Annotated in this window: 52 protein-coding genes and 1 riboswitch (2 of these 53 running past the window's edge); of the genes, 23 read left to right on the plus strand and 29 right to left on the minus strand. The window is 72.5% G+C overall.

Features of this window, described 5'->3' with window-relative positions; genetic code table 11:
- Together ACGFZF_RS25070 and ACGFZF_RS25075 are read left to right on the plus strand one after the other, a co-directional pair.
- Positions 1-1034 carry the 3' portion of an 8-amino-7-oxononanoate synthase gene (locus tag ACGFZF_RS25070; protein WP_393557503.1) on the plus strand. The gene continues 130 nt to the left of window position 1, outside the view, so only the last 1034 of its 1164 coding nucleotides appear in the window; the start codon falls outside the window, past its left edge; the stop codon is at positions 1032-1034.
- 218 nt (positions 1035-1252) lie between these two features.
- On the plus strand, positions 1253-1681 hold the full coding sequence (locus ACGFZF_RS25075) for an ATP-binding protein (RefSeq protein WP_393557505.1): 429 nt from the start codon (positions 1253-1255) through the stop codon (positions 1679-1681).
- A 246-nt stretch (positions 1682-1927) separates the two neighbouring features.
- On the opposite strand, the gene ACGFZF_RS25080 is transcribed toward ACGFZF_RS25075, so the two are convergent.
- The 3 genes from ACGFZF_RS25080 to ACGFZF_RS25090 form a co-directional block, all read right to left on the minus strand.
- Positions 1928-2404 carry a C40 family peptidase gene (locus ACGFZF_RS25080; protein WP_147976921.1) on the minus strand — a complete coding sequence of 159 codons (477 nt, stop codon included), beginning with the start codon at positions 2402-2404 and terminating at the stop codon, positions 1928-1930.
- Between the two features lie 3 nt (positions 2405-2407).
- Positions 2408-2605, minus strand: a riboswitch (cyclic di-AMP (ydaO/yuaA leader).
- Positions 2606-2919: 314 nt separating this feature from the next.
- Entirely contained in the window at positions 2920-3225 is a 306-nt protein-coding gene (locus ACGFZF_RS25085) for a hypothetical protein (RefSeq protein ID WP_393557507.1), read from the minus strand.
- Positions 3226-3232: 7 nt separating this feature from the next.
- Positions 3233-3865: an ATP-dependent Clp protease proteolytic subunit gene (locus ACGFZF_RS25090; RefSeq protein WP_393557509.1), complete on the minus strand. Its 633-nt coding sequence runs from the start codon at positions 3863-3865 to the stop codon at positions 3233-3235.
- Positions 3866-3936: 71 nt separating this feature from the next.
- Between ACGFZF_RS25090 and ACGFZF_RS25095 the strand changes: the two genes are divergently transcribed.
- The gene (locus ACGFZF_RS25095) at positions 3937-4224 is read left to right on the plus strand and encodes a type II toxin-antitoxin system prevent-host-death family antitoxin (protein ID WP_393557511.1); all 288 of its coding nucleotides are present in this window, start codon (positions 3937-3939) and stop codon (positions 4222-4224) included.
- Positions 4225-4334: 110 nt separating this feature from the next.
- Here ACGFZF_RS25095 and ACGFZF_RS25100 read toward each other — a convergent pair whose 3' ends face one another.
- Complete coding sequence (locus ACGFZF_RS25100; RefSeq protein ID WP_393557513.1) at positions 4335-5324, minus strand: ABC transporter permease; 990 nt, start codon at positions 5322-5324, stop codon at positions 4335-4337.
- 107 nt (positions 5325-5431) lie between these two features.
- On the opposite strand from ACGFZF_RS25100, the gene ACGFZF_RS25105 reads away from it, so the two are divergent.
- The 8 genes from ACGFZF_RS25105 (at position 5432) to ACGFZF_RS25140 (ending at position 12441) form a co-directional block, all read left to right on the plus strand.
- Positions 5432-6052 carry a TetR/AcrR family transcriptional regulator gene (locus ACGFZF_RS25105; RefSeq protein WP_147976916.1) on the plus strand — a complete coding sequence of 207 codons (621 nt, stop codon included), beginning with the start codon at positions 5432-5434 and terminating at the stop codon, positions 6050-6052.
- Positions 6053-6189: 137 nt separating this feature from the next.
- On the plus strand, positions 6190-6492 hold the full coding sequence (locus ACGFZF_RS25110; RefSeq protein ID WP_393557514.1) for an urease subunit gamma: 303 nt from the start codon (positions 6190-6192) through the stop codon (positions 6490-6492).
- A gap of 17 nt (positions 6493-6509) precedes the next feature.
- Positions 6510-6860 carry an urease subunit beta gene (locus tag ACGFZF_RS25115; protein ID WP_393557516.1) on the plus strand — a complete coding sequence of 117 codons (351 nt, stop codon included), beginning with the start codon at positions 6510-6512 and terminating at the stop codon, positions 6858-6860.
- Positions 6853-8574: an urease subunit alpha gene (locus ACGFZF_RS25120; protein ID WP_393557518.1), complete on the plus strand. Its 1722-nt coding sequence runs from the start codon at positions 6853-6855 to the stop codon at positions 8572-8574. Before ACGFZF_RS25115 ends, ACGFZF_RS25120 begins: the two co-directional genes overlap by 8 nt.
- Positions 8574-9251: an urease accessory protein UreF gene (locus tag ACGFZF_RS25125; RefSeq protein WP_393557520.1), complete on the plus strand. Its 678-nt coding sequence runs from the start codon at positions 8574-8576 to the stop codon at positions 9249-9251. Before ACGFZF_RS25120 ends, ACGFZF_RS25125 begins: the two co-directional genes overlap by 1 nt.
- Positions 9252-9279: 28 nt before the next feature.
- Positions 9280-9957 carry an urease accessory protein UreG gene (ureG, locus tag ACGFZF_RS25130; protein ID WP_393557522.1) on the plus strand — a complete coding sequence of 226 codons (678 nt, stop codon included), beginning with the start codon at positions 9280-9282 and terminating at the stop codon, positions 9955-9957.
- The gene (locus ACGFZF_RS25135) at positions 9954-10697 is read left to right on the plus strand and encodes an urease accessory protein UreD (RefSeq protein WP_393557524.1); all 744 of its coding nucleotides are present in this window, start codon (positions 9954-9956) and stop codon (positions 10695-10697) included. The genes ureG and ACGFZF_RS25135 overlap by 4 nt, the downstream gene beginning before the upstream one ends.
- Before the next feature lie 163 nt (positions 10698-10860).
- Positions 10861-12441, plus strand: a complete 1581-nt coding sequence (locus ACGFZF_RS25140) for an alpha/beta hydrolase (protein ID WP_393557526.1) — start codon at positions 10861-10863, stop codon at positions 12439-12441.
- Between the two features lie 123 nt (positions 12442-12564).
- On the opposite strand, the gene ACGFZF_RS25145 is transcribed toward ACGFZF_RS25140, so the two are convergent.
- The gene (locus tag ACGFZF_RS25145) at positions 12565-13284 is read right to left on the minus strand and encodes a lysophospholipid acyltransferase family protein (RefSeq protein WP_393557528.1); all 720 of its coding nucleotides are present in this window, start codon (positions 13282-13284) and stop codon (positions 12565-12567) included.
- An 81-nt stretch (positions 13285-13365) separates the two neighbouring features.
- On the opposite strand from ACGFZF_RS25145, the gene ACGFZF_RS25150 reads away from it, so the two are divergent.
- Positions 13366-14391 carry a DUF3048 domain-containing protein gene (locus tag ACGFZF_RS25150; protein WP_393557530.1) on the plus strand — a complete coding sequence of 342 codons (1026 nt, stop codon included), beginning with the start codon at positions 13366-13368 and terminating at the stop codon, positions 14389-14391.
- A gap of 5 nt (positions 14392-14396) precedes the next feature.
- Here the strand turns inward: ACGFZF_RS25150 and ACGFZF_RS25155 are convergent, their stop codons facing one another.
- From ACGFZF_RS25155 to ACGFZF_RS25175, 5 genes are all read right to left on the minus strand, one after another.
- On the minus strand, positions 14397-14603 hold the full coding sequence (locus ACGFZF_RS25155; RefSeq protein ID WP_147976907.1) for a hypothetical protein: 207 nt from the start codon (positions 14601-14603) through the stop codon (positions 14397-14399).
- Between the two features lie 168 nt (positions 14604-14771).
- Positions 14772-15722 (minus strand): cytochrome c oxidase assembly protein, encoded by a 951-nt coding sequence (locus ACGFZF_RS25160; protein WP_393557532.1) that lies wholly within the window; start codon positions 15720-15722, stop codon positions 14772-14774.
- Positions 15723-15827: 105 nt separating this feature from the next.
- Complete coding sequence (locus tag ACGFZF_RS25165) at positions 15828-16853, minus strand: 6-phosphofructokinase (RefSeq protein ID WP_356602404.1); 1026 nt, start codon at positions 16851-16853, stop codon at positions 15828-15830.
- 177 nt (positions 16854-17030) lie between these two features.
- Entirely contained in the window at positions 17031-17759 is a 729-nt protein-coding gene (locus tag ACGFZF_RS25170; RefSeq protein WP_147976904.1) for a type 1 glutamine amidotransferase, read from the minus strand.
- Between the two features lie 19 nt (positions 17760-17778).
- Positions 17779-19026: a MurT ligase domain-containing protein gene (locus ACGFZF_RS25175; RefSeq protein WP_147976903.1), complete on the minus strand. Its 1248-nt coding sequence runs from the start codon at positions 19024-19026 to the stop codon at positions 17779-17781.
- Positions 19027-19152: 126 nt separating this feature from the next.
- Here ACGFZF_RS25175 and def point away from each other — a divergent pair, with 126 nt between their 5' ends.
- Entirely contained in the window at positions 19153-19719 is a 567-nt protein-coding gene (def, locus tag ACGFZF_RS25180) for a peptide deformylase (protein ID WP_393557534.1), read from the plus strand.
- Positions 19720-19879: 160 nt separating this feature from the next.
- Here the strand turns inward: def and ACGFZF_RS25185 are convergent, their stop codons facing one another.
- Positions 19880-20527, minus strand: a complete 648-nt coding sequence (locus ACGFZF_RS25185) for a TetR family transcriptional regulator (protein ID WP_393557536.1) — start codon at positions 20525-20527, stop codon at positions 19880-19882.
- A gap of 162 nt (positions 20528-20689) precedes the next feature.
- On the opposite strand from ACGFZF_RS25185, the gene ACGFZF_RS25190 reads away from it, so the two are divergent.
- Positions 20690-21919 (plus strand): acyl-CoA dehydrogenase family protein, encoded by a 1230-nt coding sequence (locus ACGFZF_RS25190; RefSeq protein ID WP_393557538.1) that lies wholly within the window; start codon positions 20690-20692, stop codon positions 21917-21919.
- A 74-nt stretch (positions 21920-21993) separates the two neighbouring features.
- On the opposite strand, the gene ACGFZF_RS25195 is transcribed toward ACGFZF_RS25190, so the two are convergent.
- The gene (locus ACGFZF_RS25195; protein ID WP_393557540.1) at positions 21994-22521 is read right to left on the minus strand and encodes a hypothetical protein; all 528 of its coding nucleotides are present in this window, start codon (positions 22519-22521) and stop codon (positions 21994-21996) included.
- Between the two features lie 105 nt (positions 22522-22626).
- Positions 22627-23094, minus strand: a complete 468-nt coding sequence (locus ACGFZF_RS25200; RefSeq protein WP_393557542.1) for a VOC family protein — start codon at positions 23092-23094, stop codon at positions 22627-22629.
- 137 nt (positions 23095-23231) lie between these two features.
- On the opposite strand from ACGFZF_RS25200, the gene ACGFZF_RS25205 reads away from it, so the two are divergent.
- Positions 23232-24599: a cytochrome P450 gene (locus ACGFZF_RS25205; protein ID WP_393557544.1), complete on the plus strand. Its 1368-nt coding sequence runs from the start codon at positions 23232-23234 to the stop codon at positions 24597-24599.
- Between the two features lie 63 nt (positions 24600-24662).
- Here ACGFZF_RS25205 and ACGFZF_RS25210 read toward each other — a convergent pair whose 3' ends face one another.
- Positions 24663-25451: a putative protein N(5)-glutamine methyltransferase gene (locus ACGFZF_RS25210; protein WP_393557546.1), complete on the minus strand. Its 789-nt coding sequence runs from the start codon at positions 25449-25451 to the stop codon at positions 24663-24665.
- Positions 25452-25643: 192 nt separating this feature from the next.
- Complete coding sequence (locus ACGFZF_RS25215) at positions 25644-26129, minus strand: glutathione peroxidase (RefSeq protein WP_393557548.1); 486 nt, start codon at positions 26127-26129, stop codon at positions 25644-25646.
- 48 nt (positions 26130-26177) lie between these two features.
- On the opposite strand from ACGFZF_RS25215, the gene ACGFZF_RS25220 reads away from it, so the two are divergent.
- Positions 26178-26390, plus strand: coding sequence for a DUF6011 domain-containing protein (locus ACGFZF_RS25220; RefSeq protein ID WP_393557550.1), 213 nt, complete (start codon positions 26178-26180; stop codon positions 26388-26390).
- 55 nt (positions 26391-26445) lie between these two features.
- Here ACGFZF_RS25220 and ACGFZF_RS25225 read toward each other — a convergent pair whose 3' ends face one another.
- Positions 26446-27309 carry an acyl-CoA thioesterase gene (locus ACGFZF_RS25225; RefSeq protein WP_393557552.1) on the minus strand — a complete coding sequence of 288 codons (864 nt, stop codon included), beginning with the start codon at positions 27307-27309 and terminating at the stop codon, positions 26446-26448.
- 79 nt (positions 27310-27388) lie between these two features.
- The gene (locus tag ACGFZF_RS25230) at positions 27389-29962 is read right to left on the minus strand and encodes a DEAD/DEAH box helicase (RefSeq protein ID WP_393557554.1); all 2574 of its coding nucleotides are present in this window, start codon (positions 29960-29962) and stop codon (positions 27389-27391) included.
- Between the two features lie 70 nt (positions 29963-30032).
- Between ACGFZF_RS25230 and ACGFZF_RS25235 the strand changes: the two genes are divergently transcribed.
- On the plus strand, positions 30033-30824 hold the full coding sequence (locus ACGFZF_RS25235) for a metal-dependent hydrolase (RefSeq protein WP_356602380.1): 792 nt from the start codon (positions 30033-30035) through the stop codon (positions 30822-30824).
- Between the two features lie 184 nt (positions 30825-31008).
- Here ACGFZF_RS25235 and ACGFZF_RS25240 read toward each other — a convergent pair whose 3' ends face one another.
- Together ACGFZF_RS25240 and ACGFZF_RS25245 are read right to left on the minus strand one after the other, a co-directional pair.
- A complete protein-coding gene (locus ACGFZF_RS25240) occupies positions 31009-32790 on the minus strand; it encodes an ABC transporter ATP-binding protein (protein WP_393557557.1) in 1782 nt (593 codons plus the stop codon).
- Complete coding sequence (locus tag ACGFZF_RS25245) at positions 32787-34682, minus strand: ABC transporter transmembrane domain-containing protein (protein ID WP_393557559.1); 1896 nt, start codon at positions 34680-34682, stop codon at positions 32787-32789. Before ACGFZF_RS25245 ends, ACGFZF_RS25240 begins: the two co-directional genes overlap by 4 nt.
- A gap of 177 nt (positions 34683-34859) precedes the next feature.
- Between ACGFZF_RS25245 and ACGFZF_RS25250 the strand changes: the two genes are divergently transcribed.
- Positions 34860-36464, plus strand: a complete 1605-nt coding sequence (locus ACGFZF_RS25250) for a peptide-N4-asparagine amidase (RefSeq protein ID WP_393557561.1) — start codon at positions 34860-34862, stop codon at positions 36462-36464.
- Between the two features lie 112 nt (positions 36465-36576).
- Here the strand turns inward: ACGFZF_RS25250 and ACGFZF_RS25255 are convergent, their stop codons facing one another.
- Both ACGFZF_RS25255 and ACGFZF_RS25260 read right to left on the minus strand, forming a co-directional pair.
- A complete protein-coding gene (locus ACGFZF_RS25255; protein WP_393557563.1) occupies positions 36577-39501 on the minus strand; it encodes an FAD-binding and (Fe-S)-binding domain-containing protein in 2925 nt (974 codons plus the stop codon).
- Between the two features lie 36 nt (positions 39502-39537).
- Positions 39538-39957 carry a MarR family winged helix-turn-helix transcriptional regulator gene (locus ACGFZF_RS25260; protein ID WP_393557869.1) on the minus strand — a complete coding sequence of 140 codons (420 nt, stop codon included), beginning with the start codon at positions 39955-39957 and terminating at the stop codon, positions 39538-39540.
- Positions 39958-40250: 293 nt separating this feature from the next.
- On the opposite strand from ACGFZF_RS25260, the gene ACGFZF_RS25265 reads away from it, so the two are divergent.
- Positions 40251-42197, plus strand: coding sequence for an ABC transporter ATP-binding protein (locus ACGFZF_RS25265; protein WP_393557565.1), 1947 nt, complete (start codon positions 40251-40253; stop codon positions 42195-42197).
- Between the two features lie 289 nt (positions 42198-42486).
- Positions 42487-43341, plus strand: a complete 855-nt coding sequence (gene mltG, locus ACGFZF_RS25270) for an endolytic transglycosylase MltG (protein ID WP_393557566.1) — start codon at positions 42487-42489, stop codon at positions 43339-43341.
- A 54-nt stretch (positions 43342-43395) separates the two neighbouring features.
- On the opposite strand, the gene ACGFZF_RS25275 is transcribed toward mltG, so the two are convergent.
- From ACGFZF_RS25275 to ACGFZF_RS25295, 5 genes are all read right to left on the minus strand, one after another.
- On the minus strand, positions 43396-44643 hold the full coding sequence (locus ACGFZF_RS25275) for an FAD-dependent oxidoreductase (RefSeq protein ID WP_393557568.1): 1248 nt from the start codon (positions 44641-44643) through the stop codon (positions 43396-43398).
- A 111-nt stretch (positions 44644-44754) separates the two neighbouring features.
- A complete protein-coding gene (locus tag ACGFZF_RS25280; protein WP_393557570.1) occupies positions 44755-45966 on the minus strand; it encodes an LLM class flavin-dependent oxidoreductase in 1212 nt (403 codons plus the stop codon).
- Positions 45966-46997 carry an ABC transporter substrate-binding protein gene (locus ACGFZF_RS25285; protein ID WP_393557572.1) on the minus strand — a complete coding sequence of 344 codons (1032 nt, stop codon included), beginning with the start codon at positions 46995-46997 and terminating at the stop codon, positions 45966-45968. The genes ACGFZF_RS25280 and ACGFZF_RS25285 overlap by 1 nt, the downstream gene beginning before the upstream one ends.
- Positions 46998-47014: 17 nt before the next feature.
- Complete coding sequence (locus ACGFZF_RS25290) at positions 47015-47758, minus strand: ABC transporter ATP-binding protein (protein WP_393557574.1); 744 nt, start codon at positions 47756-47758, stop codon at positions 47015-47017.
- On the minus strand, positions 47731-48615 hold the full coding sequence (locus ACGFZF_RS25295; RefSeq protein WP_393557576.1) for an ABC transporter permease: 885 nt from the start codon (positions 48613-48615) through the stop codon (positions 47731-47733). Before ACGFZF_RS25295 ends, ACGFZF_RS25290 begins: the two co-directional genes overlap by 28 nt.
- Before the next feature lie 281 nt (positions 48616-48896).
- On the opposite strand from ACGFZF_RS25295, the gene ACGFZF_RS25300 reads away from it, so the two are divergent.
- The gene (locus ACGFZF_RS25300) at positions 48897-49316 is read left to right on the plus strand and encodes a YjbQ family protein (RefSeq protein ID WP_356602356.1); all 420 of its coding nucleotides are present in this window, start codon (positions 48897-48899) and stop codon (positions 49314-49316) included.
- Between the two features lie 233 nt (positions 49317-49549).
- Here the strand turns inward: ACGFZF_RS25300 and ACGFZF_RS25305 are convergent, their stop codons facing one another.
- Positions 49550-51286, minus strand: a complete 1737-nt coding sequence (locus ACGFZF_RS25305; RefSeq protein ID WP_393557579.1) for an amidase — start codon at positions 51284-51286, stop codon at positions 49550-49552.
- A gap of 178 nt (positions 51287-51464) precedes the next feature.
- Between ACGFZF_RS25305 and ACGFZF_RS25310 the strand changes: the two genes are divergently transcribed.
- Positions 51465-52190, plus strand: a complete 726-nt coding sequence (locus ACGFZF_RS25310) for a TetR/AcrR family transcriptional regulator (protein ID WP_393557581.1) — start codon at positions 51465-51467, stop codon at positions 52188-52190.
- 28 nt (positions 52191-52218) lie between these two features.
- On the opposite strand, the gene ACGFZF_RS25315 is transcribed toward ACGFZF_RS25310, so the two are convergent.
- Positions 52219-53379, minus strand: coding sequence for an agmatine/peptidylarginine deiminase (locus ACGFZF_RS25315; protein WP_393557583.1), 1161 nt, complete (start codon positions 53377-53379; stop codon positions 52219-52221).
- A gap of 314 nt (positions 53380-53693) precedes the next feature.
- Positions 53694-54275: a TetR/AcrR family transcriptional regulator gene (locus ACGFZF_RS25320; RefSeq protein ID WP_393557585.1), complete on the minus strand. Its 582-nt coding sequence runs from the start codon at positions 54273-54275 to the stop codon at positions 53694-53696.
- A 130-nt stretch (positions 54276-54405) separates the two neighbouring features.
- Here ACGFZF_RS25320 and ACGFZF_RS25325 point away from each other — a divergent pair, with 130 nt between their 5' ends.
- Positions 54406-55697, plus strand: partial view of a serine/threonine-protein kinase gene (locus ACGFZF_RS25325; protein WP_393557587.1) — the 5' portion only. 244 nt of this gene lie beyond the right edge of the window; 1292 of the gene's 1536 nt are visible here — the first part of the coding sequence; the start codon lies at positions 54406-54408; its stop codon lies off the right edge, out of view.

The following is a 55697-nucleotide window of genomic DNA, read 5'->3' on the forward strand; positions in this document are numbered from 1 at the left end:
CGAGCAACGACTACCTCGGCCTGACACGGCGCCCGGAGATCACCGAGGCGGCCGCCGAGGCCGCCCGCCGCTGGGGCGCGGGCTCCACCGGCTCCCGTCTCGTCACCGGCTCCACCCGGCTGCACGCCCGGCTCGAACGCGAACTCGCCGAGTTCTGCGGCTTCGAGGCCGCCCTCGTCTTCTCCTCCGGCTACACCGCCAATCTCGCCGCGCTCACCGCGTTGAGCGGCCGCGACGCGCTCATCGTCTCGGACGCGGGCAACCACGCCTCGATCGTCGACGGCTGCCGGCTCTCGCGCGCCGAGACCGCCGTCGTCCCGCACGTCGACCCGGAGGCGGTGCGCAAGACGCTGCGCGCCCACGACGGCCGCCGGGCCCTCGTGGTCAGCGACTCGGTCTTCTCCGTCGACGGCGACAAGGCCCCCCTGGCCGAACACGCCGAGGCGTGCCGTGAACACGGCGCGGCGCTCGTCGTCGACGACGCCCACGGCCTCGGCGTCCTCGGCCACGGCGGCCGGGGCGCGCTGCACGAGGCCGGCCTCGCGGGCGACCCCGACGTGGTCGCCACCCTCACCCTCTCCAAGTCACTGGGCAGCCAGGGCGGTGCCGTCCTCGGTCCGGCCCGCGTCATCGAGCACCTGGTCAACACGGCCCGGACCTTCATCTTCGACACCGGCCTCGCCCCCGCGGCGGCGGCCGCCGCCCTCGCGGGCCTGCGCCTGATCCAGGACGAGCCCGCGCTCGCCGGCCGCGCCCGGACCGTCGCCACCACCCTGCACCGGCTGCTCACCGAGGCGGGCCTGACCGCCGCGCGCCCGGACGCGGCCGTCGTCTCGGTACGCGCCCCGTCGCCGGACGCGGCGCTGCGGTGGGCGGCGGACTGCCGCGAACAGGGCCTGGCCGTCGGCTGCTTCCGTCCCCCGTCGGTGCCCGACGGCATCTCGCGCCTGCGGCTGACGGCCCGGGCGGACCTGACGGACCTGGAGATCGGCAAGGCGGTCTCGACGATCCTCCGTACGGCCCCACCGGCCTGACGCACCGGCTCCGCCGTTCCCGCCCGCGCCGTACGCGTGCCGGGCGTCACCACCTGCCTCACGCCCTCAAAATCCCCTGCCTGTAGCAGAGTTCACCGCTTCGGGCGATAGATATATGCATATCTTGGTGGATCGACCCTCATGGTGGCACGAGAAGTGGCAGTCTGGCGCGAAGCGCAATCCGGGGCTGGCCCCGGTGGGAAAGGGACAGCGTCGCCATGGCAGATCACCAGGAAGCAACCGTCACTCTGCCGAGCGATCCGGCCTCGGTCTCCGAAGCCCGGAGGTACGTCGCCGACGTCCTGACCGGATGGGGGCTCGCGGGCGGCAGCGACACCGCCGACACCGTCCGGCTGATCGTGTCGGAGCTGGCCACCAATGCCGTCCAGCACACCTTCGGCCAGTCGCCCACGTTCACCGTCGACGTCCGTCTGGTGCGCGAGGAACAGCTCCACATCGGTGTCACCGACAGCTATCCCCGCTGGCCGAGACGCCTGCCCGCGGCGGTCCAGCAGGACAACGGCCGGGGCATGGTCATCATCCGCATCCTCACCGCCGAGGCGGGAGGCCGCCTCTCGGTCACGCCGACCGACGAGGGCGGCAAGACCGTCTGGATCAACCTCCCGTGGACGGCGACCCCGAACTAGGGGGTGTCTTCAAAGTCCCGCCTGGCTCGCGGCGCTACTTTGAAGACAGGCCCTAGGGGGCCCGGACGGGGCCTCGGTCGGTGTGCGAGGGTGCGGCGGCGCCGCCGCACCCTCCGGCCCGTCGGCCGTCGCGCCCTTCGTCAGGAGGCGGGTCCCCGTCGTGGGACCCGCCGGGCAGGCCGCCCGCTGTCCTGAGCGGCCGTCAGGGGGTCGTAGGAGGCCGTGGGAGGGTCTCCTGCGAGGGTGTCAGCGAACCCGGCCGTAGTAGACCTTCGAGGACCAGATCCGGTCGAGCTTCACCCAGGAGCCGGTCTTGGGGGAGTGCCAGATCTTGCCGCTGCCGGCGTAGATGCCCACGTGGTACACCCTCCCCCCGGAGTGGAAGAAGACCAGGTCGCCCTTCTGCCTGCCGGAGGCGGCGATGTGCCGGGTCTTGTTGTACTGCTGCTGCGCGGTTCGGGGCAGCGACTTGCCCGCCTTCCTGTACGAGTAGAGCGTGAGCCCCGAGCAGTCGAACCTGGTGGGCCCGCTCGCTCCGTACCTGTACGGCGATCCCTTCTTCGACGCCGCGACGTTCAGCGCCTTGCCGGCGTACGTCGTGGCGGCCTGGGCCTCCGGCGCTGCACCTGGTGCCAGCAGCGTGCCGCCGACGGCGGCGAGGGTGAGAGCCGAGACGGCTCCGGCCCGGGACAGCAGGGACGGGACATGAATCTGCGCAGTCATGCGCAACCCTTCGTCAGCCGCCTGTGAAGGATGACCTGTCGGGTTCGGACTGGCGAAGTTGCCCGGCCGCGGCTGCGGCTTCACCCCAAGGAACGGCCCCACTGGCCGGCCGTTCCGTACTGCTCGGGTCCTCCACTCCTGCCGATCCACTCCTGTCGACCAGACATCCGGGACGGCGGCAGGACTCGGCGTCCGCCCGGACCGCCCCGCCGCGGTGGCGGGGGCTTGTCGTCGTCAGGGATCTTGACCCACGAACCGGTCGAAAACCGAGCTGAAACGGCGATATGTGAGGCTCCTCACGACTGATCCATTCGGGTGGACAAGCAGGTTTCGTGATCTTCCGAAGGGTGGTCAGCAAGCCTCGTACCAGCGGAGGAACATCCGATTCCGCCAGATGTGTGCACCTCTCGCGCAACTCGCCCCAGCCACATGTCGATTCGTCGACTACGCCGTACGGGGGAGGATTTCTGCGGTCGCACTGGGCCGACCGGACCTCGACACGACACGCCTGAATGTCAACTCGACGGCGGCTCCGACACGGTGACCCGTCCGGACCGTCGTTCCCCGTCCAGCACGCGGAGCGCGTGGGCCAGCGTCTCGGTGTGCACCTCGCTCTCGCCGCGCAGGTGCATGGTCGTCAGCGCGTCGCGCAGGGCCGTCGCCCTGCCCACGAGCGCCTGCGCCGCACGCAACGCCCCATAAGTATGCAATGTCCTGGATGGATTGATACGCCCGAGCAGGTCCACGACCTCGAGGTAGGCGTCGACGAGCTCGCCCTCGGCGCGCGTCAGCGCGGGCAGCGGCGGCAGTTCGGGGACCACGGCCGGCTCACCGCCCCCCGGCGCCGCCGGACGCGGCACGGTTGCGGACGACGTGGTCCACCAGTCCGTAGGCGGTCGCCGCCGCGGCGTCGAGGACCGTCGTCCGGTCGATGTCGGCGTCGATCCGCTCGCGGCTTCGGCCGGTGTGGGTGGCCAGCATGCCGGCCACCATCGTGCGCAGCCGCAGCAGTTCCCTGGCCTGGATGTCGAGATCGCTCGGCTGCCCCTGCGCCGGCTCGTCCATCGACGGCTGCTGGAGCACGATCCGCGCGCCGGGCAGCGCCATCCGCTTGCCGGGGGTGCCCGCGGCCAGCAGGACGGCGGCGCCGGACGCGGCCTGCCCCAGGCAGGTGGTCTCGATGTCGCAGGTGACGACCTGCATCGTGTCGTAGATCGCCGACATCGCGCTGAGGGAGCCGCCGGGGGAGTTGATGTAGAGGGAGATGTCGCGCTCGGGGGCCGCGTACTCCAGGTGGAGGAACTGGGCGATGACGTCGTTGGCCGAGGTCTCGTCGATCGGGGTGCCCAGGAAGACGATCCGCTCGTCGAGCAGCTTGGAGTAGGGGTCGAGGGTGCGGGTGCCGTGGCCGGTGCGCTCGGTGAACTCGGGCAGCACGTAGCGGGCGTCGGGTCGGTACATGGTGGGGCGCCTCCCGGAGCGGATGACTCTGTCAAAAATGTACAGGACGTACAGGTCGTAAGATGAGGAGCATGGCCTACGAGATTCCGGTGACGCAAGCACGCGCAGAGCTCGCCGACCTGATCAACCGCGTGGTGTACGGCGACGAGCGCGTCGTCGTGACCCGGCACGGCAAGCCGCTCGTGGCGTTCGTCTCCGCCGCTGACCTGGAACGACTGGAGGCGGAGGAGGCGCGTGAGCAGGCGGCTGCCGAGGAGTCGGTGGTCTCGTCCGTCTCCCGCGTCCGCTCGATCGCGTCCGCTCCGGGTGAACAGGGCCGCTTCGGTATCGCCGCCCACCACCGCGAGCCCGGAGCCTGACCGGACGTCACGAGCGACCTGACCGCGGCGGGTTCCGCGCGGCCCGGACACGCGAAAGCCGCGTACCCCCGTCCGCTACAGCGGGGGCACGCGGCCGTATGTGAGGGGCGTCAGCCTGCCGGCGCCGGGGTGGGGGCCGCGGCCGGCTCCGGCACCCGCGCCGCGGTGGCGCGCCGCCCGCCGACCAGGACCGCCGCCAGCCCGGCCACCGTCCAGAGGCCGAGGACCAGCAGCGGCGCGCCCGCGCCGCCGCCGTCGAAGAAGGCGACCGAACGCAGCGCCGAGCCGCCGGCGCCCGGCGGGAGCCACTGGCCGAGCGTCCCCACGGGCGAGGGCAGCAGTTCCGGAGCGCTGGCCACGCCCGAGAACGGGTTGCCGAGCAGCACCATGAGGAGCGCGCCGAGCCCGAGGCCCGGCTTGCCGAGGAGCGCGGCGAGACCCGCCAGCGCCGAGCCGATCGCCAGGACGGTGAGCCCCAGGACTCCCGCCTCGGCCCACGGGTCGCCGGCGAGGGCCCCGAGCCAGCCGTCGGCGAGCGAGGCTCCGACGATCCCGGCCAGCGCGGCGGCCCCGACCAGGGCGAGGGCCGCCCGGGAGCGCCGCAGGCCGAGCATGGTCACGACCACGCCGGAGGCGGCGCCCGCCAGGACGAGCGGGAACACGCTCGCGGCGAGCGCGGCGCCCCGCGGGTCGCCCGCCGGGGTCGGCACGACGTCGGTGACCTTGACGGGCGCGCCGGGCGGAGCCTGGGCGGCCACGGCCTCGCGCAGCAGTCCGGCGACGGCGGGGCTCGCGGCGGAGGCGGTCAGCAGCTCGGCGCCCTGCGGTGTGACGACCACGGCGCCGTATACGACGCGGTCCTCGATCGCGGCACGGGCGGCGGACTCCGAGGCGTAGCGGTGGACCTCGAAGGCGCCGTCGTGCGCGGTGAGGCGCTGCTCCAGCGGGGCGGTGGCGGTGGCGGGTCCCGCGACGCCGATCGGCAGGTCGCGCGGGGCGGTCCGGGCGGCGGGCCAGGCGAAGGCCCACAGGGCCAGGGCGACGGCGACAGGGATCAGCACCATCACCGCGAGGGTCTTGCGGGTGGCGGTGGCAGGCATGGCGGACCTCGTGATTCAAAGAGAAGGATCGTTCGTTTTACCGTTGCCCCACTGTCCCGCCGGCGTGTCCGCTTGTCAAGAATGAATGTTCGTTTTAGATTTCGGGCATGGCCCGTGTCTCCCAGGAACACCTCGACGCCCGCCGCCGTCAGATCCTCGACGGCGCCGCGCGCTGCTTCGCCCGCAACGGCTTCCACGCCACGTCGATGCAGGACGTGCTGGCCGAGGTGGGCCTCTCGGCCGGCGCGGTCTACCGCTACTTCCGCGGCAAGGAGGAGCTCATCGGGGCCATCGCCGGGGAGGCGTTCGCCGGGATCCGCGCCGCCTTCGAGGAGGCGTCCCGCAGCACCCCGCCGCCCACTCCCGACGTGCTCCTCGGCACGGTGCTGAGGCTCTTCCTCGAGGAGCGGATCCCGGGCGGCGACCGGCAGGCGTTCGCGCGTCTCATCCTCCAGGTGTGGGCCGAGACACTGCGCGACGAGCAGCTGTTCCGGACCCTCTCCGAGGGGTACGACGGGATGCGCGAGGCCTGGTCGACCCTCGTCGTCGCCTACCGCGAGAGCGGGGTGCTGGCGGCCGACGTGCCCGCCGACCACGTCGCGCGCACCCTCATCGCCACCGCCCAGGGGTTCATCGCCCAGCAGGCCCTGTTCGGCGACGTCGCGGTCGAGGTGCTGGAGGACGGGCTGCGCGGGCTGATGTCCATGCGGCTGCCAAGCCCGAGTTAACGCGCCGGAAAAACTTCCGCCCTAACGTGCAAAGTTCGACGGGGCGGCCCATCACCGCAGCTCAACAGAGTGTTGAAGATCGGTAGGGTCCGCTGCTGTCCGGGGGCTGCCCCGGTGGACGACTGTGAGGTGGAAGAGTGCAACTGACCCCGCACGAACAGGAACGCCTGCTCATTCACGTGGCGGCGGACGTGGCGGAGAAGCGCAGGGCGCGCGGTGTGAGGCTCAACCACCCCGAGGCCGTCGCCCTGATCACCTCCCACATCCTGGAGGGCGCCCGCGACGGCCGCACCGTCGCGGAACTCATGGCCAGCGGACGCAAGGTGCTCACCCGCGACGACGTCATGGCCGGCATCCCCGAGATGATCCACGACGTCCAGGTCGAGGCCACCTTCCCGGACGGGACCAAGCTCGTCACCGTCCATGACCCGATCGTGTGACGGGGGGAGCGCCGCCGATGACTCCCGGAGAGATCCTTCTCGGTGACGGCCCGATCGCCCTCAACGAGGGGCGCGCCGTGACCCGCCTGACCGTCCTCAACGCCGCCGACCGGCCCGTCCAGGTCGGCTCCCACTACCACTTCGCCGAGGCCAACCCGGGTCTGGACTTCGACCGTGCGGCCGCCCGCGGCCGCCGGCTGCACATCGCCGCCGGCACCGCCGTGCGGTTCGAGCCCGGCATCCCGGTCGAGGTCGAACTCGTCCCCCTCGCGGGCCGCCGGGTGGTCCCCGGACTGCGCGGAGAGACCGCCGGACCGCTCGACGCCCCGGCGACGACCCCCGAGGCGAAGGAGGCCGACCGTGCCTGAGCTGCACCGCGCCGTCTACGCCGACCTGTTCGGCCCCACCACGGGCGACCGGATCCGGCTCGCCGACACCGACCTGCTCGTCGAGATCGAGGAGGACCGCTCCGGCGGCCCCGGCCGGGCCGGCGACGAGGCCGTCTTCGGTGGCGGCAAGGTCATCCGCGAGTCGATGGGCCAGGCCCGGACCACCCGGGCCGAGGGCGCTCCGGACACCGTGATCACCGGTGCCGTGGTCATCGACCACTGGGGGATCGTCAAGGCCGACATCGGCATCCGCGACGGCCGCGTCACCGGGATCGGCAAGGCCGGCAACCCCGACACCATGGACGGCGTCCACCCCGACCTGGTCATCGGCCCGGAGACCGAGATCATCGTCGGCAACGGACGGATCCTGACCGCGGGCGGCGTCGACACCCACGTCCACTTCATCTCGCCGACCCTCGTCGACGAGGCCCTCGCCTCCGGTGTCACCACCCTGGTCGGCGGCGGCACCGGCCCCGCGGAGGGCACCAAGGCCACCACGATCACCCCGGGCCCGTGGCACCTCGCCCGGATGTTCGCGGCGCTGGAGGGCTCCCCGGTGAACATCGGGCTGCTCGGCAAGGGCAACACGATGTCCCGGGAGGCCATGCACTCCCAGCTCCGCGGCGGCGCACTGGGGTTCAAGATCCACGAGGACTGGGGGGCGACGCCCGCCGTCATCGACGCCTGCCTGGGCGTCTGCGAGGAGACCGGCGCCCAGCTCGCCATCCACACGGACACCCTCAACGAGGCCGGCTTCGTCGGCGACACGCTCGCCGCCATCGCCGGACGCACCATCCACGCCTACCACACCGAGGGTGCGGGCGGCGGGCACGCGCCGGACATCATCACCGTCGTCTCCGAGCCGCACATACTGCCCAGCTCCACCAACCCCACCCGGCCGCACACCGTCAACACCATCGAGGAACACCTCGACATGCTGATGGTCTGTCACCACCTCAACCCGGCCGTGCCGGAGGACCTCGCCTTCGCCGAATCCCGGATCCGGCCCTCCACCATCGCCGCCGAGGACCACCTCCACGACCTCGGCGCCATCTCGATCATCTCCTCCGACTCCCAGGCCATGGGCCGTATCGGTGAAGTGATCATGCGGACCTGGCAGACCGCGCACGTCATGAAACGGCACCGAGGCGCCCTCCCCGGCGACGGCCGCGCCGACAACCACCGGGCCCGCCGCTACGTCGCCAAGTACACGATCAACCCGGCGGTCGCCCAAGGGCTCGACCACGAGATCGGCTCGGTCGAGACCGGCAAACTCGCCGACCTGGTGCTGTGGGAGCCGGCCTTCTTCGGGGTGAAGCCGCTGGTCGTGCTCAAGGGCGGCCAGATCGCCTACGCGCAGATGGGCGACGCCAACGCCTCCATCCCCACCCCGCAACCGATCCTGCCCCGGCCGATGTTCGGCGCACTCGGCCGGGCCCCGGCGGCCAACTCCGTCAACTTCGTCTCGCAGGCCGCGATCGAGGACGACCTGCCCGAACGTCTCGGCCTGGAGAAGACGTTCACGGCGATCAGGAGCACGCGCCGGATCACCAAGGCCGACATGCGGGAGAACGACGCCATGCCCCGGGTCGAGGTCGACGCCGACACCTTCACCGTGACCATCGACGGCGACCCGGTCGAACCCGCACCGGCCGCCGAACTCCCGATGACCCAGCGGTATTTCCTGTTCTGATGGACACGCACACGAACGGCCGAGCCGCACTCCTGGTGCTCTCCGACGGACGCTTCCCCGCCGGCGGGCACGCCCACTCCGGCGGGGCCGAGGCCGCCGTGAAGGCCGGACGGATCACCGACGCCGCCGGACTCGCCGCCTTCTGCCGGGGCCGGCTGTACACCACGGGCCTGACCACGGCGGCGCTGGCCGCCGCCGCCGCGCTCGGGCTCGACCCGGCCGAGCTCGACGCGGCCGCCGACGCCCGCACCCCCTCGCCCGCCCTGCGCGCCGCCGCCCGCAGGCTGGGCCGGCAGATGATGCGGGCGGCTCGGGCCGCCTGGCCGTGCGCCGAACTCGACGCGCTGGCCGCCGCGTTCCCGCGCGGCGCCCATCAGCCCGTCGTGCTCGGCGCGGCGGCCCGCGCCGCCGGTCTCGGTCCCGAGGACGCCGCCTCCTGCGTCGCGTACGAGACGGTCAGCGGTCCCGCCACCGCGGTCGTACGTCTCCTCGGACTCGACCCCTTCCAGGCCACCGCGGTCCTCGCCCGCCTCGCCCCCGACCTCGACCGGATCGCCGCCCAGGCCGCCTCGGCCGCCCGGCAGGGCATCGACGCCCTGCCCGCGGCCTCCGCCCCCCTGCTCGACATCACCGCCGAGCAGCACGCGGCCTGGCCCGTACGCCTCTTCGCCTCCTGACCCACCCCCGCGAACCCGGAGCCGCCCCATGCACCTCGACCACTTCCACGACGGACCCGCCGCCGTCTCCGCCGACGCCCGCCGCCCCGACGGCACCCGCCGCGCCCTGCGCATCGGGCTGGGCGGCCCCGTGGGCTCCGGCAAGACGGCGACCGTCGCCGCGCTCTGCCGCGCCCTGCGCGACCGGATCTCCATCGCCGTCGTCACCAACGACATCTACACCCGCGAGGACGCGGAGTTCCTGCTCCGCAACGCCGTCCTGCCCCCCGAGCGGATCCAGGCGGTGGAGACCGGGGCCTGCCCCCACACCGCGATCCGGGACGACATCTCCGCCAACCTCGAAGCGGTCGAGGAACTGGAGGACTCCGTCGGACCGCTCGACCTGATCCTGGTCGAGTCGGGCGGCGACAACCTCACCGCGACCTTCTCCAAGGGCCTCGTCGACGCCCAGATCTTCGTCATCGACGTGGCCGGCGGCGACGACATCCCGCGCAAGGGCGGCCCCGGCGTCACCACCGCCGACCTGCTCGTCGTCAACAAGACCGACCTCGCCCCCTACGTCGGCTCCGACCTGGAACGGATGGCGCGGGACGCCGAGGAGCAGCGCGGCGACCTGCCCGTCGCCTTCACCTCGCTCACCGGCGCGCAGGGCGTCGCCCCGGTGGCCGACTGGGTTCGCGAGCGCCTCGCCGCCTGGTCCGCATGAGCCTGCGCGCCACCGCCCGGATCGTCGCCGAAGCCGGCGGCGCCCTGCCGCTGCTGGAGAGCGACGGGCCGCTCGCCCTCCGCCGCACCCGCGGCGCGGGCCCGTACACCCACGTCACCGTCGTCGGCGCCATGAGCGCGCCGCTCGGTGGTGACCGGCTCGCCATCGAGGCGGACGTCCGCCCCGGGGCGCGGCTGCGGGTCGACTCGGCCGCCGCCACGATCGCCCTGCCCGGCCGCACCGCCGAGCCCGCGACCTACGACGTCCGGCTCACCGTCGGCGCCGACGCCGACCTGCGCTGGCTCCCCGAACCGCTCGTCTCCGCCCGCGGCTCCGACCTGCGGATGCGGACGACCGTCGAACTCGCCCCCGACGCACGGCTGGTGCTGCGCGAGGAACAGATCCTCGGCCGCCACGGGGAGGAGCCCGGCACGCTCACCACCCGGCTGACCGTACGCCGTGCGGGACGGCCGCTGCTCGACCAGGAGCTTCGCCACGGACCGGGCGCACCGGACGGCTGGGACGGCGGAGCGGTCCTGGGCGGCCATCGTGCCGCTGGACAACTTCTTTTCGTGGCGCCGCAGTTCGAGGACAAGCCGGTGGAGACGAGGCTGCTCGGCGAGCACGCCGTCCTCACCCCGCTCGCCGGACCCGCGGCGCTCGTCACCGCCGTGGCCCCCGACGCGCTCCGGCTGCGCCGCGTCCTCGACGAGGCCCTCCAGGCGCTGGCCCCCTCCTGAGTTCTCCGCTCAGCGGTACTCCGATGTCCGGTTATTGGTTCGGCAAAGAAACACGTGTACGCCCTTTTGTTGTGAGCGGGTCAGACGAAAGGATCCACCGGACAGACTGACCGACTTTCACGGCGCCGCGACGGGGGCGGCGCCGACAGAGGGGGAGAACCACGTGAGACGCGCTCGTGTGCTCGGCTCGGCCGGCACTCTGATAGCGGGCACGCTGATGGCGACCACGCTGGCGGCACCGGCCGCCACCGCCCACAGCCGCGACCACCGTCCGGACCCGGAGGCGCGCGGCGCCGCCGTCGCCGCCGACCGGGCCGCGAAGCAGGGCATCGACTGGAAGGACTGTCCGGCCGACTGGGGCCTGGAGAAGCCGATCCAGTGCGGCTGGGTCACCGTCCCGGTCGACTACGCGAAGCCGAACGGCAAGCAGATCAAGCTCGCCGTCGACCGCATCGCCGCCACCGGAACGGCCGCGGAGCGCCAGGGCGCGCTCCTGTACAACCCGGGCGGCCCCGGCGGTTCCGGACTGCGCTTCCCGCGCCGGGTCACCACCAAGAACGCGATCTGGGCGAACGCCGCGAAGGCCTACGACTTCGTGGGCTTCGACCCGCGAGGCGTCGGCAAGTCGGCGCCCATCTCCTGCGTCGACCCGACCGAGTTCGTCAAGGGCCCCAAGGCCGACCCGGTCCCCGACAGCGAGGCCGACAAGCGAGCCCAGCGCAAGCTGGCCGCCGAGTACGCCGCCGGCTGCGCGGAGAAGAGCGGCGACATGCTGCCGCACATGACCACGCCCAACACCGCCCGCGACCTCGACGTCATCCGGGCCGCGCTCGGCGAGAAGAAGCTCAACTTCGTCGGCGTCTCCTACGGCACCTACCTCGGCGCGGTCTACGGCACCCTCTTCCCGACCCACGTCCGCCGCATGGTGCTGGACAGCGTCGTGAACCCCTCGACGCGCAAGATCTGGTACGAGGTCAACCTCGACCAGGACATCGCCTTCGAGGGCCGGCTCAAGGACTGGATGACCTGGGTCGCCCAGCACGACGCCACCTACCACCTGGGCGACACCTACGCCGAGGTCCGGCAGCAGTGGGACGTCCTGCGTGCGGCCGCGAAGAAGAACCCGCTGGGCGGCAAGGTCGGACCCGCCGAGCTCGTCGGCTTCTTCCAGAACGCCCCGTACTACGACTCGATGTGGGCCCCGGTCGCCGAGGCGTGGAGCGCCTACGCCGCCGGTGACCCGCAGCCGCTGATCGACTCCGCGGCCGCGGACCTCACCGACACGGCCGGCAACGCCGCCTCGGAGAACAGCAACGCGGTCTACACCGCCGTCGAGTGCGCCGACGCGCCGTGGCCGACCAGCTGGAAGAAGTGGGACCGGGACAACACCCGGCTCCACGAGCAGTACCCGTTCATGACCTGGGCCAACGCCTGGATGAACCTGCCCTGCGCCACCTGGTCCGCGCCGCGCCAGCGGCCGACCGAGGTCCGCACCGGCAAGGGCCTTCCGCCGGTGCTCATCGCCCAGTCCGAGCGGGACGCGGCCACGCCGTACGCCGGCGCCGTCGAACTGCACAAGCGGTTCAAGGGATCGCGTCTGATCACGGAGAAGGACGCCGGCTCGCACGGCATCACCAACCTGGTCAACCCCTGCCTCAACACCAAGGTCGAGGCGTACCTGCTGACCGGGCAGTTGGACCGCAAGGACGTGACGTGCGCGCCGCACGCCACGCCGCAGCCGTAGTCACCGGGTGACACAGTGAGAAGCGAGGGGCGGCCGTCGTGCGACGGCCGCCCCTTCGCGCTCGCCGCAGGGGCACCGGCCGCCGCGCCCGGGCCGAACGGGCCGGCCCGGCTCCCGGGCCCGTCAGCGCTTCCGGCGCGGGAACCGACGGGGTGCCCCGGGCTTCGCCGCCTCGGCCTCCTTGACCCGGGCCGCGTACTCGTCGACGTACTCCTGCCCGGACAGGGCCAGGATCTCGTACATGATCTCGTCCGTGACGGCGCGGATCGCCGCCTTCTCGCCCTCCATGCCCGCGAAGCGCGAGAAGTCCAGCGGAGCACCGAAGCGGATCGTGACCCGCTTGAGCTTCGGCACGACCTTGCCGGGCGGCTGGATCTCGAAGGTCCCGACCATGGCGCACGGGACCACCGGAACCCCCGCCGTGATCGCCATGACCGCGACACCGACCTTCCCCTTGTAGAGCCGCCCGTCGTGCGAACGCGTGCCCTCGGGATAGATGCCCAGCAGTTCGTCCTTCGCGAGCACGCCGAGCCCCTCCCGGATGGCGGCCTGACCGGCCTCCTTGCCGGAGCGGTCGACCGGGATCTGCCCGGCGCTGCGGAAGAACGCGGCCGTCAGCCGGCCCTTGAGACCCGGGCCCGTGAAGTACTCCTGCTTGGCGAGGAACGTGATGCGCCGCCTGAGGACGACCGGCATCAGGAAGTGGTCGGAGAACGACAGGTGATTGCCGGCCACGATCGCCGCCCCGTCGTCCGGAACGTGCTCCAGACCCTCGATGCGCGGGCGGAAGGCCAGCCTCAGCAATGGCCCGAGCAGGACGTACTTGAGCACGTAGTAGAACACCGGCTGCCCCCGTTCACTTGTGAGGAATCCTTTGTAACCACTCGCGCACCCGTGGTCCACTGGTGGGGGAGACAAGGACCGATGGCAGCCGCGCGCCGACGCTCACGGCCCGGCGCAGCCGTCACCGCGCTGCTGTGCGCGCTGATGACCGCCGGGCTGTACGGGTGCGCCGACTCCGGGACCCCCACACCCGCGCCGACCTCGGCCCCGGCCACGCCCACCACCCCGGTCGCCCCCACCACACCCCAGGCGTCCGGCCGCTCACCCCTCACCGGTCTGCCCGCCCGGCCGGCGCCCGTCCTCGCCGTCAAGATCGACAACGTCGGCCCGGCCCGGCCCCACACCGGCCTCGGCGCAGCCGACCTGGTCTACGTCGAGCAGGTCGAGGCCGGCCAGACCAGGCTCCTGGCCGTCTTCTCCTCCCGGCTGCCCGACCGCACGGGCCCCGTCCGCAGCGCCCGGGAGTCCGACATCGAACTGCTCGCCCAGTTCGGCCACCCGGCGCTGGCCTACTCCGGCTCCCAGACGGCACTGAAGCCGCTCCTCGAGGCCGCCCCCCTGGAGGCGCTGCCGCAGGAGGACGCCCCACGGGCCTTCGTGCGCAGCTCCGCCCGCCCCGCGCCCCACAACCTCTACCTGCTGCCCGGCCGCGCGCTCGCGGCCGCACCGCAGGCGAGCCCGGCCCAGGACATCGGCTTCCGCTTCGGCCCGGCGCCGGACCCCGGCACCCCGGTGCGTGAACGGACCGTCCGCTTCCCCGCGGCCCGCTACACCTTCACCTGGTCCGGTGCGGAGAAGGCCTGGCGGGTGGCGATGGACGGCCGGCCCGCGCGGACCACGGACGGCGGCCCGCTGAAGCCGGCGACGGTCGTGGTGCAGTACGTCGACATCCACCCGTCGCGGTTCCACGACTTCCTCGGGAGCGTCTCCCCGTACACCGAGACCGTCGGGTCGGGAAACGCGGTCGTGCTGCGCGACGGACGCGCTCACGACGCCCGCTGGAACCGCCCCACGGGCACGGCGGGCACCACCTTCACCACCCCGACCGGGGCGGCCATGACCTTCGCCCCCGGCCAGGTCTGGGTGGTCCTCGCCCCGCGCGGATGACGGGGTCAGGGCTGCGGCCCGGGCCGCCCCGGACCCCGGCCGGGCCCGGCCGGCACGCTGCTGTCGGCGGCGGCCATCCCGATCGTGATCACACCCAGCACCACCCAGCCGAACCACAGCCAGCCGCTGCTCCCCAGTGCCACCGTGTACGCGGTCGTCAGCACCAGGGCCGCGACAGTGATCACGCTCATCGCCTTCGTGGGACCGGACATGGGTCCTCCTCGTGACGGGGCCGTCCAGCCCATCGTGACCCCGCGGGAGGGGTGCGCGCTACTCCCCGGACGCCCCCGGCGTGCGCCGGTGCCCCCCGGACGCCGTGAGAACGCCGGGTCCCGTCCCGGCCGCCGCCGCGGACGCGGGAGGACCGGCCCGCGCAGGGCCTACTGTCCGCGGGCCCGGAGCGAGGCGAGGTACGCGTTGTACGCCTCCAGCTCCTTGTCCCCGTCGCGGTCCGCGGCCCGGTCCTTGCGCACGGCCTGCCGCTGCTCGGAGTGGTACCACTGGTAGACCAGGGCGATCAGGACCAGCACCGACGGGATCTCGCTGAACGCCCAGGCGATGCCGCCCGCCGCGTTCTGGTCCGCGAGCGCGTCGATCCCGAGCGAGGCCGGCGGGTTCTCGTACGACCTGACCATCGGCTGGGTCGCCATCATCAGGGCGATGCCGAAGAAGGCGTGGAACGGCATGCCCGCGAAGAGCTCCAGCATCCGCATGACGTAGCCGGGGCGGTGCGGCCCCGGGTCGACGCCCATGATCGGCCAGAAGAAGACCAGACCGACGGCGAGGAAGTGCACCATCATCGCGATGTGCCCGATCTTCGAGCCCATCAGCGTGTCGAAGATCGGGGTGAAGTAGAAGCCGTAGAGGCTCGCGATGAACAGCGGGATCGTGAACGCCGGATGCGTGACGACCCGCATGTAGCGGCTGTGCAGCAGCATCAGCAGCCATTCGCGCGGACCCTTCGTGCCGCGCGCCGCGACCGGCAGGGCGCGCAGGGCCAGGGTCACCGGCGCACCGAGCAGCAGCAGGATCGGCGAGAGCATGGAGACGACCATGTGCTGCACCATGTGCACGCTGAACATGACCATGCCGTAGTCGTTCAGCTTGGTGCACATCACCAGGGCCACGCTCAGCACGCCGGTCACGAAGAAGACGGTCCGGCTCACCGGCCAGGCGTCGCCGCGGGCCCGCAGCCGCGCCACGCCCCAGCCGTACAGGGCGAGCGCCACGAGGCACCCGACCAGGAAGAAGGGGTCCGCCGAGAACTCCAGTCCCCGCCCCAGCGTGAACGGCGGCAGATCCGTGGTCATGCCGTGCCCGCTGTGATCCATCTGCGTACTCCTGGAGCCCGATTCGCGCTTGTTGTCCGCACCAGACTAGAACCGCCCCCGTTCGCGGATGCGACCGGGGGCGGTTCGGGGTCTACGCGGCGCGGGTCAGAGCACGCACTCGGCCTCGGCGTACCGCTCCGCCGGAACCGTCTTCAGGGTCTCGACGGCCTGGGCCAGCGGCACCATCACGATGTCCGTGCCGCGCAGCGCGGTCAGCATGCCGAACTCCCTGCGGTGCGCCGCCTCCACCGCGTGCCAGCCGAAGCGGGTGGCGAGGACGCGGTCGTACGCGGTCGGCGTGCCGCCGCGCTGGACGTGGCCGAGGATGACCGGGCGGGCCTCCTTGCCGAGGCGGCGCTCCAGCTCGACGGACAGCTGGTTGGCGACACCCGTGAAGCGCTCGTGGCCGTAGACGTCCTTGGCGCCGACGTCGAAGTTCATCGAGCCCTCGCGCGGCTTGGCGCCCTCGGCGACGACCACGATCGCGAAGCGCTTGCCGGCCTCGAAGCGCTCGCCGACGCGGGCGGTCAGCTCGTCGATGTCGAAGGGGCGCTCCGGGACGACGATGGCGTGGGCACCGGCCGCCATGCCGGAGTGCAGGGCGATCCAGCCGGTGTGCCGGCCCATGACCTCGACGATCAGGACGCGCTGGTGGGACTCGGCGGTCGTCTTGAGCCGGTCGAGAGCCTCGGTCGCCACGCCGACGGCGGTGTCGAAGCCGAAGGTGACGTCGGTCGACGCGATGTCGTTGTCGATGGTCTTCGGGACGCCGACGATCGGCAGCCCGGCCTCGGAGAGCAGGTTGGCCGCCTTCAGCGTGCCCTCGCCGCCGATCGGGATGATCGCGTCCAGACCGAGATCGGCGACGTGGCCGCGGGCGCGCTCCACGCCGTCGACCAGGTGGGCCGGCTGGACCCGGGAGGAGCCGAGGATGGTGCCGCCACGAGCGAGTATGCCGCCGACCGCGTCGAGATCGAGCTTGCGGTAGTCGCACTCGAGGAGGCCCCTCCACCCGTCGTGGAAGCCGATGACCTCGTCGCCGTGGTCGACGACGGCGCGGTGCACGACGGAACGGATGACGGCGTTCAGACCGGGGCAGTCGCCGCCGGAGGTGAGCACACCAATGCGCATAGCCCGAAATACCTTTGCAACGTGGGCCGACTCCCGGACCACGTCGTCCGGTTGGATCCCCGCCACCCTATCGGTGCTGGGAGGCGGGGCCGAACCCGATGTCCGCAGATTGGACACCGTATTTCCTTACGAATCCAATGGGCGTAAGGGTGCTCAGACGTGCAGTCCGCGGGACGGTCAGGCGGGCTGCGTCGCCGCCGCGATCCGCTCGGCGCGCAGCGCCTCGTACCACCGGTCGTCGGTCGGCGGCAGCGCGTTCACGTCGAGGGCCAGCTTCAGGAGCAGGTCCGCGATCTGCGGGTTGCGCGCCATCACGGGACCGTGCATGTACGTGCCGAACACCGTGTCGTTGTAGGCGCCTTCGGTGCCGTCGCCGGTGCCGTTGCCCTTGCCCAGGACCGTGCGGGCGAACGGGCGGGCCGTCGGTCCGAGGTGGGTGATGCCCTGGTGGTTCTCGAAGCCGGTGAGCTGGGGGAGGCCGAGCCGCGGGTCGATGTCCGCCAGGACGTCGCCGACGCACCGCTCGCCCTCGCCGCGGGTGGAGATCACGTCGATCAGGCCCAGACCGGCCTCGCGCTCGCCGAGGTCGTTGATGAACTCGTGACCCAGGATCTGGTAGCCGGCGCAGACCGAGAAGATGATCGCGCCGTTGGACGCGGCCCGGGACAGGCCGCCGTCGCGGCGCAGCCGCTCGGCCGCGAGCCGCTGCGGCCGGTCCTCGCCGCCGCCGATCAGGTAGATGTCGCCGGAGGTCGGCACCGGCTGGTCGCTGCGGACGTCGACGCGCTGGACGTCCAGGCCGCGCTGGCGGGCGCGGCGCTCGACGACGAGGGCGTTGCCCTGGTCGCCGTAGGTGCTGAGCAGGTCCGGGTAGACCCAGACCAGGCGCAGGCTGCTGTCACTCATGCTGCAAGTCCTCTACGGGTCAGTTGCCGACGCGGCGGCGGACGTCCTGGAAGGCGGTGTAGTTGGCGATCAGCTCGATCTGCCCGGGCGGGGACAGGCGGACGGCCTCGTCGATCGAGTCGCACACCCGGAACTCCACGCCCGCGACCTCCAGGCGGACCGCCAGGTCGAGCTTGCGGTCGCCGATGACCATGATCGGGTGCCCGGCCAGGCGCCCGTAGTCCACGTCCCACAGCCAGGAGGTGTCCGTGCCGTCGGCGCCGCGCGCGTTGACGGAGAGGATCACCGGGGTCGGCGGCTGGTCGATGAGGGAAAACGTTTCGAGCCAGCCCGCCGGGTTCTTGGCGAGGAGCAGACGCAGCTCGCGGCCCTGGAAGGTGACGACGTCGTAGCGGCCGGCCACGGCCTGCACCTGGTACATCCGCTCCAGGGCCACCTGCGGCGGCACCCCGAACACCGCGGCGACGGCGGCGGACGTCGCGGCGTTGGCCTTGTTGGCGCGGCCGGGCAGCTGGAGGTGGATCGGCCAGGCGGAACCGTGCGGGTCCAGCACGTGGTCGCCGTTGAGCGCCCAGCTCGGGGCCGGTCGGCGGAAACCGCACTCGCCGCAGAACCAGTCGTCGCCCGGGCGCTGCATGACACCGCCGCAGGACGGGCACGACCAGGCGTCGTCCTTCCACTCCTGACCGGCGGCGACCCACACCACGTTCGGGGAGGAGGAGGCGGCCCACACGATCAGCGGGTCGTCGGCGTTGGCGATGACCACGGCCTTCGTGCCGGAGAGACCCTCGCGCCACTTCTCGGCGAGCATGCGGGTCTCGGCGGCGCGGTCCAGCTGGTCGCGGGAGAGGTTGAGCAGCGCGATCGCCTTGGGCGTCGTGTCCCGGGCGACTCCGGCGAGGTACTTCTCGTCGACCTCGATCACGCCGTACTTGGCGTCCGAGCCGCCGGCCAGCGCCGAGGTGATGCCCGCGGGCATGTTGGCGCCCAGCGCGTTGGAGACGACGGGGCCACTGGCGCGCAGCGCCTCGGCGATCAGCCGGGTCGTGGTGGTCTTGCCGTTGGTCGCGGACACCAGGACGACGTCCAGATGCTGTGCGAGCCGACCCAGCAGGTCCGGGTCGAGCTTCAGCGCCACCTTGCCGCCGATCACCGATCCGCTGCCGCGTCCCGCTGCTCGCGACACCGCGGCCGCGGCCTTGCCCGCCGTCACGGCCAGCTTGGCGCGCGGCGACAGCGGCTCTGGATTACCGGGGTGTCCTGACATCTTCCTTGTTCCTCCTTGCGTCGGTCCGGGCTCAGCCTATCGAGATCAGGCCAGGGCCCTGAACAGCGGCACCGTTCCGACCCCGGCGAAAACAGTGAGGTCACGGCGGACCGTACCCTTGCGCCCATGCGAAACCGGCCGATCCCCGGCAGTTCCGGCCTTGTCCGAGCCATGACCATGCTCGGCGACCCGGTGCTGCACACTCCCTGCGAACCCGTCACCGACTTCGGCCCGGAGCTCTCCCGGCTCGTCGAGGACATGTTCGCCACGATGTACGCCGCGAACGGCGTCGGCCTGGCGGCGAACCAGGTCGGGGTGGGACTGCGGGTCTTCGTCTACGACTGCCCGGACGACGACGACGTGCGGCACCTGGGGCATCTGGTCAACCCGCGCCTGGTGGAGGCGGACGGCGGCGAGTACCGCGGCCCGGAGGGCTGCCTGTCCCTGCCGGGCCTGGAAGCGCCCACTCCGCGCTTCGACCGGGCGGTCGTCGAGGGGTTCCGGACGGACGGCACCCCGGTCCGCGTCGAGGGCACCGGATTCTTCGCCCGCTGTCTCCAGCACGAGTGCGACCACCTGGACGGCGGCGTCTACGCGGACCGCGTCACGGGGTGGCGCAGGTCACGCCTGCTGCGGGCCATCCGCAAGGAGCCGTGGGGCGCCGACACGGGCGCGTGGGGGACGGGGGCCTGAGAGCCGGCGCCGCCGGGGCGGCGGGGCTCGTCCGGGCCCCGGGGGCCGTGCGCCGGGTCGGGAGGTCCGGCCGGTCGGGTGGGTCCGGCCGCCGGGCGCGACGGGTCCGGGTGCCACGAGGTGTGGTCGCGCCGGCCCGTGGGCCCGGGAAGTCGGCGGGTCAGAAGGCCTGGCCGCCGACGCGGTCGCCCGCCTCCGCCAGCCGGCCCCACAGCAGGTCGGCGAGGCTGCGTACCAGCTCGGCTCGCGAGCAGGGGCGCTCGCCGAGCCACCAGTCGCCGGCCGCGTGCATCATCCCGACGATGCCGTGGCCCCAGATCCTGGCCTGGGCGTCGCCGCCGGGACCCAGGTCGATCCGCTCGGCGATGACCTGGCCGAGCTCCTCGCCCATCCGCCGCAGCAGCGGGGCCGAGTGCCGTCCGACGTCGAAGCCCTGCTCGGCCTGCTGCGTCTCCTCCGCCGGGTGCATCAGGAAGCGGTAGACCTGGGGCATGGCCTCGATCGAGGCGAGGTACGTGTCGAGCGTCGCCTCGACTCTCCGGCGCCGGTCGGCCGGGGCGTCGAGCGCCGCACGCAGCGCGGCGAGCAGGGCGTCCGTGTGCCGGGTGCCCAGGGCCCGGTACAGCCCGCCCTTGTCGCCGAAGTGCCGGTAGAGGATCGGCTTGGTGATGCCGGCCTCCGCCGCGATCGCGTTCATCGAGGCGCGGGGACCGTCCCGGAGCACCACGCGGTCGGCCGCCTCCAGCAGTTCGCGGCGCCGCTGATCGGCAGGCTTCTGCTGGTCGGTGGTCCGGTGTGTGGTCTCCATAGCGTGTCTCCCCGCCCGTGCGATTCCGTGAGGCTGTCGCAACGTAACACCCGAGCGGCACCCGGTGCCGGTCACCCCGAACCGCTCCGCCGCAGGTTGACAGGGCCTACTCACCGGTAACAGACTAGTGTTACCGCAGGTAATGCAATGCTGGGAGGGAACATGGCCGAGTTCACGCTCGAACTCAACGACGACCAGAAGCAGGTCCGTGACTGGTTGCACGGATTCGCCGAGGACGTGATGCGCCCCGCCGCCGCCGAGTGGGACGAGCGTGAGGAGACTCCCTGGCCGATCATCCAGGAAGCCGCCAAGATCGGCATCTACTCCCTCGATTTCTATGCCCAGCAGTTCTTCGACCCGACCGGCCTCGGCATCCCGATGGCGATGGAGGAGCTCTTCTGGGGCGACGCCGGCATCGCCCTCTCGATCGTCGGCACCGGTCTGGCCGCCGTAGGCGTCCTCGCCAACGGCACCGAGGAGCAGATCGGCACCTGGATCCCGCAGATGTACGGCGACGTGAACGACGTCAAGGTCGCCGCCTTCTGCTCCTCCGAGCCCGACGCCGGTTCCGACGTCGCCTCCATGCGCACCCGGGCCGTCTACGACGAGGCCAAGGACGAGTGGGTCCTCAACGGCACCAAGACCTGGGCGACCAACGGCGGCATCGCCAACGTCCACGTCGTCGTCGCGGTCGTCGACCCCGAGCTCGGCTCCAAGGGCCACGCCTCCTTCATCGTGCCGCCGAACACCCCCGGTCTCTCCCAGGGCCAGAAGTTCCAGAAGCACGGCATCCGCGCCTCGCACACCGCCGAGGTCGTCCTGGAGGACGTCCGGATCCCCGGCCACTGCCTCCTCGGCGGCAAGGAGAAGCTCGACGAACGTCTCGCCCGCGCCCACGAGAAGGCGAAGGCGGGCGGCGGCGAGCGCGTGAAGAACGCCGCCATGGCCACCTTCGAGGCATCCCGCCCCGCGGTCGGCGCGATGGCCGTCGGCACCGCCCGTGCCGCGTACGACTACGCGCTCGAATACGCCAAGACGCGCGAGCAGTTCGGCCGTCCGATCATCGACAACCAGGGCATCGCCTTCCAGCTCGCCGACATGCGCACCCAGATCGACGCGGCGCGCCTGCTCGTCTGGCGCGCCTCGTGGATGGCGACGGCGGGCAAGCCCTTCACCTCGGCCGAGGGCTCCATGTCCAAGCTGTTCGCCAGCGAGACGGCCAAGAAGGTCACCGGCCAGGCCATCCAGATCCTCGGCGGCAACGGCTTCACCCGCGAGTACCCGGTGGAGCGCATGCACCGCGACGCGGCGATCTACACGATCTTCGAGGGCACCAGCGAGATCCAGCGCCTGGTGATCGCCCGCACCCTCTCGGGCATGCCCATCCGCTGACCGCCCGCAGACACCGACGGCTCCGCCCCGGAGGAGGGTGCGGAGCCGTCGGCACGTGTACCGGGTCCTGCCGGTCAGCCGTCCGCCCGTACGGGGCCCGGCCCGGCCCCGTACGCCGTGGACCGCGGCGGGTCTCCGGCCGGCGCGTGCCCCGTCCCGTCGCCGCCGAACAGCCGGACCCCGCCGTAGACGAGGAGCGCGACCACCGCCACCAGCACCACGGCCAGCAGCGCGCGCCCGCCCGGGCCCCACGGCCCGCCGAACCCCACCCGGCCCGTCCCGAGCCGGCTCCCGGTGCGCGCCGCACGCCCCGGCGGTCCCGTCGCCGGTTCCGACAGGAGCAGGGTCAGCGCGCGGTGGAACTCCGCGTCCGCCTCGGCCTCCTCGCGGAGGACGGCCGTGGCCTCCGCACGGGCCTCCGGGGACGCCGGGCCGGTCTCCAGGCCCGCCAGGGCCCGCCGGCCCCGCTCCGACGCCAGCAGGCGGGTGCGCACGACGGGGACGAGGGCGGCGCACCCCCGCTCCCCGAGGCCGGCCGTCGCCCCCGTCACCACCGCCGCCAGCACGCCGACGGCCGCCGCGGCCAGCTCGCCCGCCTCCATCGCACCCCCCGTGCCCGGGAAACCAGGAGTCCAAGGCTTCCCACGCGGCCGCAGGAAGACACCCTTCCGCCGGGGGGTGACTCGTCGGCGCGGGCCCCGCGGGCGTCAGACGATGCAGAACTCGTTGCCCTCGGGGTCCTGCAGCACCACCGCGTAGTAGTCCATGCCGTCCGGCTCGTCCATCGTGTACAGGATCGAGGCACCGAGCGCGGTCAGCCGCGCCACCTCGCCGTCGACCCGCTCGCGCCGGACCGCCAGCGGCACCTCGCGCCCGCCGCCGACCTTCAGGTCGAGGTGGAGGCGGTTCTTGACCGTCTTCGGCTCCGGGACGTGCTGGAACCAGACCCGCGGCCCGATCCCCTTCGGGTCCACGATCGACTCCGGCAGCTCGCCGACCCCCTCCGGCAGCTCCTCCTCGGGCACGCCGGTGGCCGCCCAGTACTCCCGCCAGGTCGCGTGTCCCTCCGGCGCCGGCTGGGGGATGTAGCGCAGGGCGGCCGCCCAGAACGGCACCAGCTTCCGGGGCTCGGCGCAGTCGATGGTCAGTTGCAGGGTCATCTCGATCGGCTCCATGGTCCGAGCCTCCCAGACGCCTCTGACAATCACGCCAACCGGCCTGATCCGGTCGGGTGTTCGCGTGAACCTACCCGTGGGTCACCGGGTGCGGCACAATCGCCGGGACGGTGACGAACGAGGGGGAAACCGTACGCATGGCCACCACCAGCACCGAAGTACCCGGCCCCGCAGGGACGCCCCTGCTCGGCTCGATGCACGACCTGAAGCAGGACTCGCTCGGCACCTTCCTGCGCTCCCGGAGCGAGCACGGTGACGTCGTCCGCTTCACCGCGGGCCCTCCCGGACTGCGCGCCGTCGTGTACGGCGTCTTCTCCGCCGCCGGGGCCCAGCAGGTCCTGGCCACCGAGTCGGCCAACTTCCGCAAGGACAACGCCTTCTACCAGGAGGTCCGCGAGTCCTTCGGCAACGGTCTGCTGACCAGCCAGGACGAGGACTACCTGCGGCAGCGCCGGCTCGTGCAGCCGCTCTTCACCCGCCGGCGCGTCGACGGCTACGCCGATGCCGTGGCCGTCGAGGTCGCCGCGGTCCTCGCCTCCTGGCGCGACTCCGGCAGGACCTCCGTCGACGTCCTGGACGAGATGACCGTACTGGCGCTGCGGGCGGTCGCCCGCATCCTCTTCGGCACGGACGTCGCCGAGGCCGTCGAGGTGGTGGAGCGCTGCTTCCCCGCCCTCGGCGACTACGTCCTGCGCCGCGGCTACTCACCCCTGAAGCTCCCCCGGAACTGGCCGACCCCCGGCAACCGCCGGGCCGCCGCCGTCCACGAGGAGCTCTACGCGGTCTGCGACCGGATCATCGCCGAGCGCCGCGCCTCCGGCACGGACCCCGGCGCCCAGGACCTGCTGACCCTCCTGGCCGAGGCCGAGAGCGCCGAGGACGGCAGCTTCGACGCCTCCGAGCTGCGCGAACAGGTCCTGGTCTTCCTCCTCGCCGGCCACGAGACGACGGCCACCTCGCTGGGCTTCGCCCTCCACCTCCTCGGCCGCCACCCCGAGGAGCAGAAGCGGGCCCAGGAGGAGGTCGACCGCGTCCTGGCCGGCCGTACCCCGACCGCCGCCGACCTCGACGCCCTGCCCTATCTGACCCAGGTGCTCAAGGAGGCGATGCGGCTCTTCCCGGCCGCGCCGGTCATCGGCCGCCGCGCCGTCGAGTTCACGGTGATCGACGGCCACACGATCCCGGCCGGTGCCGACGTGATCGTCGCCCCGTGGGTCACCCACCGCCACCCCGACCACTGGCCGGACCCCGAGCGCTTCGACCCGGACCGCTTCACGCCGGAGGCCGAGGCCGACCGCCCCCGCTACGCCTGGTTCCCGTTCGGCGGCGGCCCGCGCGCGTGCATCGGTCAGCACTTCTCGATGCTGGAATCGGTGATCGCGCTGGCGATGATCCTGCAGGAGTACGGCTTCGAGGCGATCGACACCGAGGTACCGCTCAGCTCCGCGATCACCCTGCGGGCCGAGGGCCCGGCCCGCTGCACCCTGGTTCCCCGGAGCAGCTGAACCCGGTCGGTCCCCCCGTGCCGGACGGTCACCGTCCGGCACGGGGACACCCCGGCGTTCGGATCAGTCGCGCGTCGCGACGACCACGGTCGCGTACAGCTCCTCCGAGCGCACCACCCGCGGGGTCAGACCGCGGTCGGCCACCACGGCCACCGCCCGGTCCGCCTGCCGCTCGCTCGTCTCCACGAGCAGATGCCCGCCGGGCGCGAGCCAGTGCGCGGCCGCCGCCGCCACGCGCCGCAGCACCGCGAGCCCGTCCGCGCCGCCGTCCAGCGCCACCAGAGGCTCGTGCTCGCGCGCCTCGGGCGGCAGCAGGGCGACCTCCTCGCTGGGCACGTACGGCACGTTGGCCACCAGGACCTCGACCCGGCCGCGCAAGGAGTCCGGCAGGGGCGCGAACAGGTCGCCCTCGTGGACCCGGCCACCGCGCGGCTCGACGTTCCGGCGCGCGCAGCGCACGGCCGCCGGTTCGATGTCCGAGGCGTGCACCTCGGCGCCCTCCACGGTGGAGAGGAGGACCGCGCCCGCCGCGCCGGAGCCGCAGCACAGGTCGACACAGACGGCGCCCGGACCGGCCAGACCCACGGCTTGGGACACGAGGAACTCGGTGCGGCGCCGGGGCACGAAGACCCCCGGGTCCACGGCGATCCGCAGACCGGAGAACTCCGCCCAGCCGACGACGTGCTCCAGGGGCAGGCCGTCCGCGCGCCGCCGGAGCATGGTGTCGAGTTCGGCGGAGCTGCCCGCCGCGGAGAAGAGCAGCTCCGCCTCGTCCTCGGCGAACACGCAGCCGGCGGCGCGCAGTCGGGAGACGGTGGCGGAGCGAAGGGAGAGAGAAGGATCGAGCGACATGGAAACCTTCCGGGAAGCCGATGGGGCGCTCCCGTGGTCACCTCTGTCGGGCGGACCACACGGTCGTCGAGGGGAAGCACCCTGCCTGCATGGCGTTGATGGGTCCCACCTCCTCGGTCGATCACTGCTGGAACCGCACACATTACATGATCGACATCGCCGTCCCGTGCGGACCGCCCGACGGGTCTCGTCTCAGACCGCGAGCTGCGCCTCGATCGCGGCGACGACCTCGGGCGCCTCGGGCTCGGTGCGCGGGCGGAAGCGCGTGACCTCACCGTCGCGGCCGATCAGGAACTTCTCGAAGTTCCACTGGATGTCCCCGGACTCGCACTCGGAGTCCGCCGTCTTCGTCAGCTCCGTGTAGAGGGGGTGGCGGCCGTCACCGTTCACGTCGGTCTTCTCCAGCAGGGGGAAGGACACGCCGTAGGTCGCGGAACAGAAGGTCTGGATCTCGTCGGCGCTGCCCGGCTCCTGGCCCGCGAACTGGTTGCAGGGCACACCCAGCACCGTGAAGCCGCGCTCCCCGTACTCCTTCTGCAGCCGCTCCAGGCCGGCGTACTGCGGGGTCAGACCGCACTTGGACGCCACGTTCACGACCAGGACGGCCTGGTCGCGGTAGTCGCTCAGCGAGATCGGGTCGCCGGTCAGGGTGCGCAGCGGAATGTCGTACAGGCTCATGGACTGCTCCTCGTGAGAACGGGGTCGGGCATAGGGTTGGATCCCCACATGGGTGATGAACCGCTGGCGATCGCGATCGATTCCGCACCGGACGAGGAGTCCCGGCGGATCCGGTGCCGCCTGTGCGGCCGTGCGCTGACCGGGACGGAGTCCCGCCGCACGGGGCTGGGCCCGTCCTGCGACGCCAAGCTGCATCCACCGGGCCCGGACATCCGCACCCGCCGCCACGAGGTCGAGCAGGACCCGCTGCCCGGCACCTGAGGGAACGGACGGGGCGACGCGCCACGGCGCCCCCGCGATCGTCCCCCCGCCGGCCTCACAGCTTCCGGAACAGCCCCTCCTGCACCACCGACACCAGCAGCCTGCCCTCGCGGTCGTAGATCCGGCCGCGGGCCAGCCCCCGGCCGCCCGTCGCGATCGGCGACTCCTGGTCGTAGAGGAACCACTCGTCCGCCCGGAAGGGACGGTGGAACCACATCGCGTGGTCCAGCGACGCCATGTCGAAGCCGCGCGGCCCCCACAGCGGCTCGACGGGGATCCGGACCGCGTCCAGCAGCGTCATGTCCGAGGCGTACGTCAGCGCGCAGGTGTGCACCAGCGGGTCGTCGCCCAGCGGGCCGACCGCCCGCATCCAGACCGCGCTGCGCGGGTCCGCACCCTTGACCTCGTCCTTCGTCCAGCGCAGCCGGTCGACGTAGCGGATGTCGAAGGGCTGGCGCCGGGCCATCCGCTCCAGCGCCTCCGGCAACGCGCCCAGATGGTCGCGGATCTCGTCCGCGACCTTCGGCAGGGTCTCCGGATCGGGCACGTGCCGCGGCGGCAGCTGGTGCTCCAGCCCCGACTCCTCCGGCCGGTGGAAGGAGGCCGTCAGGTTGAAGATCGTGCGGCCCTGCTGGATCGCGGTGACCCGCCGGGTGGTGAACGAGCGCCCGTCCCGCACCCGCTCGACCTGGTAGACGATCGGCACCCCCGGCCGTCCGGGGCGCAGGAAGTAGGCGTGCAGCGAGTGCACCGGCCGGTCGCCCTCGGTCGTCCGGCCGGCCGCCACCAGGGCCTGCCCGGCGACCTGGCCGCCGAAGACCCGTTGCAGCGACTCCTGCGGGCTCAGGCCGCGGAAGATGTTCGCCTCGATCTGCTCCAGATCCAGCAGGTCGACGAGCCTCTCGGCGGGGTTGGTCACGGCTGCGCTCCTTCGATACCGGCGGGTGGGTTCCAGGGTGTCCTGCCGATCGTGCCGTGCTCGACCGGCAGGACGCTTCCTACAGCTGCCCCACGGACGTCACACGGACGATCGCGCGGCCCTCCTCGTCGGAGGCGGCGAGATCCACCTCCGCGCTGATGCCCCAGTCATGGTCGCCGTTCGGGTCGGCGAAGGTCTGCCGGACGCGCCACAGACCGTGCGCCGCGTCCTCCTCGATCGACAGCAGCTTCGGACCGCGCGCGTCCGGACCGGTGCCCAGGTCGTCGTACTCGTCCCAGTACGCGTCCATCGCCTCACCCCAGGCGTCGGCGTCCCAGCCCGACTCGGCGTCCAGCTCGCCCAGCGCGTCGACGTTGTCCAGGGCCGCCAGCTCGACCCGGCGGAACATCGCGTTCCGGACCAGGACCCGGAAGGCGCGGGCGTTCGCCGTGACGGGCTTGACCTGGTCGGCCTTCTCCTGGGCCTCCTCGGCCGACTCGACCTCGGGGTTGGCCAGCTGCTCCCACTCGTCGAGCAGCGAGGAGTCGACCTGGCGGACCATCTCGCCCAGCCACTCGATCAGGTCCTCGAGGTCCTCGGTCTTCAGGTCGTCCGGGATGGTGTGGTCCAGAGCCTTGTACGCGCTCGCGAGATAGCGCAGCACGATGCCCTCGGTCCGCGCCAGCTCGTACCAGGACGTGAACTCCGTGAAGGACAGCGCGCGTTCGTACATGTCACGGATGACGGACTTCGGCGAGACCGGGTGGTCACCCACCCACGGGTGCGACTTCCGGTAGACGTTGTACGCGTGCCAGAGCAGCTCCTCCAGCGGCTTCGGGTACGAGATCTCCTGGAGCCGCTCCATACGCTCCTCGTACTCGACGCCGTCCGCCTTCATCCGCCCGACCGCCTCGCCGCGCGCCTTGTTCTGCATGGCGGCGAGGATCTGCCGAGGGTCGTCGAGCGTCGACTCGACCACCGACACCATGTCGAGGGCGTACGACGGCGACTCCGGGTCCAGCAGGTCGAACGCGGCCAGCGCGAACGTGGAGAGCGGCTGGTTGAGCGCGAAGTCCTGCTGGAGGTCGACCGTGAGCCGGATGGTGCGCCCCTCGGCGTCCGGGGTGTCGAGCTGCTCCACGACACCGCCGTCGAGCAGCGAGCGGTAGATCGCGATGGCCCGCCGGATGTGCCGCAGCTGTGCCTTGCGCGGCTCGTGGTTGTCCTCCAGCAGCTTGCGCATCGCCTCGAAGGCGTTGCCGGGCCGGGCGATCACCGACAGCAGCATGATGTTCGTGACCTTGAACCGCGAGGTCAGCGGTTCGGGCTCGGAGCCGATCAGCTTCTCGAACGTGGTGTCGCTCCAGGCGACGAAGCCCTCGGGCGCCTTCTTGCGGACGACCTTGCGGCGCTTCTTGGGGTCGTCGCCGGCCTTGGCGAGCGCCTTCTCGTTCTCGATGACGTGCTCGGGCGCCTGCGCGACCACGTAGCCCGCCGTGTCGAAACCGGCGCGGCCGGCGCGGCCCGCGATCTGGTGGAACTCCCGCGCGCGCAGCGTCCGCACCCGGCTGCCGTCGTACTTGGTCAGCGCCGTGAACAGCACCGTACGGATGGGGACGTTGACGCCCACGCCGAGCGTGTCCGTGCCGCAGATGACCTTCAGCAGACCCGCCTGGGCCAGCTTCTCGACGAGGCGGCGGTACTTGGGCAGCATGCCCGCGTGGTGCACGCCGATGCCGTGGCGTACGTAGCGCGAGAGGTTCTGGCCGAACTTGGTGGTGAAGCGGAAGCTGCCGATGAGCTCGGCGATCCGGTCCTTCTCCTCGCGCGAGCACATGTTGATGCTCATCAGCGACTGCGCCCGCTCGACGGCCTGCGCCTGGGTGAAGTGGACGATGTAGACCGGTGCCTGCCTGGTCTCCAGGAGCTCGGTCAGCGTCTCCGTGATCGGGGTCAGCTCGTACTCGTACGACAGCGGGACCGGGCGGGTGGCCGAGCGGACCACCGAGGTGGGCCGGCCGGTGCGCCGGGTGAGGTCCTTCTCGAACATCGCCATGTCGCCGAGCGTCGCCGACATGAGGACGAACTGGGCCTGCGGCAGTTCGAGCAGCGGGATCTGCCAGGCCCAGCCGCGGTCGGGCTCCGCGTAGAAGTGGAACTCGTCCATGACGACCTGGCCGATGTCGGCGTCCTTGCCGTCCCGCAGCGCGATCGAGGCCAGCACCTCGGCCGTGCAGCAGATGACCGGGGCGTCCGCGTTCACGGAGGCGTCACCGGTCAGCATGCCGACGTTCTCGGTGCCGAAGAGCTTGCAGAGGTCGAAGAACTTCTCCGAGACCAGCGCCTTGATCGGCGCGGTGTAGAAGGTCACCTGGTCGTTGGCCAGCGCGGCGAAGTGCGCACCGGCCGCGACCAGCGACTTTCCCGATCCGGTGGGCGTCGAGAGGATCACGTTCGCCCCGGAGACCACCTCGATCAGCGCCTCCTCCTGGGCCGGGTAGAGGGTGATGCCCCGGCCCTCCGCCCAAGAGGTGAAGGCCTCGAAGAGGGCGTCGGGGTCGGCGTTCGGCGGCAGCTGATCGATAAGGGTCACGCCCCCATCTTGCCTGGATTCCGGTCGGATGCGGGAACCGGCCATCGCAACGAAGATCACGGACGATACGCTGCCTTGTCGACCGGTCGTCAACTGCACGCCGGCGCGTGAGGAATGGGGCGGGACGACCATGATGGGACCGGCGCACTCGCTGTCCGGAGCAGCGGCCTGGCTGGGTGTGGGCGCCGCGTCGGCCGCCCTGGGGCACCCGATGCCGTGGCCGGTACTCGTCGTCGGAGCGCTCATCTGCGCCGGAGCCGCCCTCGCGCCGGACCTCGACCACAAGTCCGCGACCATCTCGCGCGCCTTCGGACCGGTGTCCAAGGGCCTGTGCGAGATCGTCGACAAGCTGTCGTACGCCGTCTACAAGGCCACCCGCTCCACGGCGGACCCCCGCAGGTCCGGGGGACACCGCACCCTGACCCACACCTGGCTGTGGGCCGCCCTCATCGGCGCCGGAGCCTCCGCCGTGGCCGTCACCGGGGGCCGCTGGGCGGTCCTCGCGATCCTCTTCGTCCACCTGGTCCTGGCCGTCGAGGGCCTGCTGTGGCGGGCCGCGCGGGTCTCCAGCGACATCCTGGTCTGGCTGCTCGGTGCCACCAGCGCCTGGATCCTCGCCGGCGTCCTGGACCAGCCGGGCAACGGCTCGGACTGGTTCTTCACCGGCACGCAGCAGGACTACCTGTGGCTGGGCGCGCCGATCCTCCTCGGCGCGCTGGTGCACGACATCGGTGACGCGCTGACCGTCTCCGGCTGCCCGATACTGTGGCCGATCCCGGTGGGCCGCAAGCGCTGGTACCCGGTCGGGCCGCCGAAGGCGTTGCGGTTCCGCGCCGGCAGCTGGGTCGAGCTGAAGGTCCTCATGCCGGCCTTCATGCTGCTCGGCGGGGTGGGCGCCGCGTCGGCCCTCGGCTACCTCTGACCCCGGCGCTTCCGCGCCGGTGCCCCGGGCACGGCGCATCGACCCGGGGCCTCCGGCACGGTGTTCACGCAGCGTGACGTCCGTCCACCCCGTCGCGCCCGCCCCTCCGGGACTCCCGTGGTGGGCCCCGGACGGGCGCGGACGCGCCGGGCCCGGACGCGCCGGGCCCGGACTCGTGGCACGGTCAGCCGTGCCACGACCTCCACAGCGCCGCGTACGCGCCGTCCGCCGCCACCAGTTCGTCGTGGCTGCCCAGCTCGCTGATCCTGCCCTCCTCGACCACCGCGATCACGTCCGCGTCGTGCGCGGTGTGCAGCCGGTGGGCGATCGCGACGACCGTGCGCCCCTCCAGGACCCGGGCCAGCGAGCGCTCCAGGTGACGAGCGGCCCGCGGGTCGAGGAGCGAGGTCGCCTCGTCCAGGACCAGTGTGTGCGGATCGGCGAGGACGAGCCGGGCCAGGGCGATCTGCTGGGCCTGCGCCGGGGTCAGCGCGAGCCCGCCCGAACCCACCTCGGTGTCCAGGCCCGCCTCCAGGGCGCGCGCCCAGCCGTCCGCGTCCACCGCGCCGAGCGCCGCCCACAGTTCGGCGTCGTCGGCACCCGTCCGGGCGAGCAGCAGGTTGTCGCGGAGCGAGCCGACGAAGACGTGGTGCTCCTGGTTGACCAGGGCCACGTGCTCGCGGACGCGCTCCGCCGGCATGTCGGCCAGCTCGGCGGAGCCGAGCGTCACCGTGCCGGTGCGCGGGGCGTAGATGCCCGCCAGCAGCCTGCCGAGCGTCGACTTGCCGGCGCCGGAGGGGCCCACCAGGGCCAGCCGGGTGCCCGGCGGGACGTCCATCGACACCCGGTGCAGGACGTCGACACCTTCGCGGTAGCCGAAGCGCACCTCGTCCGCCCGGACCGTACGCCCCTCGGGTCGCAGATCCGCGTCGCCCGCGTCCGGCTCGATCTCCCGGACGCCGACCAGCCGGGCCAACGACACCTGTGCCACCTGGAGTTCGTCGTACCAGCGCAGGACGATGCCGATCGGATCCACCAGCATCTGCGCCAGCAGCGCGCCCGTGGTCAGCTGCCCGACGTCGATCCAGCCGCGCAGCACGAAGGCCCCGCCGAGCAGCAGCACGGCCGCGAGGACGGTGACGTGGGTGAGGTTGACGACGGGGAAGAGCACCGACCGCAGGAAGAGGGTGTACCTCTCCCAGGCCGTCCACTCCCGGATACGCCGGTCGGACAGGGCGATCCGGCCCGCGCCGAGGCGGTGCGCCTCCACCGTGCGGCCGGCGTCGACGGTCTCGGCGAGCGCCCCGGCGACGGCCGCGTACCCCGCCGCCTCCGAGCGGTACGCCGCCGGCGCCCGCCGGAAGTACCACCGGCAGCCCGCGATCAGCAGCGGCGCGGCGATCAGGATCGCGAGGGCCAGGGGAGGCGCGGTCAGGGTCAGGCCGCCGACCAGCAGTCCCACCCAGACGACACCGATCACGAGCTGCGGCACGGCTTCCCGCATCGCGTTGGCCAGCCGGTCGACGTCCGTGGTGATCCGGGACAGCAGATCGCCGGTCCCGGCCCGCTCCAGGACCCCCGGCGGCAGCCCGACCGAACGGACGAGGAAGTCCTCGCGCAGATCGGCCAGCATCTCCTCGCCGAGCATCGCGCCCCGGAGCCGCACCAGCCGCACGAAGAGGGTCTGTACGACGACCGCGACGGCGAACAGGGCGACGGTGCGCTCCAGATGGAGCTCCCGGCTGCCGTCGCTCAACCGCTCGACGAGCGAGCCGAGGAGCTGGGGACCGGCCATGGAGGCCAGGACCGCGACGGCGTTGACGCCGATGAGCAGGGTGAACGCCCTGCGATGGCGGCGCAGCAGGCCGCGGACGTACCCGCGGACGGTCGTCGCCGTCCCGACGGGCAGCGTGGCCGCCGACTGCGGGGCCGCCGGATCGTACGTCGGTGGCGCCAGGCCGATCATGCCGACTCTCCTTCCAGTGCCGGGAGTTCTTCCATCCCGTCGAGGCCGCGGAGGCCGTCGAGCGTGCCGGGTCCGGCGGGGTTCCCCGGCGCCGTGGATGCTGCCGGTGTCCCGGGTGCGGCGGACGCGGCTTGTTCCTCGTCGGTCTCCCGGGTGACGACCGCCCGGTAGAGCGGAGCGTCGCGCAGCAGCTCGCGGTGGGTGCCGACCGCCGCCACCGTGTCCCCGTCGAGCAGGACGACCCGGTCGGCGAGGTCGAGCAGCAGCGGCGACGAGGTCAGCACCACCGTCGTCCCGCCCGCGCGGAGCTTCCTGACACCCACCGCGACGCGGGCCTCGGTGTGCGAGTCGACCGCCGAGGTCGGCTCGTCCAGGACCAGCACCTCCGGGTCGGTGACCAGGGAGCGGGCCAGGGCCAGCCGTTGTCGCTGGCCGCCGGAGAGCGACCGGCCGCGTTCGGTGATCCGGGTGCGCATGGGGTCGCCGTCGGTGTCCACGGACGCCTGGGCGAGCGCGTCGAGCACGTCCCCGCACTGCGCGGCGGCCAGGGCGTCCTCCGCCCGGACGGCTCCCGAGGAGGGGACGTCGAGCAGTTCGCGCAGCGTGCCCGAGAGGAGGACCGGATCCTTGTCCTGGACGAGCACGGCGGTCCGCGCCGCGTCGAGGTCCAGCTCGTCGAGCGGCACCCCGCCCAGGAGCACGGAGGCGTGGCCCGCACCGGGATCCGCCGGGTGGCCGCCGAGGCGCTCCGCCAGCCGTCCGGCGGCGTCGGGGTCCCCGCACACGACCGCGGTGAGGCGGCCGGCGGGAGCCAGGAGTCCGGTCACCGGGTCGTACAGGTCGCCGGTCGCCCCCTGCTCACCGCTTCCGCTCCGGGAGGCCCCGGCCGCGGTCGTCGTCCGGGTCAGCGAGAGGACCCGGGCGGCCCGCTTGGCGGACGGCCGGGAGAAGGAGAAGGCCATGGCGATCTCCTCGAAGTTCCGCAGCGGGTGATGGGTCAGCATCACCGCGCCGTAGACGGTGACGAGTTCGCCCACGGTGATCCGGCCGTCCAGGGCGAGACGCGCCCCGTACGCCACCACCGCGATGAGCAGCGCACCCGGCAGCAGGACCTGGATCGCGGCGATCAGCGCCCACATGCGGGCGCTGCGGACGGCTGCCCGGCGGACCTCCTGGGAGGCGGCGCGGTAGCGGCCGAGGAAGAGCTCCTCGCCGCCGATGCCCCGCAGCACCCGCAGTCCCGCCACCGTGTCCGAGGCCAGTTCGGTGGCGCGGCCCGCCTTCTCGCGCTGCTCGTCGGCCCGGCGGGTGGCGCGGGGCAGCAGCGGCAGCGCGGCGAGGGCGAGCACGGGGACGCCCACGGCGACGACGACACCCAGGGCGGGCTGGTAGAGCACCAGGCCGACGCAGACGACGACCAGCGTCAGGGCCGCCGCGGCGAACCGGGACAGCGCCTCGACGAACCAGCCGATCTTCTCGACGTCTCCGGTGGAGACCGCGACGACCTCGCCCGCGGCGACCCGCCGGGTCAGCAGGGAGCCCAGCTCCGCCGTCTTGCGCGAGAGCAGCTGCTGCACCCGGGCGGCCGCCGTGATCCAGTTCGTGACGGCGGTGCGGTGCAGCATCATGTCGCCGACGGCGAGGGTCACGCCCAGCAGCGCCAGCAGACCGCCGGCCAGCCAGAGGCGGCCTTCGTCGCCGTCGACGACCGCCTGCACGGCGAGGCCCACGGCGAGCGGCAGCGCGGCGATGGACAGCTGGAGGAGCAGGCCCCACAGGGTGGACCTGAGCTGCCCGCCGAGTTGGCGGCGGCCGAGCCAGAGGAGGAACCGGGTGCCCGAGCGGACATCGGGGACCCCTGGGTCGGCGTACGGTAGATCGCGAATCTGCATGGCGTCCCAGGGTCTTCCGGTGCGTGTCCCCGACGGTGGCCGGGGCTCCAAACCGTGCAAGGTTGGCCCTCCGGCGCCGGGGGCGGCAATCGATTTTCTGGCAATCGGCACAGAACGCGCCAAGATCCCCCGACGCCCTCTGGACGTCACCGACGCCCCGCGCTTCACTCGCCTGCCATGAGGCCTCAGAAGATCATGAGCATGATCGGCGGGCTCGTGCTGGCCGCCGGCGCCCTCCTCACCGCGCAGCCGGCGGCGGCGGACGGCCCGACCGGCACCCCGCCCCCCGAGTTCACCAGCGACTGGCACGACCCGGTGACCGCCGCGCCGCCCGTCACGATCCCCGGCACCCGCTCCTGCGAGGTCGTCCTCGCCGCCGCGCAGTTCCGCGACTTCACTCCGTACAAAGGGAGTTACACCCCGCCGAAGGAGTGCGGCACCCGCTGGAACAAGGTCGTCCTGCGCCTCGAAGGACAGGTGAAGGGGCGTCAGTACGACCGGCTCGGCCACGTCGCGGTCGGCGGTGTGGAGATCTTCCGCACCTCCACTCCGCAGCCCTCGCCCGACGGCATCACCTGGTCGGTGGAGAAGGACGTCACGCGCTACCGCGACACCCTCAGCCGTCCCCAGCCGGTCGAGATGCTCATCGGCAATGTCGTGAACGAGACCTACACCGGCGTCCTCGACGTCCGCGTCACCCTCACCTTCCACACCGCGCGGGGGAGGACGGCGCCCGTCGCGGACACCCCCGACCGGGTGATCCCGCTCGACGCCGCGACCGTCACCACCCCACGCAACACCGAACGCCTGCTGGCCGAGGTGTACGCCACCGGCTCCGGCGGCGGATGCGAGGAGTACTGGTACCTGACCGTCCCGGACGCCGCCCCCTACTCCTGCAAGGCGACCGACGGCCCGTACCGCGAGGTGCGGATCTCCGTGGACGGCCGCACCGCGGGCATCGCCGCCCCGTTCCCGACCGTGTGGACCGGCGGCTGGTCCAACCCCTTCCTCTGGTACGTCACTCCCGGCCCGCGCGCCTTCGACGTCCGGCCCGTCGTGTACGACCTGACCCCCTTCGCCGCCCTCCTCAACGACGGCCGCGCCCACCGTGTGGAGGTGTCGGTGGCCGGTGTGCCCGCCGGGCAGACCGGCTGGTCCACCCCCACCAACCTGCTCCTGTGGCAGGACGAGGGCCGGGCCGTCGTCACCGGCGCGCTCGACCGGTACGAGGCCTCCGCCCCGCGCAACTCCTCGGTGCACACGCCGGGTGAGATCCACCGCCTCGACACCGACGGCGGCCACCGGCTCACGGTCGCCGGCCACCTGGACACCTCGCACGGCCGCGTCGAGACCACCGTCACCCGCACCCTCGCGAACACCTCCGTGCACCGCTGGGGCGAGGGCGAGAACCCCGACGCCCTCACCGCCCGGTGGACCGACGACGAGACCGTGACCGTGGGCCGCACCAGCACCCGCACCCACCGCGCCTCCACCATGGACGGCGAGACGACCGTCGGTGCCGGGGACCGCCTGCGGACCGTCCTCACCCTCGGGGACCGCGTCGACACCGTCGTCCTGCGCGACGGGAGGCCGCTGTCCTTCTCGCACCTCGACGACACCTACGGCGGCGACGCCACCTACACCACCGGAGTGCCGCGCGACCAGCGTCACGCCGTCGGGACGACGACCGAGCGCTACCGGGTGTACGGCTCGGACGGCTGCTACGACCGGAGCCTGAAGACCGTCCAGGGCACGGTCACGGAGGACCGCCGGCGCTGCTGAACACCCCCGCCGCGGGGCGCGGCGGCGCCGGGTCCGGGGCTTCCCGAACCCGGCGCCGCGCGCGCCGGCCGCGGAGCCCGGCGCCGGTCGGCACGGCGCCGCCCGCCCCCGGTCAGGGGCGCGTCGCCCGCTCCAGGGCCAGCAGCACCGACTCGTAGCTCCGCCCGGTCGCCCGGTCCATCCCGATCTCGCACATCCGGTTGGCCGACAGGTGCGCGTCGAAGGGCCGCGCCGTCACCTCCGCCGCCTCACGGGCCGTCGCTGAGGCCGTCAGCTCGGGATGCAGCATGCCCCGGTCGCCGGCGAAGGCGCAGCAGCCCGCGTCGGCCGGCACCACGACCTCGTCGGCGCAGGCGGCGGCGAGCGCGGTCAGCCGGTCCTCGTCCCCCAGATGCCGCATGGAGCACGTCGGATGGACCACCGCCGAGCCGACCTTGCGGCGCACCGTCAGTCGCGGCAGCAACTCGTCCGCCGCCCACACGAGGGAGTCGATCACGGTCAGTTCCGCGTGCAGCTCCCGGTTCTCCTCGGTCAGATGGGGAACCACCTCGTGCGCGATGCCGAAGGCGCACGAGGAGGCGTCGACCACCAGCGGCAAGCGCCCGCCCGCCGTCCAGCCCCAGGCCGCCTCGACGATCCGGTTCGCCATCAGCTCGTTGCCGCGCACGTACCCCTTGGACTGCCAGATCGTCGCACAACACGTCCCGGCGACGTCCTGGGCGATCCACACCGGCCTTCCGGCCCGGGCCGACAGCGTCACCACCGCCTCGGGCAGCGAGGGGCCGCGCCGGCCGGCCGGACCGCCGAAGATCCGGTTCACACACGCCGGGTAGTAGACGGCGACCGCCGCCGGACGGTGGGTGCGCGGAAGGCGGCGAGGCGCCGCACCGGGGATCTCCGGCAGCCACTCCGGTACGAGGTCCGGCCGTACCGCCCTGCGTGCCAGGGCGGTCACCGACGCCGGGAACCGGTCGCCGACCCGGTCGGCCGCGGCGACCGCGAGCCGCGCGGCCGCCTCCACGGCACGGAAGTGCCGGGCGGTGAGCGCGGCGATGCGCTCCTCACGCGCGGAGTGCCGCTCGTGCCGGAACTCCTTCATCAGCGCCCCGGTGTCGATCCCCACGGGGCAGGCGAGCTTGCAGGTCGAGTCGCCGGCACAGGTGTCCACGGCGTCGTAGCCGTACTCCTCCAGCAGGGTCGTCTCGACCGGGGACCCGTCGCGCTGCCGCAGCATCTCCCGGCGCAGCACGATCCGCTGGCGCGGAGTCGTCGTCAGGTCGTGGCTGGGGCAGGTCGGTTCGCAGAAGCCGCACTCGATGCACGGGTCGGCGATCGCCTCGACCCTCGGAATCGTCTTCAGACCGCGCAGGTGCGCGTGCGGATCGCGGTCCAGGACGATCCGCGGGGCGAGTACCCCGTCCGGGTCGATCAGCTCCTTCGTGCGCCACATGAGCTCCGTCGCCCGGGGCCCCCACTCCAGCTCCAGGTACGGCGCGATGTTGCGCCCGGTGGCGTGCTCCGCCTTGAGCGAGCCGTCGAAGCGTTCCACGGTCAGCTTGCAGAACGCGTCCATGAACGTCGCGTACCGCTCGACGTCCGATGGTTCACCGGCGTCGAAGGCGAGGAGGAAGTGCAGGTTCCCGTGCGCGGCGTGCCCGGCGACGGCCGCGTCGAAGCCGTGCCGGGCCTGCAGGTCCAGCAGTGCGGCGCAGGCCTCGGCCAGCCGGGCCGGCGGCACCGCGAAGTCCTCGGTGATCAGCGTCGTACCGGCCGGCCGCGAACCGCCCACCGCGGTCACGAACGCCTTGCGCGCCTTCCAGTACCCGGCGATCGTCCTCGCGTCGCGGGTGAAGGCGTTGTCGACCGAGGCGACGGGAGCGACCAGCTCCAGCCGCTCCAGGACGCCCTCCGCCCTCTCCTCGTACGTCTCCAGGGCCGCGAGGTCCGGGGCGCGGAACTCCACCAGCAGCGCGGCCGTCTCCCGCGGCAGTCCCGCCCAGTCGGCCGGCACCCCGGCCACGCTGACCGAGGCCCGCAGCGTGTTGCCGTCCATCAGCTCGACCGCGACCGCCCCGGCGTCGTTGAAGCGCGGCACGGCCGCGGCGGCGGCCGGCAGTGAGGGGAAGAAGAGCAGCGCCGTCGACACCTTGCGGTCCAGCGGCAGGGTGTCGAAGACGACCTCGGCGATGAAGCCGAGGGTGCCCTCCGAGCCGACCATCAGCCCGCGCAGGATCTCCACCGGGGTGGCGCCGTCCAGGAAGGCGTCCAGCCGGTAGCCGTTGGTGTTCTTGATGGTGTGCTTGGCGCGGATCCGGGCCGTGAGCTCCGGGTCGGCCTCGATCTCGGCCTTGAGCGCCAGCAGCCCGGCGCACAGGCGCGGCTCGGCGCGGGACAGCTCCTCGTCGGCGTCCGGATCCGCCGTGTCGACGACGGTGCCGCTCGGCAGGACGAACGTGAGGGAGGCGACGGTCCGGTACGAGTTCCGGGTGGTCCCGGCCGTCATCCCCGAGGCGTTGTTGGCGACGACGCCGCCGATCGTGCAGGCCACCGCGCTGGCCGGGTCGGGGCCGAGGACCCGGCCGTGCGGGGCGAGGGCGACGTTGGCGCGCACGACGGTGGTGCCGGGCCGGATCCTGGCCCGGGCGCCGTCGTCCAGGACTTCGACGCCCACCCAGTGCCGGCGCACGTCCACCAGGATGTCCTCGCCCTGAGCCTGACCGTTCAGGCTGGTGCCGGCCGCCCGGAAGACCACTTCACGGCCTTTGCCGTGCGCGTAGGAGAGCACGGCGGAGATGTCGTCGATGTCCTCCGCGACCACCACGACCTGCGGGACGAACCGGTAGGGGCTGGCGTCGGAGGCGTACCGCACCAGATCGGAGACCGTCGCGAGCACCTTCTCCGCGCCGAGGACCGCGGCCAGTTCCTCCCGCAGATGCCGCGGCGTGCCCTGGGCCTGGAGGTCGGGGACCCGGTCCGGAGCCGGTCTGCGCCGCCCACCGGGGCGTAGGGCCTGCGGGTTCGGCTCCAGCAGCGGCATGGCACGGCTCCCCTCGGCGCTCCCTGTGCCCCGAGGTCAGCAGCGGCGCTCCGGCCCGGGGTCGACCAGAGCGGACAGCAGACCTCCGAGCTCCTCGCGCTGATCGACGGTCAATGGAGCAAGGATGTCCTCTGCGGCGGCCCGGCGCGCGCTGCGCAGCGCGCGCAGCGTGGCGCGTCCCGCGTCGGTCAGTTCGATCCGCACCACCCGGCGGTTGGTCGGGTCGGCGACCCGGCGCACCCGGCCGGCGGCTTCGAGACCGTCGACGAGGCTGGTCACCGCCCGTGGGACGACCTCCAGACGGGCGGCGAGATCCGCCATCCGGGGCGGACGGTCGTAGTGCGCGACGGTGCGCAGCAGGCGGGACTGAGCGGGGGTGATGCCCACCGGCTCCAGGTGCTGCTTCTGGATGCGGTGCAGGCGGCGGGTGAGGCGGAGCAGCTGCTCGGCCAGCAGTCCGTCGGCGTCGGTGCCGCCCGTGCGGACGGTGCCGACGCGGCCGTCGGTGCCGCCCGACGGGCCGGTGGCCGCCGGGGGGCGCGGTTCGTCCGGGGCCGCCGCACCTGCGGGGAGGTCCGTGTCCTGCGGGACGTCCGCGCCGTGCGGGAGGCTCGGGGCGTCCGGGGTATTCATGCCGGGAACCGGGGTGCTCATGCCCGGAACGATATCAGGACCTGGTTCATTGTGAGTATAGGTAACAATGAGCTATGCTCTCATCCGCCGTACTGTCTCACCTCTCGTAGGAGCCCATGCACCCCCACGAACAGTCCACCTGGACACCTCCCAGTCGCGATCCCGCGGAGCCCAAGGAGCCGGCGCAGGTCCGGCGCATCCTGCGCCTCTTCCGGCCCTACCGCGGGCGCCTCGCCGTCGTCGGGCTGCTGGTCGGCGCCTCGTCGCTGGTCTCGGTCGCCTCGCCGTTCCTCCTCAAGGAGATCCTCGACACCGCCATCCCCCAGGGGCGCACCGGGCTGCTCAGCCTGCTCGCCCTGGGCATGATCGCGACGGCCGTCATGACCAGCGTCTTCGGCGTGCTGCAGACCCTGATCTCCACCACCGTCGGACAGCGGGTGATGCACGACCTGCGGACCGCGGTCTACGCCCAGCTCCAGCGGATGCCGCTGGCCTTCTTCACCCGCACGCGCACCGGCGAGGTCCAGTCCCGGATCGCCAACGACATCGGCGGCATGCAGGCGACGGTCACCTCGACCGCCACCTCGCTCGTCTCCAACCTCACCGCCGTCGTCGCCACCGTCGTCGCCATGCTCGCGCTCGACTGGCGGCTCACGGTCGTCTCGCTGCTCCTGCTGCCGGTGTTCGTCTGGATCAGCCGCCGGGTCGGCCGCGAGCGCAAGAAGATCACCACGCAGCGCCAGAAGCAGATGGCCGCCATGGCCGCGACCGTCACCGAGTCCCTCTCCGTCAGCGGCATCCTGCTCGGCCGGACCATGGGCCGCGCCGACTCGCTGACCACGTCCTTCGCCGAGGAGTCCGAGCGCCTCGTCGACCTCGAAGTGCGCTCCTCCATGGCCGGCCGGTGGCGGATGTCGACGATCGGCATCGTCATGGCCGCCATGCCCGCCCTCATCTACTGGGCCGCGGGGCTGGCCCTCCAGTCCGGCGGGCCCGCCATCTCGCTGGGAACGCTGGTCGCCTTCGTCTCGCTCCAGCAGGGGCTCTTCCGGCCCGCCGTGAGCCTGCTGTCCACCGGCGTGCAGATGCAGACGTCCCTGGCCCTCTTCCAGCGCATCTTCGAGTACCTCGACCTGCCCGTCGACATCACGGAGCCGGAGGAGCCCGTCCGGCTGCCGAAGATCAGCGGCGAGGTGGCCTTCGAGGGCGTCGACTTCCACTACGACCGCGAGGCGCCCGGCACGGCGACGCTCGGCGGCATCGACCTGGCCGTCCCGGCCGGCGGCAGCCTCGCCGTCGTCGGCGCCACCGGCTCCGGGAAGTCCACCCTCAGCTACCTCGTTCCCCGGCTGTACGACGTGACCGGCGGGCGGGTGCTGCTCGACGGAGTCGACGTGCGCGACCTGGACTTCGACACCCTCGCCCGGGCCGTCGGCGTCGTCTCCCAGGAGACCTACCTCTTCCACGCCTCGGTCGCCGACAACCTGCGCTTCGCCAAGCCCGACGCCACGGACGAGGAGATCGAAGCCGCCGCGCGCGCCGCGCAGATCCACGACCACATCGACTCCCTGCCGGACGGATACGACACCCTGGTCGGCGAGCGGGGCTACCGCTTCTCGGGCGGCGAGAAGCAGCGTCTGGCGATCGCCCGGACGATCCTGCGCGACCCGCCCGTGCTGATCCTGGACGAGGCGACCAGCGCGCTGGACACCCGCACCGAACACGCGGTGCAGCAGGCCATCGACGCGCTCTCCGCGGGGCGGACCACGATCACCATCGCGCACCGGCTCTCCACCGTGCGCGACGCCGACCAGATCGTCGTCCTGGAGTCCGGCCGGATCGCCGAGCGCGGTACGCACGAGCAGCTCCTCGCCCAGGACGGCCGATACGCCGGCCTCGTGCGCCGGGACGCGGAATCCGCCACCGGCGCCGCCGCGGCGGGCGCCCCGCAGGCCGGGAGCGCGGGCACCGATGCAGGCGTCGAAGGGGCCGGAGCCGATGCCGCCCCTGGCGCCGGAAGCGAACAGACGAACGCGGGAGCGGTTGTTCCCCAGAACGTGTGATCGTTCCGCTTTTCGCTGCCCCACTCCCGTGCGCCGCACGATGATGACGGTGCGCAAGCGACGGGCTGCAGACCGTGACTGCGCAGTCCCACTGATGCACCTGTACGAGGAGAAGCACCACCATGAACGTGATCACCAACCTGCTCGCCGGCGTCCTCCACTTCCTGGGCTGGCTCGTCTGACGATCGCAGTGCCACGGCGCCGTCGGCCCCCCGTCCCAGGGGGCCGACGGCGCCGCCGCGTGTGCGGGGTCCGCGGATTCGCCCGGACACCGGGTTAGCGTGCGCGCATGACGCACCGGTCCTGGCAGCCCGCCCGCCGTCGCCGCACCCGGCTGACCCGCCGCGGCCGGCTGACGGTGCTCGTCACACTCGCGGTCGCCGTGGCCGCCGCGATCACCCTGCCCCTGCTGCTGACACGGGACGAGCCCGCGGTGGAGAAGCCGCGGACCCTGCTGATCCCCGAGGGATGGCGTGCCGGACAGGTGTACACGGCCGTCGACCGTTCCCTCGGCCTCGCGGCGGGAGCGACCCGCGGAGCGGCGGGCGGGGACGGCACCACCCTCGGACTCCCGGCCGCCGCAGCGGGCAACCCGGAGGGCTATCTGTTCCCGGCGACCTATCCCGTGCCGGCCGGGACGACGCCGCGGACCCTGCTGCGCTACATGGTGGACACGGCCAAGAAGAGGTTCGCCGCCGACCGGTTCGCCACCGGCGCCCGGCGCAACGGGCTGAGCGTGTACCAGGCCGTGATCGTCGCGAGCATCGTGCAGGCCGAGGCGGACAGCGCGCGGGACATGGCCAAGGTGTCCAGGGTCGTCCACAACCGCCTCGCCCGCGGCATGGCGCTCCAGATGGACTCGACCCTGAACTACGCCCTCGGACGCTCGACCGTGGACGTCACCCGGGCGGACACCCGGATCCCCGGCCCGTACAACACCTACACCCGTGCGGGGCTGCCGCCCACGCCGATCGGGAACCCGGGGGAGGACGCCATGACGGCCGCGATCGCCCCCGCGAAGGGGGACTGGCTCTACTTCGTGACCGTGAAGCCGGGCGACACCCGGTTCACCGCGGACTACGCCGAACACCAGGCCAACGTGGCCGACTTCAACGCACAGCGGGGCGCGGCGAAGGCGGACTGACGGATCGGCGCTCCGGCCGGAGGCCGGACGGCCAGGATGCCGAAGGCCCCCGCGTCAGCGGCCGGCGAACGCCTCCGCGCCCCGCGCACCCGCCCGGTCCCGCAGTGTCCCGTCGGCCTCCTCCGGCGCCTGCGCCCGGTCCTGCCCCGGCACCCCGACCTGCTCCCGATCCTCCCGCTCCTCGCGCCGCAGCAGGCGCCGGATCTCGCCGACGGCCGCCCGGCCCGCCCGGTTGGCGCCGATGGTCGAGGCGGACGGACCGTAGCCGACCAGGTGGACGCGCTCGTCCCGGACCGCGCGCGTGCCGTCCACCCGGATGCCACCGCCCGGCTCGCGCAGCCTCAGCGGTGCCAGGTGGTCGATGGCGGCGCGGAACCCGGTCGCCCAGAGGATCACGTCGGCGTCCACGGTGCGGCCGTCGTCCCAGGCCACTCCGGTGGGCGTGATGCGGTCGAACATGGGGTTGCGGTCCAGGACGCCCTGCTCCCGGGCCCGCTTGATCGAGTCGTTGAGCGGGAGGCCGGTGACGGAGACGACGCTCTGCGGAGGCAGCCCCTGCCGCACCCGCTCCTCGACCAGGGCGACCGCCGCCCGGCCCTCCATCTCGCCGAACGGGCCGTCGCGGTAGACCGGTTCGCGCCGGGTCACCCAGGTGGTCCGCGCCGCGACCTCGGCGATCTCCATCAGGTGCTGCGTGCCGGAGGCGCCGCCGCCGACCACGATCACCCGCAGGCCCGCGAACTCCTCGGGCCCGGGGTAGTCCGCGGTGTGCAGCTGACGCCCGCGGAAGGTCTCCTGTCCCTGGTAGCGCGGCCAGAACGGGCGGTTCCAGGTGCCGGTGGCGTTGATGAGCGCCCGGGCGCGGTACGTCCCCTCGGACGTCTCGACCAGCAGTCGACCGGGTGTCCCCGTCATGTCCGAGTCCGGGTCGGGGGTGGCGCCGGCACCGGCGTCGCGTACCGCGGACACCTCGACGGGCCGGTGGACCCGCAGGTCGAAGTGTTCCTCGTACGCGGTGAAGTAGGCCCCGATCACCTCCGACGAGGGCCGGCTCGCGTCGGCGCCGGCGAGCTCCATCCCCGGCAGCGCGTGCATGCCGTGCACCTTGCCGTAGGTGAGGGACGGCCAGCGGAACTGCCAGGCGCCGCCGGGGCGGGGCGCGCGGTCGAGGACGACGAAGTCCCGGTCGGGTCGCAGACCGGTGCGCCGCAGGTGGTGGGCGGCCGAGAGGCCCGCCTGACCGGCCCCGATCACGACCACGTCGATGTCCCGTACCGTCGTCTTCGCCTCGAAATCGTTCACGATTCCACTAACCGTGGTGCGCGCGAGGATCTTCCCGGACCGGGCGCCCCCGTACGGCGCCCGCTCGCGGGCCGGCCGCGCGGGCGGCCCCCGCGCGGCCGGCCGGTCCGCCTACCTCCCGCCCCCGACCAGCAGCGGCGCTCCGCCCGGAGCGGAGGCCGGCCTGCCGTTGGACGCGGGGACACCGAGCAGGGGCGACGCCGGGATGGTCGGCAGCAGGCCGCGCGCCGCGAGCTCCGGCGTCACCCCCTCGCCGAACCAGTACGCCTCCTCCAGATGCGGGTATCCCGACAGGACGAAGTGCTCCACGCCCAGGTCGTGGTACTCCTCGATCCGGTCGGCGACGTCCGCGTGGCTGCCCACCAGCGCGGTGCCGGCACCGCCCCGGACGAGTCCCACGCCCGCCCAGAGGTTCGGTGAGATCTCCAGCTTGTCGCGCTCCAGCGAACCGCCGCGGTGCAGCGCGAGCATCCGCTGCTGCCCGACCGACTCGCTGCGGCCGAGCGTCTGCTGTGCCGCGGCCACGGTCTCCGGATCGAGGTCGGAGAGCAGCCGGTCCGCCGTCGCCCACGCCTCGCGCGACGAGTCGCGCGAGATCGTGTGCAGCCGGATGCCGAACCGCACCGTACGGCCGCGCTCCTCCGCGAGCCGGCGGATCCAGTCGATCTTCTCCTTGACCTGCCACGGCGGTTCGCCCCAGGTCAGGTAGACGTCCGCGTGCTCGGCCGCGACCGGGCCGGCCGCCTCCGACGAACCACCGAAGAAGATCTCCGGCAGCGGGTCCGGCGGCAGCGCCGTGAGCCCGCCCTCCACCTGGTAGTGCTCGCCGTCGAAGTCGTACGGCTTCCCGGCCCACACGCCCCGCACGACCGAGAGGAACTCGGCGGTGCGCGCGTAGCGCCGGTCGTGGTCGAGGTGGTCGCCGAAGCGCCGCTGCTCGATGGAGTCGCCGCCGGTCACCACGTTCAGCAGCAGCCGGCCGCGGGTGATCCGCTGGTAGGTCGACGCCATCTGCGCGGCCAGCACGGGGGAGATGACGCCGGGGCGGAAGGCGACGAGGAACTTGAGGCGTTCGGTGTGCTGCGCGAGCGCCACGGTCGTCAGCCAGGCGTCCTCGCACCACGTCCCGGTGGGCGTCAGCACGGCCTCGAAGCCCAGCCGCTCCGCCGCCTTGGCGATCTGCGCGAGGTACTCGATGTCGGGGGCCCGCACCCCACTGACCGTACGCGGCCGGGTGATCCCTCCGTCGGTGTAGGCGTGCCGGTCGACCAGGGTGCGGCCGTCGCCGCCCGTCGGCAGGAACCAGTGCAGATGGACGTTCATCAGGAGTTGCCCTTTCCGTAGAGCCGCGCCGGGGTGGTGGACGGCGGCAGGTTCTTGTCGAAGCGGTCGTCGACGTAGTCGGCGAATGCGAACCGCCTGGGAATCAGACCCAGTTCGGCGAAGGTGTCCGCGATCTTCTGTTCCGAGTCGATGGCGGCCCGGTCCAGGGCGACCGGGATCCGGGTTCCGTTGCTGCGCTTCACCGCGGCGAGCGCCACCTCGTACGGAAGGCCCGTCTCCTTCGCCCAGACCTTGGCCCACGCCTCGGGGTGCTTGTGGACCCAGTCCAGGGCCCGGCGCAGCCGCTCGACGAGGTCGCCGATCGCGGCCGCCTTCTCCTTGTCGGCGAGCGCCGACGGCGAGGCGACCTGGAAGCCGAGCCCGTTGACCACGCCGCGGCCGTCGGTCAGCACGCGGCCCTTGCCGCTCTGCAGGACCTGCGAGGTGTACGGATCCCAGACGGCCCAGGCGTCGACCTTCCCGCTGGTGAACGCGGCCAGCGCGTCCGCCGGCTGGAGCAGGCTCACCTTGACGTCGGCGAGCGAGAGCCCGGCCCGCTTCAGCGAGGCGATCAGCTGGAAGTGGGCGGAGCTGCCCTGGGCGACGGCGACCGTCCTGCCCTTCAGGTCCTCGGGCTTGCGCAGCGGGGAGTCGGAGGGGACCAGGATCGTCTCGCCCGCCGAGTCCCCGTGGGTCGCCGCGATCACGGTGATCTTCGAGTTCGCGCCGGCGGCGAAGACGGGCGGCGTGTTGCCGACGGAGCCGAAGTCGACGGCCTTGGCGTTCACCGCCTCCAGGAGGGGTGGTCCGGAGGTGAAGGTCGACCACTTGATGCGATAGCCGAGGTCGTCGAGTTCTCCGGCGGCGCGCAGGACGGCTTCGGAGCCGCCCTTCTGGTCGCCGACGTTGAGGACAAGCGATCCCTTGCCGTCGGAGTTCGAGGCGGAGTCGGCGACGGAGGCGGTGGTGCAGGCGGAGGCGAGCAGAGCCAGCGGGAGCAGCAGGGCGGCGGGCAGGAGGGAGCGCTTCACGGGGTGTTCCTTCGTGTTCAGGCGGCGGGACGGAAGGCGTCGCCGTCGGCGGCGTCCTCGTCGACGCCGAGTTCGGCGAGCAGGCGGGTGCGGAGGGCGGCGAACGCGGGGTCGCCGGTGGCGCGGGGCCGGTCGAGCGCGACGGGTGTGTCGTACGCGATGACGCCGTCACGCATCACCAGCGCCCGGTCCGCGAGCAGCAGGGCCTCGTCGACGTCGTGCGTGACGAGCAGGACCGCGCAGCCGCGCCGCTGCCACAGGTCGGCGACGAGTCGCTGGGCCTTGATGCGGGTGAGGGCGTCGAGGGCGCCGAACGGCTCGTCGAGCAGCAGCAGATCCGGCTCGCGAACCAACGCGCGTGCGAGTGAAGCGCGTTGGGCCTCGCCGCCGGACAGCGTCTTGGGCCACGCACCGGTCCGGTGGGCCAGACCGACCTCCTCCAGGGCCTGCTCGGCCACCGCCCGGTCGGGCCTGCCGGGGAGTCCCAGCAGGACGTTGCGCCACACCCGCTTCCAGGGCATGAGGCGGGGGGCCTGGAACGCGACGGCCCGGCGCTTGGGGACGAGGACGGTGCCGGAGATGTCCCGGTCGAGGCCGGCCAGGACCCGCAGAAGCGTGGACTTGCCGCAGCCGCTGTGTCCCAGGAGCGCCGTGAACTCGCCCGCGTTCAGAGTCAGATCGAGGTCGTCGATGACGGGGCGGCCGTCGAAGGAGCGGGTCAGCCCCTTGAGGGTCACTGCCCGGTGAAGGTCGGTCGCCATTGGAGCAGCAGCCTTTCGAGAGTGCGGACGACGGCGTCGGCCAGCAGGCCGAGGAAGGCGTAGACGACGAGGCAGACGACGATGACGTCGGTGCGGAAGAACTCCCGTGCCTGGTTCATCAGGAAGCCGATGCCGGCGTCGGCGTTGATGGACTCGCCGAAGACGAGGGCCAGCCAGGCGGTGGCCAGCGAGTACCGCAGGCCGGTCATGGCGCCCGGCAGCGCGCCGGGCAGCACGACGTGCCGGATCAGTCCCCATCGTCCGAGCCCCAACGACTCGCCCGCCTCGACGAGTTGGGCGTCGACCCCGCGGATTCCCGCGTACACGTTGAGATACAGGTGGAACGCCACCCCCAGCGCGATGAGCGCCACCTTGGGGGCCTCGCCGATGCCCAGCCAGATGATGAACAGCGGGATCAGGCCGACCCAGGGCACGGTCCGCAGCATCTGCACGCTCGCGTCCACCAGGTCCTCGCCCAGCCGGGACAGGCCGGAGACGAGGGCCAGGGACACGCCGATCGTGCCGCCCAACAGCAGTCCCACGGCGACGCGTTGGAGGGACACGCCCATCGCGTGGGGCAGTGTCCCGTCGCCGATGAGCTCCCCGGCGGCCCGGGCGATGGTCCCGGGAGAGGCGAGCACGTCGGCCGGCAGGACACCGGTCGAGCTGAAGACCTGCCAGAGCGCGAGCAGCAGCAGCGGCCCGACGGTGCGGCGGAGCCAGCGCGGCACGGCGGTGCCGCGACCCGATCGGCGATCGGGTGTCAGCTCCTCCAGTTCGGTGGAGGGCGGAGGTCGATCCTCTGAAATAGGGGATATGTCCGGCGGTGATTCGGGCGGGGCGTGGCCGACCGTCATGGAGAGCTCCGGGAGAGGGAGAAGAGAGGGAGGTACGCGTCAGCGCCCGTGGGCGCGGAAGATCCGCGCGACCACGGTGGTCACTGCGTCAGAAGGTGAGAAGGCGTCAGCAGCCGCGACGACAGGCGGCGGAGGCCACCCGCAGCAGGTCGATGTGACCGCGCGTGGTGAGCAGGGCTGTACGCAACATGGCGCGAACGTAGCGGCCTGTTCCGGTCGCGGTCAACGGCGTCTCGGAGTGTGGATGCGCGATCTTGCGGTACGGGCGGCAGGATGACCCTATGTCCACTTTCGCGACCCGCGTCCTCACCCTGACCACCGGTACGAACGAGTCGGTCACCGATCTGACGTCCGCCTGCGCCGACTTCCTCACCGAGACGGCCCCGGGCCTCGACGGCCTCCTCAACCTCTTCGTCCCCCATGCCACGGCGGGCCTGGCGATCCTCGAGACGGGCGCGGGCAGCGACCGGGACCTGCTGGCCGCCCTCCATCTCCTCCTGCCGGCCGACGACCGCTGGCAGCACCGCCACGGCACCCCCGGTCACGGCCGCGACCACGTCCTCCCGGCCCTGGTCCCACCGCACGCGACGGTCCCGGTGGTGGCCGGCCGCGTGCAGCTGGGCACGTGGCAGTCGATCTGCCTGGTCGACACGAACAAGGACAACCCGGAGCGCCAGGTGCGGCTGAGCTTCCTCGGATAGCCCTGGGGCAGGCCCCGCCCGGGCAGGATCGTCCGTGCGCGGTGACGTCGGCCTGCCCGGGACTCAGGGACGTGCGGCAGCCGAAGTGCCCGGTTCATGAGGGGATCCGTTCGTCGGCGGCCGCCGATCCGAGCGCGGGGGACGTGGCCGAGCGCCATGCCTTGCCCATGGCGCGGTCGGCCGCCCGTTTCCGCTGCCGGCTGTGGCGATCCGTCCGGAGGGCCCCCGTCGGGTCACTCCGCCGGCAGGAGCGGTGTGCGCGGCGGCACCGTGCGCCGGCTGCCGGTCTTCTCGAAGGCCGCCGCGAGGGACAGCAGGGCGTTGTCGTCGTAGGCGCGGCCCGCGAAGGTCAGCCCGACGGGCATGCCGGTGTCCGCCATGGTGCCCATGGGCACCGTCACGGTCGGGATGCCGAGGTGGCGGGGGACCAGGTTGCCGTTGGCGACCCAGACGCCGTTGCGCCAGCCGAGGTCGGCGGACGACACGTCGACGTCCATGTCGGCGGGGCCGACGTCGGCGACCGCGGGGAAGACCACCGCGTCCAGGCCCAGTCCGTCCATCCACAGCTCCAGGTCGACGCGGCGCGTCTCCTCGAGGCCGCGCAGCCCCTGCTCCAGGAGCGGCATGTCGGCGAGGGACGCGTACGGGCGCTCGCGCACCAAGCGGGGGTACTCGCCGATCGTGTCGTCGAAGCCGTCGTACCGGTCGGGCAGTTCGCCCTCCTGCTTGGGCCAGATGCGGTCACCGTCGACGTCGGCCAGGGTGGACAGTGCCGGGTCGCCGTTGGCGCGCAGGAAGTCGTCCCAGGCCCAGGCGGACAGGTCCTCGATCTCGAAGGCGAGGTACTCGCGGCTGACCAGACCGCGGGTGAGCAGCGAGGGTGCTCCGGGGCGGTCGGACTCGTAGTGGGACACCACGGGGAAGTCGACCTCGACCACCTCGGCGCCGGCCGCCTCCAGATCGCGGCGGGCGGCTTCCCACAGGGTGATCACCGAGGGGCGCGTGTCGATGCGCTGCCCGGTCTGGCCGCCGATGCCTCCGTCGGGGTTCGTTCCGGCTGCGGGGTCCGCGTTGATGTACATCCGGGGCACGCCGACGCGCTTGCCGGCGAGCGCGGCGGACGCGGCCCCGGCGTCGGCGGGCGCGAGGGCCGGGTAGGAGGTGGGGCGTACCTGCGAAGGCGAGGGCAGCGCCACCCACGGCTGTGCGCGCCACAGGTCCCCGCGCGTGTGCGGGTCGTCGGCGACGACGACGTCGAGCAGTTCGAGCAGGTCGGCCATGGTGCGGGTGTGCGGGACCACGACGTCCATGGTCGGTACGAGGGGCCAGTTGCCGCGGACCGAGATCACGCCGCGGCTGGGGGTGTAGGCGCACAGCGCGTTGTTCGAGGCGGGAGCGCGACCCGAGGACCAGGTCTCCTCGCCGAGGCCGAACGCGGCGAAGGACGCCGCCGTCGCCGTGCCGGAGCCGTTGGAGGAGCCGGAGCCGTAGGCGCTGGTGAGCCAGTCGGCACTGTACGGGCTCTCCGCGCGGCCGTACACGCCACGCTGCATGCCGCCGTTCGCCATCGGCGGCATGTTGGTCAGGCCGATGAGGACCGCGCCGCCGGCGCGCAGCCGCTCGATCGCGAAGGCGTCGCGCTGGGCGACGAGGTGTTCGAAGGCCGGGGAGCCGGACGCTGCCGTGAGCCCCTCGGCAAGATAACTGTCCTTGGCGGTGTAAGGAATGCCGTCCAGCGGGCCCAGCGTCTCGCCGCGGGCGCGGCGGGCGTCGGACGCCTCCGCTTCGGCCCGGGCGTGCGGATTCATCACGACCATCGCGTTCAGGGCGGTGGCCGTCCCGGGCCGGTCGTACGCGTCGATCCGCGCGAGGTAGGCGTCGAGCAGCGCCACCGCGGTCGTCTCGCCCTTCTCCAGCGCTGCGCGCAGGTCGGCGATACAGGTTTCCACGACATCGAATCCGCGCGTCATACGGGTGTCTCCGGGGTGGTGAGTAGGGCAGGCGGGCCGCTGGGCCGTGGGGGCGACCGCGCACAGGACCGGGCGGCACACTCCCCATCGCTCTAACTAGATTTTCAGTCTAGACTAAGGGTCTAGATTACTGGAACCTAGACTTGGGACCTGAATTTCCGGAACCGAGAGTGAGCTCATGCCGACGTCAGAGACCGGGCCCGCATCGCCCGACCGCCTTCCCCCGTCGAACGGCGCGGTCGGCTCGGCAGACGGCGGGTCCGACGCCGCCGCGCGGCGCGCGGCCCGGGTCCCGATCGACAGGAAACGTCAGCCCAGCGGGGACGAGGCGCGGGAGCGGGCCATGCGGGCCGCCATCAGCGTCATCGCCGAGAAGGGCACGGCCGCCCTGCGGATGTCGGACATTGCCGCGCGGGCCGGCATGAGCACCGGGCACATCCTCTACCACTTCGGCAAGAAGGACCGGCTCCTGCTCGAGGTTCTCGCCTGGAGTCAGGCGGACCTCTGGACCCGGTTCCAGGAAGCCGCCGACCGGGCGGCATCCCCTGCCGAGAAGCTGGACCTGTTCGTCCGCTTCTACCTGCCCCGCCACCCGGGAGACGAACGCTACGCGCTGTGGACGCAGGTGCTGGCCCAGCGCCATGACGAAGCGGGTCGGCAGATCCTCACCGAGCTGCTGGACGGTTGGGACGAACGACTGGAAGCCATCCTCCGTGAGGGCCGGGACTCGGGGCACTTCACCGACGTGGACCTCCCCGAGTTCACCATCCGGGCCGTGGCCATGCTGAGCGGGCTCTCCGAGGACGTGATGTTCGGACGGTCCCGCTGGCGGCACACCTCGGCACACGCGTTCGCCCTGTCCGCCCTCCGACGCGAACTGCGTCCCGCCGGTCAGGGGCGATGACGGGACAGGACCTAGGTCCTGTCCCGGCCTAGTCGACCGGCTTGCCGGGCTGGTCGTGGGTGGCGCAGTGGATTCCGCCGCCGCCGGTGGCGATGGTGTCGATGTTCACCTGCACGACGTCCCGCCTGGGGAAGTGCTCCCGCAGGATTCCCCGTGCCCGGTCGTCGGCCTTCCTGTCGCCGAACTTGGGCACGTAGACCGCGTCGTTGCCGATGTAGAAGTTCGCGTAGGTCGACAGGAAGTCGTCGCTGTAGCCGGTGATCCGGTCGGGATCGGGCTGCGGGAGGTCGATGACCTCGAAGGGGCGGCCCCGTGCGTCGGTCGCCTCGCTCAGCACGGACATGGCCTGGTCCGAGGAGCGCGACCAGGAGTCGGCGGGCGTCCCCGGGAAGGCCCGGTCCAGCAGGATCACCCCGGGGGCCGTGAACCGCACGAGACTGTCGACGTGGGCGTCGGTGATGTCCTCGCCGCGCACGCCCTTCAGCCAGATCACCTTCTCCATCCCCAGGAGCTCCTTGAGTTCGTCCTCGATCCGGTCGCGGCTCTTGCCGCGGTTGCGGTTGTCGTTGACGATCGAGCTCTCGGTGATGAGCAGGGTCCCCTCGCCGTCCGTCTCGAACGAGCCGCCCTCGGCGACGAGGGGCGCCTCGACGCGGGGGATCCCGTACTTCGCCGGCAGGGCCTGGCCGACCCGCCCGTCGTTCGTGTGCACCTGCTTGCCGCCCCACCCGTTGAAGTTGAAGTCGACGCCGACGACCTCCCCCTCCTCCTCGACGAACACGGGGACGGTGTCGCGGGCCCACAGGTCGTCGACGGGCAGTGGAATCACCTCGACACCGGAACCGCACTGCTTCTGGGCCGCGGCCTGCTGGTCCGGCCGGGCCATCATCACGACGTACTCGTACTCCGCGATGGCCCGTGCGACACGCGCGATGTCCTGCCGTACGTAGAGGAGGTCGTCCTCCCAGACGGACTCCAGGGCGGGCCAGGACATGAAGGTGCGGGCGTGGCTCTCCCACTCGGCGCCCAGGCGGCGGTCCTCGCCCGCCTGGGCGGCGGGACCCGTGGGGGAGGAACCGGCCGACCTGCCGGGATCACCGGGCCCACAGGCCGCGGCGCCGAAGGCGAGCGCGCCGACTCCGAGGATCGCTCGCAGGGCCGAGCGGCGGGAGGAGAGGAAGTCGGACATCGGGGTCTCCGATCGTGAACGTGCGCGGCGAGGCGTCCGGTGACGACGGGCATCGTGCGAGATGAGGAGGGGTGATCGCGGCCCGTCGCCTGAGGCCGGTTGACGCGCTGCCCTGAGGGGTGACAAACACCCCCTGGGGACAGAGTGCATCCGATGCCTCGGGAATCGCCTCGACCGCAAGGGCGGATACGGCCTTCGTGTCGCCACTCTGACACTGACTGATAATTCAGTCAAACTCGATGTCGTCACTCGCCCGTCGGTTCTCGGCGGGCGTCCGCCCCGTCGGTGCAGGTCCGGCCCGCCCCCCTGCGTCGTCAGCGGATCAGGCGCTCGATCTCGACGGAGACGGCTTCTCTCACCAGCTCGTGGGCGTGGGGCAGGGGCAGGGCGCCGCTGAGCCAGCGGGTGCTGAGCCCTTCCAGCAGGCCGGTGAGTCTTTCCGCGGAAGCCGTGAGGGCCGGCGCCGGGGCCGTGGGGCGAACGCGGCCCAGCAGGTCCGCGACGTCGTGGATCCACATCAGGGTGGCCCTGGCGAGATCTCCGCGCAGTTCGGGTTCGAAGATCGCGCTGGCCCGCAACTCCCCCCAGGCGATGCTGTTCTCGCGGACTTCGGGGAGGTCCTGGAACTCCAGGAGGAGGGACTGCTCCAGCTCCTGCCGGGCGTCGCGGGGGGTGGCGGTGCCGTCTCCGTCGCAGGTGTACCGGTCGGCCCGGTCGCTGATGAACTCGAGGGTGTGGCGAAGGGTGCCGGCCCGGTCCTTGAAGTGGTAGTAGATCAGCGCGGTGGACACCCCGGCCTCGGCCGCCAGCGTCTCCATGCGCAGTCCGCGCACCCCGTGCCGGGCTATGACCCGGGCGGCGCCTTCCAGGATGGCCCTTCTGCGGTCGGTCGCCACGCGTTCCCCTCCTGAAGCGGTCTGAACCGACAGTGTCGCATATTGACTGAATCTTTAGTTAGAGTCACTGTGTGCGGATCCGATCGGCCGCCCCGCGCCAGCCGTTCCGTATCGTCGAAAGAGCCCTCACATGTCCGCTCAGCCTTCCGGTGACCGGCCCGCCCACGCGGCGCTGTCGGCCGACGACCCCCGCGAGATCGGCGGATACAGACTCCATGCCCGACTGGGCTCGGGCGGCATGGGCGTGGTGTACCTGGCCCACACCCCCGGCGGCCGCCCGATCGCGCTGAAGGCGGTGCGGGAGGACTTCGCGGGCGATCCCGAGTTCCGGCAGCGCTTCGCCCAGGAGGTGGCCAGCGCGCGGCGCATCCACGGTCTCTTCACCGCCCAGGTGGTCGATTCGGGCGTGGACGCCCCGACCCCGTGGCTCGCCACCGCTTACGTTCCCGGACCGTCCCTGCACCAGGTGGTCCAGCGCCACGGCCCGCTGCCGGTGCGAACGGTCCTGCTCCTCGTGGCCGGCATCGCCGAGGCACTGGAGGCGATTCACCGGGCCGGCGTCGTCCACCGCGATCTCAAGCCGGCCAACGTCCTCATCGCCGAGGACGGACCCCGCGTCATCGATTTCGGCATCGCGCGTGCGGCGGACGCCGGCGCGTTGACCGGTACGGGGCTGCGGATCGGGACCGCGGCGTTCATGGCGCCCGAGCAGGCGCTGGGGCGGCCGGTGTCCTCGGCGACCGACGTCTTCGCGCTCGGGGCGCTCGTCGCGTACGTGTCGAGCGGGGAAGCCCCCTTCGGGGCGGGACCGGAGTCGACGGCGCTCTACCGGGTCGTCCACGAACAGCCCGACCTCACTCAAGTGCCCCACGACCTGCGGGACCTCGTCGCCTGGTGCCTGGCCAAGCGGCCGGAGGGCCGCCCCGGGACGGCGGACCTGATCGCAGCCGTCCACGCGCATCCCCTGGTGGGGCCCCGGCCGGAGTTCACCGACGGCTGGCTGCCCCGATCGATCGGCGGCGAGGTGGCGGGGCGGGCGGAGACGGCGGAGCGACCGGTGCCGGTACACGCGCACGTCACCCTGACCGCCCCGGAACCCCCTCCTGCTCCCGCCGCCCCCGGAATCGAGGGCGCTCCCTCTCCGCGTCGGGCGAGGAGGGGTGGGCGGCGTCCGGTCCTGAAGGTTCTGGCGACGTTCGCGGTCCTCGCCCTCATCGGCGGTGCCGTTCATCTGCTCGCTCCCCTGCTGCGGGCGAGCGGATCGGCCGGGGACACGGGTGACGGTCCTGCCCGGCCCTCCTCCTACACACGGAGCAACGAGGTCGAGTTGACCTCGCCCGATGGCACGTACGAATTCGACCTGAAGGCCGGGAAGGTCGTTCCCGCGGATACGGCCTCCTGGTATCTGGCGCCTGACGCCTC

The organism is Streptomyces sp. NPDC048338 (assembly GCF_043201055.1).
Lineage (GTDB): Bacteria > Actinomycetota > Actinomycetes > Streptomycetales > Streptomycetaceae > Streptomyces.

Bases quoted from the DNA above. Each gene is read 5' to 3' on its own strand.
- ACGFZF_RS25185 (WP_393557536.1), bottom strand. From the start codon at position 20,527: ATGGAGACCACACACCGGACCACCGACCAGCAGAAGCCTGCCGATCAG.
- ACGFZF_RS25170 (WP_147976904.1), bottom strand. From the start codon at position 17,759: ATGAGTGACAGCAGCCTGCGCCTGGTCTGGGTCTACCCGGACCTGCTC.
- def (WP_393557534.1), top strand. From the start codon at position 19,153: ATGCGAAACCGGCCGATCCCCGGCAGTTCCGGCCTTGTCCGAGCCATG.
- ACGFZF_RS25305 (WP_393557579.1), bottom strand. From the start codon at position 51,286: ATGACGCGCGGATTCGATGTCGTGGAAACCTGTATCGCCGACCTGCGC.
- ACGFZF_RS25310 (WP_393557581.1), top strand. From the start codon at position 51,465: ATGCCGACGTCAGAGACCGGGCCCGCATCGCCCGACCGCCTTCCCCCG.
- ACGFZF_RS25280 (WP_393557570.1), bottom strand. From the start codon at position 45,966: ATGAACGTCCATCTGCACTGGTTCCTGCCGACGGGCGGCGACGGCCGC.
- ACGFZF_RS25290 (WP_393557574.1), bottom strand. From the start codon at position 47,758: ATGGCGACCGACCTTCACCGGGCAGTGACCCTCAAGGGGCTGACCCGC.
- ACGFZF_RS25175 (WP_147976903.1), bottom strand. From the start codon at position 19,026: ATGTCAGGACACCCCGGTAATCCAGAGCCGCTGTCGCCGCGCGCCAAG.
- ACGFZF_RS25125 (WP_393557520.1), top strand. From the start codon at position 8,574: ATGGACACGCACACGAACGGCCGAGCCGCACTCCTGGTGCTCTCCGAC.
- ACGFZF_RS25135 (WP_393557524.1), top strand. From the start codon at position 9,954: ATGAGCCTGCGCGCCACCGCCCGGATCGTCGCCGAAGCCGGCGGCGCC.
- ACGFZF_RS25160 (WP_393557532.1), bottom strand. From the start codon at position 15,722: ATGGATCACAGCGGGCACGGCATGACCACGGATCTGCCGCCGTTCACG.
- ACGFZF_RS25200 (WP_393557542.1), bottom strand. From the start codon at position 23,094: ATGGAGCCGATCGAGATGACCCTGCAACTGACCATCGACTGCGCCGAG.
- mltG (WP_393557566.1), top strand. From the start codon at position 42,487: ATGACGCACCGGTCCTGGCAGCCCGCCCGCCGTCGCCGCACCCGGCTG.
- ACGFZF_RS25265 (WP_393557565.1), top strand. From the start codon at position 40,251: ATGCACCCCCACGAACAGTCCACCTGGACACCTCCCAGTCGCGATCCC.
- ACGFZF_RS25100 (WP_393557513.1), bottom strand. From the start codon at position 5,324: ATGCCTGCCACCGCCACCCGCAAGACCCTCGCGGTGATGGTGCTGATC.
- ACGFZF_RS25080 (WP_147976921.1), bottom strand. From the start codon at position 2,404: ATGACTGCGCAGATTCATGTCCCGTCCCTGCTGTCCCGGGCCGGAGCC.
- ACGFZF_RS25250 (WP_393557561.1), top strand. From the start codon at position 34,860: ATGAGGCCTCAGAAGATCATGAGCATGATCGGCGGGCTCGTGCTGGCC.
- ACGFZF_RS25155 (WP_147976907.1), bottom strand. From the start codon at position 14,603: ATGTCCGGTCCCACGAAGGCGATGAGCGTGATCACTGTCGCGGCCCTG.
- ACGFZF_RS25245 (WP_393557559.1), bottom strand. From the start codon at position 34,682: ATGCAGATTCGCGATCTACCGTACGCCGACCCAGGGGTCCCCGATGTC.
- ACGFZF_RS25300 (WP_356602356.1), top strand. From the start codon at position 48,897: ATGTCCACTTTCGCGACCCGCGTCCTCACCCTGACCACCGGTACGAAC.
- ureG (WP_393557522.1), top strand. From the start codon at position 9,280: ATGCACCTCGACCACTTCCACGACGGACCCGCCGCCGTCTCCGCCGAC.
- ACGFZF_RS25210 (WP_393557546.1), bottom strand. From the start codon at position 25,451: ATGTCGCTCGATCCTTCTCTCTCCCTTCGCTCCGCCACCGTCTCCCGA.
- ACGFZF_RS25150 (WP_393557530.1), top strand. From the start codon at position 13,366: ATGGCAGCCGCGCGCCGACGCTCACGGCCCGGCGCAGCCGTCACCGCG.
- ACGFZF_RS25165 (WP_356602404.1), bottom strand. From the start codon at position 16,853: ATGCGCATTGGTGTGCTCACCTCCGGCGGCGACTGCCCCGGTCTGAAC.
- ACGFZF_RS25205 (WP_393557544.1), top strand. From the start codon at position 23,232: ATGGCCACCACCAGCACCGAAGTACCCGGCCCCGCAGGGACGCCCCTG.
- ACGFZF_RS25255 (WP_393557563.1), bottom strand. From the start codon at position 39,501: ATGCCGCTGCTGGAGCCGAACCCGCAGGCCCTACGCCCCGGTGGGCGG.
- ACGFZF_RS25075 (WP_393557505.1), top strand. From the start codon at position 1,253: ATGGCAGATCACCAGGAAGCAACCGTCACTCTGCCGAGCGATCCGGCC.
- ACGFZF_RS25115 (WP_393557516.1), top strand. From the start codon at position 6,510: ATGACTCCCGGAGAGATCCTTCTCGGTGACGGCCCGATCGCCCTCAAC.
- ACGFZF_RS25105 (WP_147976916.1), top strand. From the start codon at position 5,432: ATGGCCCGTGTCTCCCAGGAACACCTCGACGCCCGCCGCCGTCAGATC.
- ACGFZF_RS25095 (WP_393557511.1), top strand. From the start codon at position 3,937: ATGGCCTACGAGATTCCGGTGACGCAAGCACGCGCAGAGCTCGCCGAC.
- ACGFZF_RS25315 (WP_393557583.1), bottom strand. From the start codon at position 53,379: ATGTCCGACTTCCTCTCCTCCCGCCGCTCGGCCCTGCGAGCGATCCTC.
- ACGFZF_RS25220 (WP_393557550.1), top strand. From the start codon at position 26,178: ATGGGTGATGAACCGCTGGCGATCGCGATCGATTCCGCACCGGACGAG.
- ACGFZF_RS25235 (WP_356602380.1), top strand. From the start codon at position 30,033: ATGATGGGACCGGCGCACTCGCTGTCCGGAGCAGCGGCCTGGCTGGGT.
- ACGFZF_RS25090 (WP_393557509.1), bottom strand. From the start codon at position 3,865: ATGTACCGACCCGACGCCCGCTACGTGCTGCCCGAGTTCACCGAGCGC.
- ACGFZF_RS25215 (WP_393557548.1), bottom strand. From the start codon at position 26,129: ATGAGCCTGTACGACATTCCGCTGCGCACCCTGACCGGCGACCCGATC.
- ACGFZF_RS25295 (WP_393557576.1), bottom strand. From the start codon at position 48,615: ATGACGGTCGGCCACGCCCCGCCCGAATCACCGCCGGACATATCCCCT.
- ACGFZF_RS25240 (WP_393557557.1), bottom strand. From the start codon at position 32,790: ATGATCGGCCTGGCGCCACCGACGTACGATCCGGCGGCCCCGCAGTCG.
- ACGFZF_RS25195 (WP_393557540.1), bottom strand. From the start codon at position 22,521: ATGGAGGCGGGCGAGCTGGCCGCGGCGGCCGTCGGCGTGCTGGCGGCG.
- ACGFZF_RS25190 (WP_393557538.1), top strand. From the start codon at position 20,690: ATGGCCGAGTTCACGCTCGAACTCAACGACGACCAGAAGCAGGTCCGT.